This is a genomic window from Streptacidiphilus sp. EB129 (genome assembly GCF_041262645.1).
In the GTDB taxonomy this organism is placed as follows: Bacteria; Actinomycetota; Actinomycetes; order Streptomycetales; family Streptomycetaceae; genus Streptacidiphilus.
Genome location: NZ_JBGCCS010000018.1, coordinates 1 through 56,791 on the forward strand (window position 1 = coordinate 1; position 56,791 = coordinate 56,791).

A 56,791-nucleotide genomic window follows, 5' to 3' on the forward strand; every position below is an offset into this window, starting at 1 on the left:
TACCCGTCCCGGGCCGAGTCCGAGCACGACGTGATCGAGAACTCGCACGCCTCCACCGTGCTGGGCTACGCCGACGGCCTGGCCAAGGCCAACCAGCTGCTGGGCTACGCCGACCGCTGTGTGGTCGCGGTGATCGGCGACGGCGCGCTGACCGGCGGCATGGCCTGGGAGGCGCTGAACAACATCGCCGAGGCCCAGGACCGCCCGCTGGTGATCGTGGTGAACGACAACGAGCGCTCCTACGCCCCGACCATCGGCGGCCTGGCCAACCACCTGGCGACGCTGCGCACCACCCAGGGCTACGAGCGCTTCCTGTCCTGGGGCAAGGAGACCCTGCAGCGCACCCCCGGTGTCGGCGCCCCGCTGTACGAGGCGCTGCACGGGGCCAAGAAGGGGTTCAAGGACGCCGTCGCCCCGCAGGGGATGTTCGAGGACCTCGGCCTGAAGTACGTCGGACCGATCGACGGCCACGACCCGCAGGCGCTGGAGTCAGCGCTGAAGCGGGCCAAGGGCTTCGGCGGTCCGGTGATCGTGCACTGCCTCACCGAGAAGGGCCGCGGCTACCGTCCCGCCGAACTGGACGAGGCCGACCACTTCCACCAGGTGGGCGCGATCGACCCGATCACCTGTGAGCCGCTGCGTCCCTCCGGCGGGGTGTCCTGGACCTCGGTGTTCGGTGCCGAGCTGGTCGAGATCGGCCGTGAGCGGGCGGACGTGGTGGCGATCACCGCGGCGATGCTGCAGCCGGTGGGCCTGGGCCGGTTCGCCAAGGAGTTCCCGGAGCGGATCTTCGACGTCGGCATCGCCGAGCAGCACGCGGCGGTCAGCGCGGCCGGTCTGGCCACCGGCGGGCTGCACCCGGTGGTGGCGGTCTACGCGACCTTCCTGAACCGCGCTTTCGACCAGGTGCTGATGGACGTCGCCCTGCACCGCTGCGGGGTCACCTTCGTGCTGGACCGGGCCGGGGTCACCGGCACCGACGGCGCCAGCCACAACGGCATGTGGGACATGTCGATCCTGCAAGTCGTCCCGGGTCTGCGGATCGCCGCGCCGCGCGACGCCGACCAGCTCCGCGCCCAGCTGCGCGAGGCGCTGGCCGTCGACGACGCGCCGACCGTGCTGCGCTTCCCCAAGGCCGAGGTCGGCCCGCCGATCCCGGCGGTCGAGCGGCTCGGCGGGGTGGACGTGCTGCTGCGCACCGCACCGGCCGGGAGCGCCCCGGAGGTGCTGCTGGTCGCGGTCGGCACGATGGTGCCGGCCTGCCTGGACGCGGCAGCGCTGCTGACCGCCGACGGGCTGACCGCGACCGTGGTCGACCCGCGCTGGGTGAAGCCGGTCGACCCGGCGCTCACCGAGCTGGCCGCCCGGCACCGCCTGGTGGTGACCGTCGAGGACAACGGCCGGGTCGGCGGCGTCGGCACGGCGGTGGCGCAGGCACTGAGGGACGCCGACATCGACGTCCCGACGCGTGAACTGGGCATCCCGCAGGAATTCCTGGCGCACGCCGCGCGCGGTGAGATCCTGGACGAGATCGGGCTGACCGGCCCCGGCATCGCCGCGCAGACCGCGGGCTTCGCCAAGCTGCTCGGGCTGGGCGAGGCAGGGTTGCGAGAAGAACGAGAGCAGGCAGCGGCAGCCGTGCGGAGCGGCGTCGCAGGAGGGGAATCCCGCAGTGGCATCTGACAGGGCAGTATCCGACAGGGCGGCAGCCGAGACAGCGGTATCCGGGCCCACGGCGGGCGGTTTCGACGTCGCCGCGCTGCTGGCCGAGCGCGGCGCCGAACGCTACGCGCTGCACACCGAGTACCTGAACCACCAGCTGCCGCGGATGCTGCACACCATCGGCTTCGACAAGGTCTACGAGCGGGCCCGGGGCGCGTACTTCTACGACGCCGAGGGCAACGACTACCTGGACATGCTGGCCGGCTTCGGGATCTTCGCGCTGGGTCGGCACCACCCGGTGGTCCGGCAGGCCGTGCAGCAGGTGATGGACCTGGAGCTGGCCGACCTGACCCGCTTCGACTGCCAGCCGCTCCCGGGCCTGCTGGCCGAGCGGCTGCTGTCGTACACCCCGCACCTGGACCGGGTGTTCTTCGGCAACAGCGGCACCGAGGCGGTCGAGACGGCGCTGAAGTTCGCCCGCTACGCCACCGGTCGGCGCCGGGTGCTCTACTGCGACCACGCCTTCCACGGGCTGACCACGGGTTCGCTCTCGGTCAACGGCGAGGACGGCTTCCGCAAGGGCTTCGCGCCGCTGCTGCCGGACACCGCCGTGCCGCTCGGCGACCTGGCGGCGCTGGAGCGGGAGCTGAAGCAGGGTGATGTCGCGGCGCTGATCGTGGAGCCGATCCAGGGCAAGGGCGTGCACGCCACCCCGCCCGGCTACCTCCGCGCCGCCCAGGAGCTGCTGCACCGGCACAAGGCGCTGCTGATCGCGGACGAGGTGCAGACCGGCATCGGCCGCACCGGCGACTTCTTCGCCTACCAGCACGAGGCGGGGGTGGAGCCGGACCTGGTCTGCGCGGCCAAGGCGCTGTCCGGCGGCTACGTCCCGGTGGGCGCGACGCTGGGCAAGAAGTGGATCTTCGAGAAGGTCTACTCCTCGATGGACCGGGTCCTGGTCCACTCGGCCAGCTTCGGCTCCAACGCCCAGGCCATGGCCGCGGGGCTCGCCACCCTGCACGTCATGGAGGACGAGCAGGTGGTGGCGAACGCCCGCCGGATCGGCGACCTGTTCCGGGAACGGCTGACCGCGCTCAAGCCCAAGTACGAGATGCTCGCCGACGTCCGCGGCCGCGGCCTGATGATCGGCATCGAGTTCGGCCGCCCGCAGTCGCTGAAGCTGCGGACCGGCTGGGCGGCCCTGCAGGCGGCCCGCAAGGGGCTGTTCGCGCAGATGGTGGTCGTGCCGCTGATGCAGCGGCACCGCATCCTCACCCAGGTCTCCGGGGACCACCTGGAGGTCATCAAGCTGATCCCGCCGCTGACCATCACCGAGCGCGAGGTGGACCGCTTCGTGGACGCCTTCGCCGATGTGATGGACGAGGCGCACAGCGGCACGGGGCTGATGCGCGACTTCGGCAAGACGCTGATCAAGCAGGCCGTCGCCAACCGCTAGCCGGGCCGGTCCGACGCCGCACGGCCCGGCCCGCCGCCGTCAGATCTCCAGGTGCTCCTCGATCTGGCGGCAGCGGTGCCGGGCCAGCGCCAGGTTGGCGCGCTGCCGGTCCAGGGCCAGGTAGAGGAAGATCCCCTTGCTGCCGTGCCGGGTCAGCGGCCGGATCAGGTGGTACTGGGTGGTGAGGCTGATCAGGATGTCCTCGATGGTCTCGTTGTGGAGGTTGAGCATCTCCATGGTGCGCATCTTGGCGCGGACCACGTCGGTGTTGCCCGCGGCGGCGACGTTGAGGTCCAGCTCCTTGGTGGTCCCCAGGGTTCCCAGGGCCAGGCCGCTGCTGTAGTCGACGAGCGCGACGCCCACGGCTCCCTCGATCCCCATGGCTTCCTTGAGCGCGGTCTCCATGTTCGACATGTTCGGGCATCCTCCTGAACGGGTCCGACGGCGGGACCGTTCGTGGTCCCCGCAGTGAGGACAGTAGAAGCCGGCGGTCGCGGCACATGCCGTTTGGGCGTAAGTGATCAGAGTGGCGTGAGAGGACAATGCAGTTCGACTGCTATCGCGCCGTATTCTGATCGAAAAGTGTCGTAGAAGTATCGTCTGCGGTCAGCGCGACGAGGTAAGAAACCGCTGAGTAGGGAAAAACCGCAGCTCGGACCCGCCTGCCGGGGAGATTCCAGCATTCGGGACGAGTGGCTGTGGCGCACGCCACAGGTAACCGGTCCGGAGTCGTCCGGCAGACGTGATCCAGATAACAGAAAGGGGTCAGCCTGCGGATTCCGCGCGAGACCGCCGGGCCGACTGAGCCCGGCGGCGTTCGAGCGGTGTGCGCTCCGGTCGGGGTGCCGGCAGGGCCGCCCCCGGCTTCGCGGAGGACCTCGCGGGAGCCTTCGCGGAGGACCTCGCAGCGGGCTTCGCGGCGGGCTTCGGGACGGACGGCGCCGAGGCGGCTCCGGCGGCCGTCGACGCGGTGCGCGCGGCGGACGCCGTGGCCGAGGGGGACCCGGTCTCCCGCTCCCGGGTCGGGTCGTGCCGGAACTGCCTGGCCAGGTCCAGCGGCGGGGCCAGGCTGCCGAGGCCGGGCCGGCGGTCGCGCCAGGCGGCCTGGATCCGCTCGTCGGCGCTCACGATCACCGGCTCGAACAGGGGCAGCGCCAGCAGTACCAGCGCGCCGGCGGCCCATCCTGAGAGCACGTCAGACGTCCAGTGGGTGCCCAGGTAGATCGTGGTCATCCCGATCGAGAAGCCCATGAAGCCGGCCAGCACCGCGCCCAGACGGCGCCAGCGCACCGCGAGGTAGGCCACGATGCCCCAGGTCACCACGGCGTTGGCGGTGTGGCCCGACGGGAATATACCGCCGCCCTGGAAGAGCTCGCTGGACCCGGCCACATGCGCGTAGTGCGGACCGAGTCGCCCGGTGCCGATCTTCACGGCGCCCACCGACATGTTCAGCAGTACCAGCGCCACGCCCACGACCAGCAGCGGCCGCAGACTCCTGGCGCGCCAGCTGCGCCAGCCCAGCCACAGGGCCACCACGATCGCGGAGGGACCGCGCTGCCCGGCGACGACGTACACGTCGAGGAAGGGCTGGAGTCCGGGCCAGTGCTCGTAGGGCTTGAAGATCATCACGGCCCAGTCGAGGGAGACCAGGGCCGAGGAGGTGAGCACGGCGAGCACGATCGCGAGATAGAAGGCAGCGGTCGTGCCGAAGGCCCACTTGTGGGCGCGACTGAGCTGAGGCAGGCGGACGTCCCGCTCTGCGGGCCGCAGTGGCGGTGTCGTCTGTGGGCGGTCGAGTAGGGCGACCTCTTTCCTCTGGCTACGCACCCCTTCGACGTTACAGTGTTTTGCTCTGGCCCCGGACTCGAACACGTTGTTCGTGATAACGATGTGACCTGATGCATTGTCGGCCCCGGATAAAGGTCCGAGCGCATTCGAAGGGCCTTGTCGAGGTCGCCTGTGGGGGTTTGACCGGCGGCTTTGTGGGCATCAGGGCCACTCGTCGAGTGTCTGGCCGATCCTCGCCCTTCGGTAAGAACTGTATGAGACGAGTGTCCCGCCGTGGTTGGAAAACAGTTCTCATAGGTTTATCGGGTTCCTGGGAAAAGGAATTACATTCCCCGGGAGCCACCCGTTCATGCCTCGTGCCCGGACGCTCGTCCGGGCACGAGGCAGGCGATCAGGCGAGTCCGCCGCCCAGGGTGAGGCCGCCGTCGAGCACCAGGGTCTGCCCGGTGATCCAGGAGGCCTGGTCGGAGAGCAGGAAGGCCACCGCGCCGCCGACGTCGGCCGGCAGGCCGAGCCGCTTGAGCGGATAGCTGTTCGCCACCTGCTCCTCGTGCCCGGCGAACAGGGCTTCGGCGAACTTGGTGCGCACCACGGCCGGGGCGACCGCGTTCACCCGTACGGTGGGCGCCAGTTCATGGGCGAGCTGCTGGGTCAGCTGGATCAGCGCCGCCTTGCTGGCCCCGTACATGCCGATGCCCGGTGCCGGGCCGAGCGCGCTGACCGAGGACATGTTCACGATCGCCCCGCCGTGCTCGCGCAGCGACGCCTGATGCACCAGCTGCACCCAGCCCAGCGTGGAGACCAGGTTGATGTCCAGGATCTTGCGGGCCGCGTCGAGGTCCAGCTCGACCAGCGAGCCGTAGACCGGGTTGGTGCCGACATTGTTGACCAGGGCGTCGATCCGGCCGAACCGCTCCATGGCCTGCCCCACCGCCTCGGCGCGGTGCGCCGCGTCGTGGCTCTTTCCGGCCACGCCGAGCGCGTACTCGGGGCCGCCGAGCTGGTCGACCGCCTGCTTCAGGCTGTCGGCGTCGCGGCCGGTGACGACCACCCGGTCGCCGCGGGCGACCAGGGCCTCGGCCACCGCGAAGCCGATGCCCCGGCTGCCGCCGGTGATCAGCGCGACCTTGTGGTGCTGGGCGTCAGCCATGGTGCTCCTCGGAGTGCGGGGAAAGAGGGAGAGCGGAAAGGGGGAGAGGGGAGGGCAGGTCGACCAGGGCGGCCAGGATCGCCCGGTGCCGGTCCGCGGTGCCGAGCGCGATGGAGGCGCTCTTGGCCCGCTTGAGATAGAGGTGCGCCGGGTGCTCCCAGGTGAAGCCGATGCCGCCGTGCAGCTGCACCGCCTCCTCGGTGGCGGCGACCGCCACCGGCGAGGCGAAGGCCTGGGCCAGTGCGGCGGCCACCGGCGCGTCGGCGGACCCGGTGGCCAGCGCGTCCGCCGCGTTGCGGGCGACCGCCCGCAGCTGTGCCACCGAGACCCACAGGTCCGCGAGCCGGTGCTTGACCGCCTGGAAGGAGCCGACCGGACGGCCGAACTGGTGCCGCTCCTTCACATAGGCGGTGGTGGTCTCCAGCGCCCACTCGGCGACCCCGAGCTGTTCGCTGGCGAGCAGCGCCGCGCCGGTGGTCAGCGCGGTCCGCACGGCGCGGACCGCGTCGTCGCCCTCGGCCAGCAGCCGGCCCGCGGCGCCGTCGAAGGACAGGTCCGCCAGCGCCCGGGTCATGTCCAGGCTGACCACCGGGCCCACCACGACGCCGGCCGCGGCCTGACCCTCGACCGCGTACAGGGCGGGCGTGCCGTCCGCGCCGCGGGCCGGGACCACGAAGGCGTCCGCGGTGCGCGCGTCGGCGACCAGCCGCACCGTGCCGTGCAGCAGGCCGCCCGCGTCCGCCCGTACCGAGGCGGGGAAGGCGGCGTCGCCCGGGTCGGTGGGGTGGGGGCCGGACGGGAGGAGGGCGGTGGCGAAGGGGACGGCCAGGGCCGCGACCTGCCGGCCGGCGGCGAGCCCGGGCAGCAGCTCGGCCTCGTCCACGGCCAGCAGTGCCGCCGTCGCCAGTACCGCGCTGCCGAGATAGGGGACGGGGGCGACCGCGCGCCCCAGCTCCTCCAGCACCACGGCGGTCTCGCGCCAGCTCGCCCCCGCGCCGCCCGACTTCTCCGGGACGGCCAGGCCGGTGACGCCCAGTTCGGCGCCGAGCGCCTGCCACAGGCCGGTGTCCACCGGCTGCTCGGTCTCGGTCCTGGCCAGCGTCGCGCTCTGCGGCGCGCGGGCTGCGAGCAGCGCGCGGACGCTGACCCGCAGCTCCTGCTCCACCTCGCTGTACTGCAGGTCAGGGGTGTGCTGCGGAGTGGGGCCGAGCTGCGGGTCCGGGGTGGCGCTCATTTGGCGAGGTCCTTCCAGGCGACGTCCTTGTCGACGCGGATCTCCGGCGGCAGACCGAGGATGCGCTCCGCGATGATCGTGCGGAGGATCTCCGAGGTGCCGCCCTCGATGGAGTTGCCCTTGGCCCGCAGATAGCGGTAACCGGGCGTGCCGCCCTCCATGGACGGGTGGGCGGGGCGGCGGAAGGTCCAGTCGTCGTAGGTCAGACCCTCGCCGCCGAGCAGCTCCAGTTCCAGCCCGGAGATCTGCTGGTTGAGCCGGGCGAAGGCGAGCTTCGCGGCCGAGCCCTCCGGTCCCGGCTGTCCGGCCGCCAGTTGCTGCCGCAGCCGCTCGCCGGTGAGCCTGGCCGCCTCGGCGTCCACCCACAGCCGCAGCAGCGCGTCGTGCAGCCCAGGCGTGCGCGCCTCCGGCTGCTCGCGCCAGCGCCGGGCGACCAGGCCGATCAGCCCGCCCTCGCGCGGGACCGGGTGGCTGCCGATGGCGACGCGCTCGTTCATCAGCGTGGTCTGGGCGACCCGCCAGCCGTCGCCGACCTCGCCGAGCCGGTGCGCGTCGGGGATCCGCACGCCGGTCAGGAAGACCTCGTTGAACTCGGCCTCGCCGGTGGCCTGCCGCAGCGGCCGGACCTCGACCCCGGGGGCGGTCATGTCGCAGACGAAGTAGGTCATGCCGCGGTGCTTGGGCACGTCCGGGTCGGTGCGGGTGACCAGGATGGCCCACTGCGCCTCGTGTGCCAGCGAGGTCCACACCTTCTGCCCGTCCACGGTCCAGCCGTCGCCGTCACGGACCGCGCGGGTGCCGAGGGCGGCCAGGTCGGAGCCGGCGCCGGGCTCGCTGAACAGCTGGCACCAGACCTCCTCGCCGGTCCACAGCGGGCGCAGGAAGCGGTTCTTGACGGCGTCGTCGCCGAAGGCCAGCAGGGTGGGGGCGGCCATGCCGAGGCCGATGCCGTGCCGCCCCGGGTCCAGGGTGGGCGCCCCGGCGGCGGCGAAGGCGTCGTTGACGACCTGCTGCAGCGAACGGGGGGCGGCGAGGCCGCCGAAGCCCTCCGGGAAGTGGATCCAGGCGAGGCCGGCGTCGTAGCGGGCGCCGAGGAAGTCCTTGACGGAGGTGGTCGCGGGGTCGTGTTCGGCGAGGAGATCGTGGACGGCGGCGAGGAGTGACTCGGCGGTCCAGGGTGGGGGTGTGCTCATGTCCTTGGTGCCCTCTCGGACGAAGAGTGGGGGGTTACTGCCAGGGGCGCGGGAACTGCAACCTCGTGCGTGAGCAGCGCTCTACGGAGGTGCGTGGTTGGCAGCGCAGTTCCTCGCGCCCCTTGGGCGCTGCGTGGTTGGCCGCATGCGGACGCGCTGGTTAGTCGAGGGGGCCGCCGGCGACGTAGATGACCTGGCCGGAGACGAAGCCGGCGCCCTCGCTGACGAGGAAGGACACGGTGTGGGCGATGTCGTCCGGGACGCCGACGCGGGCGACCGGGATCATCGTGGCCGCGGCGGCCTTGAAGTCCTCGAAGCCCATGCCGACGCGCTCCGCCGTGGCCGCCGTCATGTCGGTGGCGATGAAGCCGGGGGCCACCGCGTTGGCGGTGACGCCGAACTTGCCCAGCTCCTTGGCGAGGGTCTTGGTGAAGCCCTGCAGCCCGGCCTTGGCGGCGGAGTAGTTGGCCTGGCCCCGGTTGCCCAGCGCGGAGGAGGAGGACAGGTTGACGACGCGGCCGTAGCCGGCGTCGACCATGTGCTTCTGGACCGCCTTGGTCATCAGGAACGCGCCCTTGAGGTGCACGTTCATGACCGTGTCCCAGTCCAGCTCGGACATCTTGAACAGCAGGTTGTCGCGCAGCACGCCGGCGTTGTTGACCAGCACGGTCGGTGCGCCGAGCTCCGCCGCGATCCGCTCGATCGCGGCGGCGACCTGCGCCGCGTCGCTGACGTCGGCACCCACGGCGAGGGCACGGCCGCCGGCGGCCGTGATCTTCTCGACGGTGTCCTTGCCCGCGGACTCCTCCAGGTCGACCACGGCCACGGCGAAGCCGTCTGCGGCAAGGCGGATCGCGGTGGCGGCGCCGATGCCGCGCGCCGCACCGGTGACGACGGCTACGCGGGGGGTGGTGTCAGTCATGGTTGCTGTCTCTCTTCTCAGAGGTGAGGGGATGGAGGAGGGGAAGTAAGGGGAGGTGGGCCGGTCAGTCGGTCGCCGCGGCCAGGTACGGCCGGAGTTCGCGGTGGGCCAGCGACCGCTTGTGCACCTCGTCCGGACCGTCGGCGAGCCGCAGCGTCCGGGCGCCGGCCCAGAGCTGCGCCAGCACGAAGTCCTGGGAGACCCCGCCCGCACCGTGGGCCTGGATCGACTTGTCGATGATCCACTCCACGGTGGCCGGGGTCGCGATCTTGATGGCCTGGATCTCGGTGTGGGCGCCCTTGTTGCCGACGGTGTCCATCAGCCAGGCGGTCTTCAGCACCAGCAGCCGGAGCTGCTCGATCCGCACCCGGGACTCCGCGATCCACTCCTGGACCACGCCCTGCTCGGCCAGCGGCTTGCCGAACGCGGTGCGGGAGACGGCGCGGCGGCACATCAGCTCCAGCGCACGCTCGGCCATCCCGATCAGCCGCATGCAGTGGTGGATCCGGCCGGGGCCGAGCCGGGCCTGGGCGATGGCGAAGCCCTCGCCCTCCCCGGCGATCAGGTTCTCGGCCGGCACGCGGACGTCCTGGAAGACGATCTCGGCGTGGCCGCCGTGCGCGCCGTCGGTGTAGCCGAAGACGTGCATGCCCCGGCGGACCTCGACGCCGGGGGTGTCCCGGGGGACCAGGATCATGCTCTGGCGGCGGTGCTTGGGGGCGTCCGGATCGGTCTGGCCCATCACGACGAAGATCTCGCAGGCCGGGTCCATCGCGCCGGAGGACCACCACTTGCGGCCGTTGATGACGTAGCTGTCACCGTCGCGGACGATCCGGGTGGCGATGTTGGAGGCGTCGGAGGAGGCGACCTCGGGCTCGGTCATGCAGAACGCGGAGCGGATCTCGCCCTCCAGCAGCGGCGTCAGCCAGCGCTTCTGCTGCTCCGGGGAGCCGAACTCGGCGAGCACCTCCATGTTGCCGGTGTCCGGGGCGGCGCAGTTGAGCGCCTCCGGGGCGAGGTGCGGGCTGCGTCCGGTGATCTCGGCCAGCGGGGCGTACTGAAGGTTCGTCAGACCCGCGCCGTGGTCGGTGTTCGGCAGGAAGAGATTCCACAGCCCGCGCCTGCGGGCCTCGGCCTTGAGCTCGGCCATGACCGGCGGACGGGACCACTCGCCGGCCCCGGGGGCGTGCTGCTCGGCGGCGTCTTGTTCGGCGGCGTGCTGTTCGGCGGGGTAGACCATCTCGTCCATGAAGGCCAGCAACTGCTGCTGCAGTTCCCTGGTCCGGTCGTCGTACAGGAAGTCCATCAGTGCGCCTCCAGCGTGAGCAGGGTCTCCAGGGAGGTGGCGACCAGCGGCGGCACCAGGGCACCCAGGTGGGAGAAGCCCTCGCCGACGGTCTTGCCCTGGGTGTAGCGGTAGTGGATGCCCTCGGCGATGACCGCGAGCTTGTAGCCGGCGAACGCCGTGTACCAGGGCAGCGGGCCCAGGTCGAGGCCGGTGCGGTCGGCGTAGCGCTGGGCGAGCACGTCCATGCCGGGGAAGCCGGCTGCCGGGTTGACCGCCTGGGCGACCGGGTTGCCGGGCATGTCGCCGGAGATGTCCCAGTACACCTTCATCAGGCCGACGTCGGCCAGGGGGTCGCCCAGGGTCGCCATCTCCCAGTCCAGGACGGCGGCGATGGTGTCGTCCGCCGCGACGACGGTGTTGTCCAGACGGTAGTCGCCGTGTACGACGGTGGCCCGCTGGCTCGCGGGGACGTGCGCGCCGAGCCTGCGCTGCAGCTCGTCCATGCCGGGGATGTCCCGGCTCCGGGACGCCTCGAACTGCCGGAACCAGCGGCTGACCTGGCGCTGCAGATAGCCGTCGGCGCGGCCGAAGTCGCCCAGGCCGACCGCTTCCGGGTCGATCGCGTGCAGGTCGGCGAGTACGTCGATCAGCCGGAGCGACAGCGCGGTGGCCCGCTCCGGGCCGAGCCCGGCGGAGTCCTCGGCGGTGCGGTAGACGGTGCCGGCGACCTCGTCCATCAGGTAGAACGGCGCGCCCAGCACCTCGGGGTCGGTGCACAGCAGGTGCACCCCGGGGACCGGCACGGCGGTGCCGGACAGGGCTTCGATCACCCGGTACTCGCGGGCCATGTCGTGCGCGGTGGCCAGGACGTGGCCCAGCGGCGGGCGGCGCAGCACCCAGCGCCGGCGGTCGTCGCGCAGGGTGTAGGTGAGGTTCGACTTGCCGCCGGAGATCAGTGCGGCGGTCAGCGTCCCCTCGGCCAGGCCGGGGCGGACGCGGTCCAGATGGTCCCGGAGCCGGTCCAGATCGAGGCCTGGTGGGTGCGGTTGTGCGGGCATACGGGCCTCCAGGCCGGGGATGGGGCACAGTGGTGGCAGCGGGGCCGTCCGGGCCACCATACCGACTAGTAGGTATGTCGGCTAGAGTGGCCTGAGACACAACCGTAGGCACGGAAAGCACGATGAAGGGGTCGCACGTGGCCGCAGCACGCAGGGCCGTCGGAGCCAGGGGCGGCCGCAGCATCGTCATGCCGGGACCGCTGGGCCGCGAGCCGGTGGCCCGGCTGGACCAGGACACCGCCAACGCCGACGGCGCGGGCGACGCCAGGGATGCGGGCGACGCCGGCGCGAAGGACGAGGCCGGAGCCGCGCCGGTGCAGGAGCGGCTGCTCAGCGCGGCGAGCCGGCTCTTCGCCGAACGGGGCTTCGCGTTGACCTCGGTGCAGGAGATCGTCGAGCGCGCCGGGGTCACCAAGGGCGCGATGTACCACTACTACACGTCCAAGGACGACCTGCTGCAGCAGGTCTACACCAGGCTGCTGGCTGTCCAGAGCCAACGGCTGGACGCCATCGCCGCCGCCGACCTGCCGGTACGCGAACGCCTCGGCGCCGCCGCGGCCGACGTGGTGGTGAGCACCCTGGAGAACCTGGACGACGCGATGGTGTCCTGGCGCTCCATGCACATGCTCCCGCCGGAGCGGCTGGCCGAGGTGCGGGCCGAGCGCCGGCGCTACCACGAGCGGTTCCGGGCGCTGATCGAACAGGGGCAGGCCGAGGGCGTCCTGCGCGCCGACGTCTCCGCGGACCTGGCCACCCACCAGTTCTTCGGCGGGGTGCACCACCTCGGCAGCTGGTACCACGCGGACGGTGAGCTCACCCCGGCGTCCATCGGCGAGACCTTCGCGGACCTGTTGCTCCGTGGTCTGACGGTTTCACCCGACTGAACACAAAGGACCGGATGCGACCGTCCTGGATCACGATTAGGACGCAGGTCCAATGGGCGTGTCGTGTGGGATCGGTTGGTTTGTATAGTGTGCGCCAGCAGCCGACGGCTGCTCGGTGCAAACCCCCCGTTTCGACCGTCCTCGCGCGATCGATCTCGGTGCGGGTCTGCCGCAGCCCGGCCGTGCGCACCCCTCTCACCAGGGCCGTACGAAGGCGTAGAACGAGGACGGTTCCATGGTGCTGGGGGAGATCAATATGACGGGTGCGCCGCTCCGCCTCTCCCAGTCACCGGGGCAGCTGATCCGCATAGCCCAGCAGGTGCACACGCGCCTGTGGGCCGAGCACGTCGGCGCCGAGCTGACTGCTCCGCAGTACGCCGCGCTGATCGCGCTGGCGCTGGAGCCGGGCGCCGACCAGCGCACGGTGGGCGAGCGGGCGTCGCTGGACAAGGCGACGATGGCCGAGATGGTCGGCCGCCTGGTGCGGCGCGGTCTGGTGCTGCGCCGCCGGGACCCGGCGGACGGTCGCCGCAAGCTGCTCACCCTCTCGCCGTTGGGCACCCAGGTGATGGAGAGCGTGTCGCCCGGCGTGGCCCGGGTGCAGCAACTGCTGCTGGAGCCGCTGGCCGAGGCGCAGCGCTGCGAACTGATGACCGCGCTCGGGGCCATGGCCCGGGTGGAGGAGGTCGGCCTGGAGTTCCTGGTCGAGTCGCGCCCGATCCTGGACGCCCCCCGGGTGGTCGGCTACCTGATCCGGGTCGCCCAGCAGGTGCACACCCGGCTCTGGTCCGAGCTGGTGTCGAGCGAGCTGACCGCGCCGCAGCACGCGGTGCTGGCCGCGCTCGCGGTCGAGCCCGGCATCGACCAGCGGACGGTGGGGGAGAGAGCGTCGCTGGACAAGGCGACCATGGCCGAGCTGGTGAGCCGCCTGGTGCGGCGCGGTCTGGTGCTGCGCCGCCGGGACCCGGCGGACGGCCGCCGCAACCTGCTCGCGCTGGCGCCGAACGGCGCCCGGCTGCTCGACGAGGTCGGCCCCGGCGTCGCCCGGGTTCAGGCCCAGCTGCTCGAACCGGTCGCCGCCGCCGAACGCGACCGGGCGGTGGAGCTGCTCTCCGTCATAGCCCGCCTCGCCGAGAGCTGAGCCCCCTTCTGGTGCGTGTCCTGTAAACCGGCCCCGGTCCGACCTGATGTCGGGCCGGGGCCGCTGCTGTTACGGGGCCGGTGCCGTCACGGGCCCTGTGGGGTCATTCGGGGTCGTCGGTGCGGCGGTCGAAGACCAGCGGGCGCGCGGAGCGCAGCGCCGTCGCGATGGCCCCGAGCAGCACGGCGTCCTCGCCCAGCGCGCTGGGGACGACCGCGGGCCGCAGCGGGGTCAGCCCGTGGAGCGTCTCCTCGACCGTGCTGAGCAGCAGGTCTGCGCTGTGCCCGACGCCGCCGCCGAGCACCACCCGGTCCGGGTCCAGCACCGCCGACACCGCCGCCACCACATGGGCCAGGCGCTGCGCCTCCTGCCGGACGGCGGCCACCGCCGCCGGCTCGCCCAGCCGCGCCTGTTCGAAGACGTGCTTCGCGGTCAGCGGCCCGGTCAGGCCGAAGTCCCGGGCGGTGCGGACCACGGCGTCCGCCGAGACCGCGTCCTCCAGCAGGCCCCGCCGCGACGGGGTGTCCGCGCCGGCCGGTCCGGTGCCGGCCGGCACCGGACTGCCGACCAGTGGCAGGAAGCCGATCTCGCCGGCCGCGCCGTGTGCGCCCCGGAACAGTTCGCCGTCGGCGACCACGCCCATGCCCAGGCCGGTGCCGATCAGTACATAGACGAAGAGCCTGCTGCCCGCCCCGGCCCCGAAGGCGTACTCGCCCAGGGCGGCCAGGTTGGCGTCGTTGTGGACGCTGAGCGCGGTGCCCAGGCCCTCCCGCATCCCGGCGAAGAGGCCGGCCCGGCCCCAGCCGGGCAGGTTCACCGCGTAGCGGACCCGGCCGGTCTCCTCGTCGAACACCCCCGGGGTGCCGACCACCGCCTGCACGATGTCCTGCTGCCGCAGCCCGGCCTCCGCGGTGACCTGCCGGGCGGCGGCCAGCACCGCCTCCGCGACGGCGGTGGCGCTGCGGCCGCGGTTGGCCACGTCGACCCGGGAGACCACGGTCCCGGCCAGGTCGGCGACGGCCAGTCGCAGCCGGGCGCGGCCGATGTCGACACCGAGGACGTGCCCGGCGCTGGGGTCGGCCTCGTAGAGCACGGCGGTACGGCCCCGGTCGGGGGCGACCGTCCCGGCCTCGCGGACCAGACCGGCCTGCTCCAGGGTGGCCAGCGCGGTGGAGACGGTGGGCTTGGACAGGCCGGAGTCCCGGGCGAGCTGGGCCCGTGAGGCGGCGCCGGTGGTGCGCAGCCGCTCCAGCAGCAGCCACTCGTTGTTGCTGCGCAGCCGGCGGCGGTTCCAGCGCTGGTCGGGCAGGGGTTCCGCTGGGTACTCGGCCATCGTGCCGGTGTCGCCTCTCTGGTTGTCCGGTCGTGCTCTGTTGCCTGGTGGTGCCGGTCTCGTTCAAGTTAAGTCGATTAACTTAATCATGCCTCCGGCTGGTCCGGCACCCCGTTCGGCAGCCGTAACGGGCGGTGCGGCCCCCGAGTGCCGAGAATGGAGGCATGGTCAAGCAGGCAGAGGCCGGCGCTCCGCGCAAGGTGGCCGGTATTCCGCTCAACGTGCGCACGGTCGCCGGCGCGGTGCTCGTGGCCCTGGCGACCTGGTTCATCCTCATGAACACCGCGTCGGTGAAGATCCACCTGTGGGGGATCTCGGTGGTCGTCCTGCCGCTCTGGGCGGTGCTTGTGGTGATCCTCGCGGTCGGAGTGGTGCTGGGCTGGTTCCTGCGGCGCTATCGGACCAATCGGAAGTGACCCCCGCCACAGTGCTCGCGATGTCAACGAAGCTCGATAGTTGATCCGTTCCTGATCCGCCCGGGGTCTTCCGGGGCGGCTTCCCCCGCGGGTCGGGCCAATGCCCGCAGCTGGGCCTTTCGCGGGGTTTAACCCCTGCTTACGGCGGTGCGCACGGGGTTCCAGAAAAAGCGGAACCTCGGGTTTCGGATGCCCGCACGGGGGAACCCGGCCGCCCTGACGGGCCGTCGCGAACGCCGTTCCACTACGGAGTCGGATAGTAATAAGGACTTTGGACCCCGGACGACGAGCCGCTAACAATGGCGCAGTCGTCAGGACAGCCCTGCTGCTCGCAGCGGGGCTGTCGTCAGTCCGGCACCAACCTAAACCGGGGTGCCCACGGCGCTGCACCGGCTTCGTAGGGCACCTGTCCCGCCCTGCGGATCCAGTCGGTCAGCCGCCGAGCCAGCCGATTGAGGTCCTCTCCCATGTCGCGTAAGCATGCCCTGCCGGTGCGAAAGCGTACCGCCGCCATCATCGCCGCCGCCTCGCTGACCGGCCTCGCGGTGGCCGGGGTCGTCACCGACGTCACCGCGGGTCCCGCCAAGAGCGTCGCGGCACAGACCGCCGTGGTCGCCAAGGTCCAGGACCTGCAGACCCAGCAGGCCGCCGCCTCCGCGTCCGCCTCGGCCTCCGCCGCGAAGGCCGTTGCCGACAAGGCCGCCGCTGCCAAGGCTGCCGCGGACAAGGCCGCTGCCGCGAAGGCCGCCGCCGACAAGGCCGCAGCGGAGAAGGCCGCTGCCGCCAAGGCCGCCGCGGACCAGGCTGCCGCCGCCCAGGCCGCCGCCGCTCAGGCGGCTGCGAACAAGGCCGCCGCCGACCGCGCCGCCGCCGCTCAGGCCGCCGCCGCCTCGCGCTCCCAGGTCCGTACCGCGATCAGCGGCAGCCCGCAGGAGATCGCCGCCCAGATCGTCCCGGCGGACCAGCTGGACTCGTTCGACCAGATCATCTCCCACGAGAGCGGCTGGGACGTCACCGCCACCAACGCCTCCTCCGGCGCCTACGGCCTGGCCCAGGCCCTGCCCGGCGACAAGATGGCCTCGGCCGGCGCCGACTGGCAGACCAACCCGGCCACCCAGATCCGCTGGGCGCTGGACTACATGAACTCCACCTACGGCAGCCCCAACCAGGCCTGGGCCTTCTGGCAGGCCCACAACTGGTACTGATCCACCACCAGCCGGATCCATCGCGCGCCCGGCCCGTCCCTCCATCGAGGGCCGGGTCGGGCACGCGGTCGTTCCGGGCCCGGCGCCCCTGATTCCCGGTGCTTCCGATCCGGTGCCGACCTATGGACAGACCCGGAACGCGCTGCCACGATCTTGCCCAGCTGTGAGAAGCCATGTCAGCAGCTGGTTCGAACGGGGAGTGCCGCTGTGGCCACTGGCAGGGACGAAGCCGACCGGGCCCGAGCCGGGAGGACCCGGGCGGACGGGACCCGCGCCGACCGGGCCGCCAGGCCCTGGTACCGGTTCTACGCGGCCGGGGTGCCGCACAAGGTCAGCATCCCCGTGGTCCCGGTCACCGCGCTGCTGGACCAGGCCGCGGAGCGCCACGGCCACCGCACCGCGCTGGTGTTCTTCGGGCGCCGCACCAGCTACCGCGCGCTGCGCCGCGCCGTCGACCGCTTCGCCGGCGGGCTGGCCGGGCTCGGCGTCAAGCGGGGCGACCGGGTCGCGCTGGTGCTGCCCAACTGCCCGCAGTACGTGATCGCCTTCTACGCCGTGCTGCGGCTGGGCGCGATCGTGGTGCCGACCAACCCGCTCTACACCGAGTCCGAGATCGCGCACCAGCTCGGCGACTCCGGGGCGACCCTGGCGATCGTCTACGACGGGGCGTTCCGCACCGTCGACGCGGTCCGCGCGCGGACCGAGCTGCGGCAGGTGGTGACCACCGCGCTGGCCGACGCGCTGCCGCTGCGCTCCCGGCTGCTGCTGCGACTGCCGCTGGGACGGGCCGGGGAACTGCGCGCGCGGCTGCGCCCGGGGCTGCCGGAGGGCGCGGACGCGGTGCCGTTCGCCCGGGTCGCGCGCGGGCCCGCCTCCGCCGCGCAGGGGGCCGGGCCGGTCAGCCCCAGGAGCGCGCTGGCGGTGCTGCAGTACACCGGCGGCACCACCGGCACCCCCAAGGGCGCCATGCTGACCCACCGCAACCTGGTCGCCAACGCCCACCAGGTCCGGGCCTGGTACCCGCAGCTCCGGCAGGGGCGTGAGACGCTGCTCGGCACGCTCCCGATGTTCCACGTCTACGGCATGACCATGTGCCTGACCGTGGCCTCGCTGGCCGGGGCCAGGACGGTGCTGCTGCCGACCTTCGACGTGGAGCTGGTCACCGACGCGCTGCGGCGCTGGCACCCGACGCTGTTCCCCGGCGTGCCGCCGATGTACCAGGCGCTGATGAAGTCCGGGGCGGGCCGGCTGCGCGGGCTGCGGTCGGTGCGCTACTGCATCTCCGGGGCGATGCGGCTGGAGCCGGAGACCGTCGACCGCTTCCAGGAGCTCACCGGCGCCCGTCTGGTCGAGGGCTACGGCCTGTCCGAGGCCTCGCCGGTGGTGCTGGCGAACCCGCTCAACGCCAACGCCCGCCCCGGCACGGTGGGGATACCGCTGCCGGGCACGGAGGTGAAGGTGGTCGACGAGGAGGACCCCGACCGCGAGCAGCCGCCGGGGGTGGCCGGAGAGCTGATCGTCCGGGGACCGCAGGTCTTCGCCGGGTACTGGCACGAGCGCGAGGACAGCGCCCGGATGCTGCACGACGGCTGGCTGTTCACCGGCGACATCGCGGTGATGAGCCCGGACGGGTACGTCACCGTCATCGACCGCAAGCGCGACGTGATCATCGCCAGCGGCTTCTCGGTGTTCCCCAGCGAGATCGAGGAGGTGCTGCTGGCGCACCCGGCGGTGGCCGACGTGGCCGTGGTGGGCGTGCCGGATCCCTACCGGGGCGAGACGGTGAAGGCGTGCGTCATCGTCCGGCCGGGCGCGCGGCTGACCGAGGGCGCGCTGATCGCGTACTGCGCCGAGCGGCTGACCGGCTACAAGGTGCCGAAGATCGTCGAGTTCCGGGTGGACCCGCTGCCCCGCAACATGCTCGGCAAGGTGCTGCGCCGGGTGCTGCGGGACGAGCAGGAACAGGACGAGCAAGAACGGGACGACCTGGAGCGGGACGAGCAGGAGGGCTGAGGGCGGTCAGGACTGGGCGGCGGTCTGGGCGGCCTGGGTCTCGCGCAGCCTGAGCGCCTCGTCCAGGGTGGGGGACTCGTCCCAGACCTGCTTGAAGGCCAGCCGCAGCGTCTCCGCCAGCGAGGGGTGCCGGATCACCAGCGAGGTGGTCGCGCCGGCCCGGGCCACCGGGTCCGGCATGTCGCAGAGCACCGTGGAGCCGTCCGCGATCACCAGCTTCAGCGGCAGCGACTCGGCGATCCGGATGTCCTCGCCGGCGTCGACGAACTGGCGCACCACGGAGAGCACGTCCGGGTCGTCCAGCACGTCCTGGCTGTAGAGCGAGCGGACCGTGCGCCCGGCGGCGTGCAGCCGGGAGGAGGCCTCGATGCCGGCCACGTTCTCGGCCGGCGGGTTCACCCACGGCGGCCGGGAGAAGCTCAGCAGCTCCCGCTCGGCGTCCGACTGGATCCGGGCGAACCGCTCCCGGATGTCCGCCGCGTCGCGCAGCACCTCGACGTAGTCCAGCGGGTCGGTGTGGGTCCGGCCGCTGTCCCAGGTCGGCAGCAGCTCGCGGGCCAGCTCGTCGGAGAGCCGTTCCAGCCGGCCCAGGGAGCGGCGCTGCTGCTCCATCAGCCGGTCCACGGCGACCTCGGGGGCCACCGCGGAGTACCCGGCGACCCGGCCCGGGTGGAGTACTGCGAGCTGGCGCCGGGTCAGCCCTTCCAGCACGTCGTACACCCGCTGGCGCGGCACCTGCGCCTCGCGTGCCACCTCCGCGGCGGTGAACACGTCCCGGCGGATCAGCGCGAGGTAGACCCGCGCCTCGTAGTTGGTGAGGCCGAGCTCTTCGAGATCCGCGGCGCGCCTGTCGTCCGTTTGCATGGAGGCACCGTAGCGGCGAAGGTCCCCGCTTTGGCAAGCCGTGTCCATGACCTGGGTCTCACAGGTTCGGGGCGGGCGCCAAGGGGTGGGGAAGCGGTTCCGGCAGGGTTCTTGTGGGGTGGCCGGGGGTTCGCTATCTTCGTCCAGCCGAGCACCACTCAACGGGGTGTCAGGTGGCTTTCTCTGTCATGTCCCTGATTCATCCCTGCCCGCTCGACGCGTGTCCCCGGTGCATCCCTGTCGGTATGCCCAGATTCCGGCCGGCCCGGCATTCTGCTTACTTGCCGTAAGGCTAGCCCCGCCCTAAGGACTGTCAGTGCCGCACGGTACGGTTCCCCCCTGCTCAGATCCGAGCACCGCACGTGGAACCACGCTGGAGCCTGCCGCCATGTCCGAAACCCCGGTCGACACGACCACAGACCCCTCCGCGCAACCGCCGGACCCCTCCTCGCCCGCCGAGGGGCCGAACTACCTCAGCCACAAGCAGATCATGGTGGTCATGGGCGGCCTGATGGCCGGCATGCTGCTGGCGGCCCTCGACCAGAGCATCGTCGGGACGGCCCTGCCGACCATCGTCAGCCAGCTCGGCGGCATCGACAAGCTCTCCTGGGTGGTCACCGCCTACCTGCTCACCTCGACCGCCGCCACCCCGCTCTGGGGCAAGATCTCCGACCTCTACGGCCGCCGGATCATCTTCCAGTCCGCGATCGTGGTGTTCCTGATCGGCTCCGCGCTGGCCGGCCTGAGCCAGAACATGGGCGAGCTGATCGGCTTCCGGGCGATCCAGGGCATCGGCGGCGGTGGTCTGATGTCGCTGGCCTTCGCCATCATCGGCGACGTCATACCCCCGCGTGAGCGCGGCCGTTACCAGGGCCTGATGGGCGCGGTCTTCGGACTCGCCAGCGTGGCCGGGCCGCTGCTCGGCGGCTGGTTCACCGACTCCATCGGCTGGCGCTGGATCTTCTACATCAACCTGCCGATCGGCATCGGCGCGCTGGTGGTCTGCTCCTTCGCGCTGAAGCTGCCGGTCAACCGCCGCGAGCACTCGATCGACTACCTCGGCTCGGCCGCCATCGTCGGCGGCGTCACCAGCCTGCTGCTCTACCTGAACTGGGCGGGCACCAGCTACGGCTGGGCCTCCTGGCAGGGCCTGGGCCTGGTGGCCGTCTCGGTGCTGCTGACGGTCGGCTTCGTGCTGATCGAGCAGCGCGCCAAGGAGCCGATCCTGCCGATGCGGCTGTTCCGCAACCCGATCTTCTCGGTGGGCAACGGCTTCGGCTTCTTCGCCGGTTTCGCCATGTTCGGCGGCATCATCTACCTCCCCGTCTACCTGCAGGCGGTGCAGGGGATGTCGGCGACCCGGTCCGGCCTGGGCATGCTGCCCGCGGTCGCCGGGATCATGGCGACCGCGATCAGCTCCGGCCGGATCATGGCGAAGACCGGCAAGTACAAGGTCTTCCCGATCGTCGGCGCGCTGGTGATCATCGGCTCGCTGTTCCTGCTCAGCACGCTGAGCAACACCACCCCGTACTGGCAGGTCGCGCTGTTCGCCTTCGCCTTCGGCGCGGGCCTGGGCCTGACCATGCAGACCATGGTGACGGCCATCCAGAACTCGGTGGACTTCCGGGACATGGGCGTGGCCACGGCCTCGGCCACCTTCTTCCGGCAGATCGGCGCGTCCATCGGTACCGCGATCTTCGGCACGGTGCTGACCAGCCGGCTGGCCCACTACATGAAGCTGGAGTTCGCCGGGACCAAGGGCGGCGCGGGCGGCGGTTCGCTGAGCGCCAACAACGTCCAGGCGATCCAGCACCTGCCGGCACCCGTGAAGGAGCACGTCACGGCCGCGTTCGCGCATGCCATCGGTGACCTGTTCCTGGCCGGCACGCCGTTCATCGGTATCGCGCTGGTGTTCGCACTGGTGCTGAAGGAGAAGCCGCTGGCGACCGCGGGCCTCGACCCGGCGGCCGCCCCCGCGGCGCACTGACCCTCCGGTAGCCGACCTTCCGGCAGCCGGCCTTCCGGTAGCGGCAGTCGGTTCGGGGCGCGGGCCCGGAGGTGGCGCGGGCCCGCGCTCAGAAGTCGAAGCCGACGTGGACGTGGTCGTGGTGGGTGTTGTCGGAGAAGAACGCCGCTCCGCTCAGCTGCCGCGGCCCGCCCACGTTGTAGGAGCCGACCGCGGCCGCCGCCCGCATGAAGGTGTCCACCAGGGAGTGCGAGGTCGCCGGGTCCACCACCGCGTGGCCGTCGATCCGCCAGACGTCGAAGGCCCGGCCCAGCGGGTGATCGCTTGGACGGGTGGTGCCGAAGACGTCGATGGGATGACCGGAGCGCACCACGCTCAGCTCCAGCCGGTAGCGCCCCGAGAGCGTCAGCAGCGCCTGCAGCGCGCTGTCGTGGATGGCGCCGCTGAGCACGTCGGCCCGCGCGGCCGGCGGCAGGGTGATCACCGACGAGGCCAGCACCTGCCGGGCGGCGGCGGGGAGCGCCGCGCTCGCCGGGCCCGGCTGGGCGGGGTGCAGCGCGGTCACCGTCCACAGCGGCCGGGCCTGCGAGAGCCGCACGTCCACGGTGGTGCCACCCGGTACCACCTGGCCGTTCGGGCCCAGCGTCCACTGCCGGCAGACCACCAGCACGCTGGCCGAGTCGGCCAGGATGCCGCCGTACTGGGCCTCCAGCACCTGGAGTGCCGCCTGCGGCGCGCCGCCGAGCAGGGTGGCCCCGGCCTGGTCGACCAGCCCCGGGTCCAGGCCGAGGGCGGACACCCTGGCCCGCGCGGCGGCGGCGCCCCGACCGCCGGCCGGCCAGGCCCCCAGCGCCTCGATCAGGCTCACCGCGCGCTGCTTGACCTGCGGATCGACGTCATTGCTGCTGGGCTGCCAGGGCGTGGTGACCGGCAGCACCGGGGCCGGGGCCGTGGACGGGCTGCCCGGTGCAGGGCTGCCGGACGGGGAGGGGCCGGGCGAAGCACTTCCGTCGGGGCCGCCGGTCGGGGTGGGCGCGGACCGGTGCGGGCTCGATGCGCAGCCGGCCAGGCCCAGGGCCACGGTGGTCGCCGCGCCCCCGAGCAGCACCGCGCGCCGGCTGGGGCCGGTCTGCCCTGCCGCTCGGACGGCACCTGCTGATGGGACGGCACCTGGTGATCGCAGGGCGCTCGCTGGTCGCATGGCACGCATGGCACCAGTGTGCGCCGGTTCGTCAGCTGGAGGCGCGGGCCATCCGGTCGAGTGCGTGCAGCAGCGCGGGCAGTTCCGGGCCGCGACCGATCGGCAGCACCTCGCGCGGCTTCTCGTCCAGCAGCAGCAGCGCGATGTCGTCGGTCCGGGCGGCCAGGCTCCAGCCGGGGCCGTCCGCGCGGACCAGGCGGGCGCCGTCGGCGGCCGGCGCCGAGCGGATCCGGCCCGCCGGCGGGGGAGTGCGGGTGTAGGCGCGGGCCTCGGCCAGCACCCGGGCGACCGGTTCGGTGGGCGGGGTGCCGTCGGTGGCGAACCGCACCTCGGCGGCCACCTGCTCGCGCCACTGGGTCCACTGCTTGGCGATCTCGTCCGCGCCCAGCCGGCGCTGGGGCGGGCCCCAGGCCTCCGGATCGGGCGCGCTGAGCAGCGGATGGTCCTCGTCCAGGTCGGCCTCGGGCGGGTCGTGCGGCTCGGGCAGCCCGGGGGTGCTCACCGTCAGCAACAGCGGCCAGCCCGGCAGCGAGTCCACCACCGTGCGCTCCGGCGGGGTCAGGTCGTAGGGCATGCCGCAGTCCCAGGCGGCGATGGCGCAGCCGACCAGCGCGGCGTCGTCGGACACCACGGTCCAGCGCGCGCCCGCGGCGTCCTGTCCGAACAGCAGCCCGTAGCCGTCGGCCCAGGGCTCCAGCCGCAGCGCCGCGCAGGCGGCGGGGTAGTCGTCGCCGAGCACGCTGGGGAACTGGCCCGGTGTCAGCAGCAGTGCGCTGAGCACGTAGAACGCACCTTCGTCGGCCTCGGCCATCGGAACCCCCTCGCCTGTCCTGCAGTCCGTGAAGCTGGCTCATGCTAGTGAGCCGAGGGGCGGGTGGGCTAGGCCCAGTTTCCGCGAGGCCGATCCGCCCGGCCGCCGTCCGGCCCGTGTACGGGTGTGCGTCCGACACCCTAGGGTCCCGTCATGGGAAACACACTTGGCGAGTTGCTGGCGTTGCCGGCCTGGCGGGCGTTCGACATCGACGACGAGGGCCGGATCCTGGCCGGGTACAACGGCTCCGGCACGATCCAGCTGGTCGAGCTGGCACCGGACGGGACCGCGAGCCCGCTCACCGCGCTCCCCGGCGCCTGCACCGGCCGCTATCTGTCAGGGGTCCGCAGCCTGCCGGGGGTCCGCGCCGTGGTGGTGGCGCACGACCAGGGCGGCGACGAGAAGCAGCAGCTGTCCCTGCTGCCGCTGGACATACCGCCCGCCGCGCCGGTGGGGCTGGACGGCCTGCGGCCGCTGGTGCGCGACGAGCGGTACTTCCACCGGCTGCTGGACGTCGGTCCGGGGCGGTTGGTCTATGCCACCAACCGCCGCAACGGGGTCGACTTCGACGTCGTCGTGCACGATCTGGGCACCGGAACCGAGAGCGTGGTCTACGACCAGGGTGGTGAGATCGAGGAGGTCGCGGTCGCCCGCAAGGGGCACGCGACCGTGCTGACGCGCTGGGCCCGCTCGCCGATGTCGCAGCAACTGCTCGCCGTGGACCCGGCCGACGGCTCGCTGCGCCCGCTCACCGGCCCGGACGAGCAGGCCCAGCACGTCCGCCCGCAGTGGCAGAACGGAACCGGTTCGCTGCTGGTGACCACCGACCGGGGGCGGGAGTTCACCGCGCTCGCCCGGCTGGACCCGGCCTCCGGCGAGTGGACCGAACTGGTGGCGGCGGACGGGCACGACGTCACCGGCTGGCTCTCGCCCGACGGGAACCTGCTGCTGGTGCTGACCAACGTGGACGGCGTCCGGCTGGCCGCGCTGCACGACGCCGCCGACGGCAGGCTGCTGCGCCCGGTGGTGCTGCCGGACGCGGGCTGGACAGGCGCGCCGGCCGTGCCGAGCCCGGTCTGGTCCCCCGACTCCGGTTCGGTGGTGCTCTCCTTCACCAGCCCCGGCGTCCCCGGGGACATCCTCCGGGTCGACGCGGCGACCGGGACGGTCACCGCGGTCACCGACAGCGCCGCGCCGCTGGCCGGGGTACCGCTGGCCGGTCCGGTGCCGCACCGGGTGCCCACGCCCGACGGTGAGCTGGTCCCCTGCTTCGTCTACCGCAACGCGCAGCCGGCTGATCCGGCCCTGGCGGGCTCGGTCGTGGTGATCATCCACGGTGGGCCCGAGTCGCAGGCGGTGTGCTTCTTCAACCCCGTCGTGCAGGCGCTGGCCGCCCTCGGGCACACCGTGCTGGTGCCGAACGTGCGCGGTTCCGACGGGTACGGCAAGCGCTGGTACTCGGCCGACGACGTCCGGCTGCGGTTCGACTCGGTCGCCGACCTGGCCGCGCTGCACGACTGGCTGCCGGGTCAGGGCCTGGACCCGGACCGGGCGGCGCTGTGGGGCGGGTCCTACGGCGGCTACATGGTGCTGGCCGGGCTGGCGTTCCAGCCGGAGCGCTGGGCGGCGGGGGTGGACATCGTCGGGATGTCCTCGCTGGTGACCTTCCTGGAGAACACCTCGGCCTACCGGCGCCCGCAGCGCGAGCGCGAGTACGGTTCACTCGAACGGGACCGTGAGTTCCTGGAGTCCGTGTCGCCGCTGAGCCGGATCGACGCGATCAGGGCGCCGCTGTTCGTGATCCACGGGGCGAACGACCCCCGGGTCCCGCTGAGCGAGGCCGAGCAGCTGGCCGCGGCGCTGCACCGGAACGCGGTCGAGTGCGACCTGCACGTCTACGCCGACGAGGGGCACGGGCTCGCCAAGCTCGCCAACCGCCTGGACGCCTACCCGCAGGCCGTCGCCTTCGTCGGCCGCCACCTGCGCCGGGACGCCTGACGGCGCGGACCCGTCGCGCTCACCGGGTACGCCGCCGTCCGGGTGCGCCGCCCTGCCGGGTGCGCCGCCCTAGTGGGTGCGCCGCCCGGTCGCGGGCCGGGCCGCCGCCCGGGCGTGCGGGTCCGGGGAGGGGCGTGCAGGCCCGGTACCGCCGTCACGGTCACGCTGGTGGTCGTGACGGCGGTACCGGGCTGCCACGGTGGCAGCGGCCTCGGCGCCGGCGGTCGGGCCGGCCGGCCGCGACGCGGTTCAGCCCGCGGTGATGGCGCGGAGGCTCTCCTTGAGCGAGCCCATGGTCGCCAGCACGGCCGTCGGCTCGTACCCGCAGTGCGCCATGCAGTTGTCGCAGCGCGGGTCCTTGCCACGTCCGTAGGCGTCCCAGTCGGTGGTGTCCAGCAGCTCCTGGTAGGTGTCCACGTAGCCGTCCGCCATCAGGTAGCAGGGCTTCTGCCACCCCTTCAACGAGTACGAGGGGATCGCCCAGGGAGTGCACTCGAAGTCGACCTTGCCCTCCAGGAAGTCCAGGTAGAGCGCGGAGTGGTTGAGCCGCCAGCCCTTGCGGCGGCCGTCCGCGAACGCCTTCTTGAACATCTGCCGGGTCTGCTCGACGCCCAGGAAGCGGTCCTGGTCGGGGGCCTTCTCGTAGGCGTAGCCGGGCGAGATCTGCATCCGGTCGACCTTCAGTTCGTCGTTGAGGTACTGCAGCACCTCGATGACGTCCTGCGGGCTGTCGTTGTTGAAGAAGGTCGAGTTGGTGTAGACGGCGAAGCCCAGCGCCTTGGCCTGCTTGATCGCCTCGACGGCCTGGTCGAACACGCCGACCTTGCTCACCGACTCGTCGTGCCGCTCGCGCAGCCCGTCGATGTGCACCATCCACGCGAAGTTGCGGTGCGGCTTGAACTTGTGGATGTGCTTGGGCAGCAGCACCGCGTTGGTGCAGAGCACCACGAACTTGCCCTTGCCGAGCAGCGCCCGGGTCATCTCGTCGATCTGCGGGTGCATCAACGGCTCGCCGCCGGCCAGCGACACCATCGGTGCACCGGCCTCCTCGACGGCCTTGACGACCTGCTCGACCGGCATCCGCTGCTTCAGCACGCTGGCGGGGTGCTGGATCTTGCCACAGCCCGCGCAGGCCAGGTTGCACGCGAAGAGGGGTTCGACCTCCACGATCAGCGGGAACTTCTCCCGCCGAAGCACCTTCTGCTTGAGGAGGTACGTGCCCATCTTGACGGTCAGATTAAGTGGGAGTCCCATGATCACTGTCTCCGTTCCCCCGGACCCCAGGTTTGGGGCCCTCCACTAACATACAGACTGTATGGAACAGGATGAAGGTATGTCAGTTCCCCGGATCAGGCGGAGTCGTCGCGCGGAGCACGTCGCGGACACCCGGCGTGCGCTGCTGCGTGCGGCGCGTGAGCTGTTCGCCGAGCGCGGCTACGCCGCGACCGGGACCGAGGACATCGTGGTGGCCGCCGATGTCACCCGCGGTGCGCTCTACCACCACTTCAAGGACAAGGCGGACCTCTTCCGGGCGGTGATGGCCGAGTGCGCTCAGGAGATGGCGGAGCGACTGGTCGCCCAGGAGACGGCCCGGGCCGAGCAGCAGTCGGGGGACGCCTGGCAGCTGCTGCGCACCGGTTTCCAGTCGTTCCTGGACGCCTGCAACGATCCGCACTTCCAGCGGATCGTACTGGTCGAGGGGCCCGCGGTGCTGGGGCACAGCGCCTGGGACGCCCTGGTGGAGGAGCACGGATACCTCCTCCTGGCGGAGGCGCTGACCGAGGCGATCAGCGAGGGCAACGTCGAGGACCTGCCGGTGGCGCCGCTGACCCGGATGCTGGCGGCGCTGATCTCCGAGGCCAGCCTCTACATCGCCAAGGCCGAGGACCATGTCCGGGCGCGCGAGGAGGCCGGTCTGGTACTCGAACGGCTACTCATCGGACTCGGTCGCACCCCGGGCGTGTCGCAGCCCTCCGCCGCCACCGCCCTGCCCGGCACCGCGTGACCGGCGACGCGGCCTGACGGTCGGCACGGCGTGATCGCGCGGACTGCGTGAGGTTGCGCGCCGCACCCTTCCACGGCCGGGCGTGGTGCCCTACGCTCCTGACTGCGCCACTGATCACTGGCGCGATCGACGAGTCCGTCAGGCACACCCCCGCCAAGCACCTCCACCAGGCACCTCCACCAGGCACCTCCACCAGGAACGGCCACCGCCGCCCCGCACCGATTGGAACGCGATGCCCAAGCAGTCACTCGCCGGCCAGGTCGCCGTCGTCACCGGCGCGGCGCGGGGCGTCGGCGCCGAACTGGCCCGCACCCTCGCCGCGCGCGGCGCCCAGGTCGCGCTGGTCGGCCTGGAGCCGGAGGAGCTGGAGCGCACCGCGGCCGGCTGCGGTACGTCCGCGACCTGGTACGAGGCCGACGTCACCGACCTGGGCGCGCTGCGCTCGGTGGCCGAGCGGGTGCTCGCCCGCTACGGGCGGATCGACGTGGTCGTGGCCAACGCCGGGATCGCCATCGGCGGCGGCTTCCTCGACTCCGACCCGGACGCCTTCAGCCGGGTCATCGAGGTCAACCTGCTCGGCAGCACCAGCACCGCGCGCGCCTTCCTGCCCGCGCTGATCGCCTCCCGCGGCTACCTGCTGCAGATCGCCTCGCTGGCCGCCATCGCGCCCGCGCCGCTGATGACCGCCTACTGCGCCAGCAAGTCCGGTGTCGAGGCCTTCGCGCACGCGCTGCGCGGGGAGGTGGCCAACCAGGGGGTCCGGGTCGGCGTCGGGTACCTCAGCTGGACCGACACCGACATGGTGCGCGGCGCGGACGAGGACGAGGTGATGCGCGACATGCGGGCCCACCTGCCGTGGCCGACCAACCGCACCTACCCGCTGGGCCCGGCCGTGGAGCGGATCGCCGACGGTATCGCCCGGCGCTCCGTCCACGTCTACGCCCAGGCCTGGCTGCGCGGCTACCAGCTGGTCCGGGGCCAGGTCCCGCTGGTGCTGGGCCGGCTCGCGCCGTGGCAGCTGCGCGGGATCGAGCCCCGGCTGCGGGAGACGGCGGCGAACCGGCGCGGCCTGGTGGGCCTGGGCGGCGCCGCCGACGAGGCGGCCCGCGCGGCCCGCAAGGTCGGCAGCTGACCGGGGAGCCCCTGGGGAATCAGCCGAAGGTGTCCGGGTCGGGGCCGACGCGGGCGCCCCGGTCCAGCCCGGCGATCTCGGCGAGGTCGGTGTCGTCCAGGGCGAAGTCGACCACGTCGGCGTTCTGCTGGATCCGCTCCGGGTCGACCGACTTGGGGATCGCCACGTTGCCCAGCTGCAGGTGCCAGCGCAGGATCACCTGGGCCGGGGTTCGACCGTGCCGCCGGGCGATCCGGGTGATCAGCGGGTGGTCCAGCAGCCCGCCCCGGGCCAGCGGGCTCCAGGCCTCGGTGACGATGCCCAGCTCCGCGTGGAGCGCCCGCAGCTCCGGCTGCTGCAGCCCGGGGTGCAGCTCGATCTGGTTCACGGCGGGCACCACGTCGGTCTCCCCGACCAGCCGGCGCAGGTGCTCGGGCTGGAAGTTGGACACCCCGATCGCCCGGGTCCTCCCGTCGGCGAGCAGCTTGGCCAGGGCCCGCCAGGTGTCGACGTAGCGGTCCCGGGCCGCGACCGGCCAGTGGATCAGGTAGAGGTCGACATAGTCGAGGCCGAGCCGCTCCAGGCTGGCGTCGAAGGCCCGCAGCGCGTTGTCGTAGCCCTGCTGGTCGTTCCAGAGCTTGGTGGTGACGAACAGCTCGTTGCGCGGCACCCCGGACGCGGCGACGGCGTCGCCGACCCCGCGTTCGTTGCCGTACACGGCGGCGGTGTCGACGCTGCGGTAGCCGACCCGCAGGGCGGTCCCGACCACCTCGGCGGTCCGGCCGTCCGGCACCTGCCAGACGCCGAAGCCGAGCTGGGGCATCCTGACGTCGTTGTTGAGGGTGAGCGTGGGATGGCTCATGAGGGCGCTTCCTTGCTGGGATCGGTCGGCCGCACGGTCGGACCGTCGTAACGGAGGACACCCGTAGTCGACCATGACCCCCGCCCGCCGGTACAGCGGACGCGCGGCGGTGCCGGTGCGTCGCCCGGTCAGCCGGCCAGCGCCTCCTGGAGCGTCTCCAGGGCCTCGACCAGGAAGCCCGCGTCCAGCAGCACCAGCGCGGCGGCGGGGTCGTCGGCGGCCTGCGCCGCCCAGGCGTCGTGGCCGGCCCGGACGGCGGAGAAGTCGACCGGCCGGTCCAGCCGGATGGCCTCGGCCGCGCGCCCGGTCTCCTGCCGCAGCAGCGCCGCGAAGGCGGCCGCGCCCGGTGCCGGTTCCGTGCCGGACGCGGGCAGGTGGGCCTCCAGCAGCATCGCGGTGCGGCCCAGCGCCGCCATCGACACCCGGGCCCCGCGCAGCTGCGAGGGCCGCAGGCCCTGGTGCCGGACCGGCTCGTGGGCGGCCTGCCGGCTCGCCGTCACCAGCTCGGCCCGGGCGGCACGGAGGTCCAGCAGCGCCTCGCGGACCGCGAGCCGGCCGGCCGGGGAGGAGCGGCCGAAGGCGTCCACCGCCGTGGCCGCGTAGCGGCCGCCGGCCCGCACGTACTCCGCCAGCCGGTCCGGCAGTCTGGTGGTCTGCCAGGTCGGGAAGACGGCGTAGGCGATCAGCGCCAGCGCGCCGCCGAGCAGGGTCATCGCGATCCGCTCGGCCGCCGTGTCGACCAGCTTCGCGCCGTCCATGGCCAGCAGGAACACCACATAGCCGGTGACGAAGAGGCTCACCGCCGCGTAGCCGGTGCGGATCACCAGGTAGTTGCAGCCGATGCAGATCACGGCGAGCGAGGCGCAGAGCCACACCGACGTTCCGGTCAGGAACAGCAGCGCGCTGGCCAGGGCCACCCCCAGGACCGTGCCCGCGATCCTGGCCACCCCCCGGGCGTAGGTCTGCGAGAAGTCGGGACGCATCACCATCGCGGCGGTCAGCGGCGCCCAGTAGCCGTGGCCCAGCGGCAGCTGCGAGCCGACGGTGTAGCTCAGCGCGCAGACCGCGCTGAGCCGCACCGCGTGCCGCAGCACCGGTGAGGACCAGGTCCACTGGTGCCGCACCGCGTGCGCGGCGATCGGCAGCAGCTCGGGGACGGAGGGGCGGGGCAGGTGCCCGGGCACCCGCCCGCCGCCCGCCGTCTCACCGTCGTCGTCGGCGGTCTCCAGGCTGTCCACGGTGTCCGCCAGCAGTCCCATCAGCCGCAGCGCGGACTGCCGGGCCGGGCCGCTGAGCACCGGCCCGTGCGCCGGGACGGCCATCGAACGGTAGACCCGGTCGGGCACGGTGACCCGTCGTCCGGTGCGGATCGACCTCGCCACCGCGTCCAGGATCTCGGCGGCCGCCGCCAGGATCTCGCGGGCCCGGTCCCGCTGCGGGCCCTCCTCGGCCGCGCCGACCCGGGGGTCGGCCAGCGCCGCCATGGCCGGCCGCATCCGCTCCATCGGCTGCCGCATCCCGCTGAGCTCGGCCGGGCGGCGCCGGGCCTGGTGGGGTGTCAGCGCGGCGGCGTTGCGCGCGGTCACCAGCGCCTCGGGGTCGAACGCGGCGAAGGGGTCCTGCCGCAGCCGGCGCGCGTAGTCGGCCATGGACGCGTAGGCGTCGGCCAGGGCGTCGCGCTGGGCGCCCCAGCGGCGTACCGGCCAGACCGCGACCAGCACCGCCTGCACGATCCCGCCGAGCGCGATCACCCCGGCGTGCCGGGCGGCCTGGCCCACGTTCTCGGTCAGCGACACCACCACCAGCATCACCGAGACGGTGGTCGAGGCGACGATGCCGGCGGTCGGGCCGAGCGCCCAGGCGAGCCCGGCGGCGAACGCCCACAGGGCCACCACCAGCACGAACAGCACCGGCCAGGGCGAGGCGAGATACCCCACGAAGGTGCTGGCGGAGAGCCCCGCCGCCGCGCCCAGGGCCAGCACCGGACGGGGCCGGAAGCTGCGCTGGAAGGTGGCCGTGCCGGCGATGAACGCGCCCAGGGCGGCGGAGGTCGCCAGCGCGGGGGTGCCCAGGGCGAGGGACGGGAACAGCACCAGGGCCACGCCCAGCGCTCCGCGCAGCGCCGCCTGCGGCTCGGTGACCGCCCGTTCCAGGGCGAAGCCGGAGCGGGCGGTGCTCTTCAGGGCCGGGATCCAGGGCATGTCGGTCAGCGTAGATCGTCAGGGCCGCCGGGGGCCGGGGCGGAGGTTCGTCGGGAGACGCGGTCAGCCGTTCGTCCGGGGGATGCGGCGCTCCCAGCGGCGCTCGAAGACCACCGTGCCGCCCTCCTCGGCCGTGATCCGGTTGTCGGTCAGGAAGTGGGTGGCGTCCGCGCGGATCTCCGATCGGGTGGTGATCCGCACGTCCCAGCCGAGCTCCGGGCGGCGCAGGCCCACCGTCCAGTCCGACCTGGTCCGTGCGGTGAGCGGGTCGTCGCTGCGGATCGCGTAACTCTCCCGGGCGTCCTCGCTGAACTCCAGGCCGTCCGGGTAGGTGCGGGTGCCGCCGTAGCGGGGGTCGACCTGCTGCCGCCACTCGCCGGCCGCCACGTCGTGGGTGACCACGCGTTCGGGGCCGAGGGTCTCCGGGTCGGCGAAGACCACGCCCAGCGGCGGCGCCTGCTCGGGCTCGGCGAAGTCGATCGGCGGCCGGCCGAGGTCCCCGTCCCGGTCGCGGACCGGCAGCACCAGCGCACTGCCGTCCGGTTCGACGGTGAAGCCGACGTCGGAGGGGTGCGGCCAGATCCACGGCCAGTAGGCGGAGGACAGCGCCAGCCGCAGCCGGTGGCCCGGCGGGAAGGCGTGGCCGATGGCGACCAGGTCGAAGGATACGTCCTCGTTCTCGCGCGGCGACCACTCCACGGTGCGCGCGCGCCCGTGCCGGCTGAGCAGGTTCAGCACGCCCCGGGTGACCAGGGTGGACGAGCCGTCCGGGGCCACGTCGCAGAGCCGGGCGACGATCTGGCCGCGCGGCGCGCGGGAGCCGACCCGGAGCCGGACCCGGGCATTGCCCAGGATCTCGACCCGCTGCGGCAGCGGCGGGCTGTCGAAGCAGACCGAGCGGCCGTCCTCCTCGCGCTGGTCCGGCGGCAGGTCGGCGTCGTTGCCGAAGGGGAAGAAGCGGCCCGCGTCGACGCCGGTGTGCTGCGGCGAGACGACGTCGACCGGGCCCTCCAGCGAGGTCCGCAGCGGGCCGTTGAGTCGATAGGGCGTCATGGTGACATTGGGCGAGGGCCAGCCGGGGTCGCCGACCCAGCGTCCGGGACGGACCGCGTAGCGGGTGGCCGGGGGCACCGACTCGTTGATCCAGGTGCGCAGCCGGGGCTCGGCCATCACGCCGGTGTCGGTGCCGGGGGTGTCCTCCCTGAGCCAGTGGTCCCACCAGCGCAGGGTCTCCTGCAGGAAGCCGATGGCCGGGCCCGGCGGCAGGCCCCGGTCCGGGTACTGGTGCGACCAGGGACCGACGATGCCGCGCATCGGCGCGCCCAGGTGCTCGGCGAGCCGGAACACCGTGTCCCGGTACGGGTCGGCCCAGCCGCCGACGGCCAGCACCGCCGCCTTCACCGCCGGGTAGTCCTCGCAGACGCTGCCGTGCCGCCAGTAGTCGTCCCTGGCCTGGTGCGCGAGCCAGGTGTGGATCAGCGGCTCGATGTGGCCGAGCCGCTCCAGCCACATCCGGCGCCAGCGGTCGCCGACGAACGCCGGGTCCGGCGGCCGGGCCGCGAACGCCAGCATGGTCGCCGACCAGGCGTGCATGTCCACCGCGAGCACCGAGCCGCCCATGAAATGGACGTCGTTGTCGTAGCGGTCGTCGGTCGAGCAGACGGTGACGACGGCCTTCAGCGGCTCGGGTGCCAGCGCGGCGATCTGCAGGCTGTTGAAGCCGCCCCAGGAGATGCCGAACATGCCGACCCGGCCGCTGCACCAGGGCTGCGCGGCCAGCCACTCGACGACCGCGACGCCGTCCGCGAGTTCGGCGGCGTCGTACTCGTCCCCCGGCAGGCCGTCGGAGTTGCCGTGGCCGCGCACGTCGACCCGGACCGAGGCGTAGCCGTGGCCCGCGTACCAGGGGTGGCGCTGGGCGTCGCGCGGGGCGGTCCAGTCGGTCAGCCGGTACGGGAGGTACTCCAGCAGGGCGGGCACCGGCGCGTCGGTGACGGGGCGCCAGATCCGGGCGTACAGCAGGGTCCCGTCCGCGCCGGGGATGCTGACGTCCTCGCAGGTGGTGCGGTACGGGAAGTCCTCGCGGTAGCGCATGGTCGGGTTCTCCAGGGAGCGGATCAGTGCGGGGAAGCGGGGGCGGCCGCCGGGTCAGTGCACCGGGGCCATGGTGCGGCGCAGCCACGGTCCGGCGGCGATCACGGCGAGGCCGACCAGGAGCACGAAGGAGCCGTTCAGGCCGAAGTAGGCAGGGTCGGAGATCCGGCCGTAGAGCTTGACCACCTGCGCCTGCAGCCCGTTGGCCAGCGCCAGCGGGAGGAACCAGAGCGCCATGCTCTGGCTGGCGAAGGCGGCCGGGGCGATCCGGGTGGTCACCGACATGCCGGTGGTCTCCGGCAGGATGTCGCCGAGGCCGAGCACGGCGTAGCAGACGATCAGCCAGAAACCGGACATCACCCAGTCGCCGGTGCGGTTCATGGTGGCGGGCACCATGATCAGGAACGAGAGCCCGCCGAGGATCACCCCGTAGGCGATCTTGTTGGACGCGTGCGGCTGCCGGTCGCCCAGGGCGACCCAGGTGGCGGCGACCACGGGCGCGAGCACCACCTCGGCCACGCCCAGCACCGACCCGTACCAGGAGGACGGGAACTCCCAGCCGGAGAAGCCGGTGTCGGCGTGGTTCAGCGCCAGCAGGTTCATGGTGGAGTAGGACTGGAACAGCACCAGGTTGAAGGCCACCGAGGCGCCGAAGAGCACCAGGTAGGGGTGGAGCCGGCCGCGTTCCCCGGCGGAGACCTGCGGACTGCGGAACAGGAAGCCGAAGTAGCCGATCGGGGCCAGCACCGAGCCGGCGGTGACGATGTCGACCGCCCTGGACATGGTCAGCACCCCGGCGAGGGCGAGCACGCCGAAGAGCGCGGCGAGGGCCGCCGCCCCGGCCGCGACCAGCCGCAGCGTCCGGCGCAGCGCCGACCGCGGCAGCGCCGACTCGGCGCCGTTCTGACGGCCGGCCAGATGCCTGCGGCCGAGCACGTACTGGACGATGCCGAGGTAGGAGAAGCGTTCCCGCATCTCGGTGCCGAAGAGGGTCAGCAGTCCCCGGGGGTGGCCGAAGAAGGAATGGTCGTCGGCCGAGGCCGGGTCGTCCTGGTCGGTGCGGGTGACCGCGCTCGTGCCCAAGGGTCGCTGCCTCCGTCTGCGCCGCCGGCGAAGCAGGCGCCGAGAGGGGCGCCGTATGTCCGATGTGACACTTATTCGGAGCATAACGGTCGGCAGCTGATCGGACCGCGCGGCGGCGGGCGCGGCGCGGCCCGCACCGCGCGAAGCCGCCCGCCCGGCAGGCGGGTGCGGGGCGGGCGGCGGGTGGTCCGGTCGGCGGAGCCGCTAGCGGGGGCGCTCGTTCCAGGCGGCCATCGCCGGACGGCCGTGTTCCGTGCCGAGGCGGCTGATGGTGCCGGTGGCCAGCATGAACAACGAGCCGGCCGAGGCCGGCAGGCCGAGGTAGCGGGCCGTCAGCACCCGCAGGAAGTGGGCGTGGGCGACCAGCACCACGTCGCCGCCGTCGGCGTCGCGCAGTCCCTCGGCCACCCGGGTGAGCACCCGGTCGGCGCGCGCGCCGATCTCGTCCGGGGTCTCGCCCGGGTGACCCTCGGGCCCGGGTACGACGCCGTCGGTCCACAGGTCCCAGTCCGGACGGGTGCGGTGGATGTCGACCGTGGTGATGCCCTCGTACCCGCCGTAGTCCCACTCGTGCATGTCCGGCTCGATCAGCAGCGGGTCCAGGCCGGCCAGCTTCGCGGTGGCCCTGGCCCGGCTCATCGGGCTGCACAGCGTCAGCGCGACCGGGTGCTCGGCGAGCATCCCGCTGAGCGCGCGGGCCTGCTCCTCGCCTCGCGCGACCAGTGGCATGTCGGTGTAGCTGGTGTGCCGCCCGGCCTCGCTCCACTCGGTGGCGCCGTGGCGGACCAGGATCACATCACCCATCAGGCTCACTCGTTTCGTCACTCGTTCTTCGTCACTGCGCGGCCGGCTTCGGCCTCGGTGGCACCGCTCGATCTTCGCACGCCCGTATGGCGTACTCGGAGCGGGATTCGGTCGGGTGACGTGACGGTGGGTGACGGGACGGGGGCGGCGGTACGGAGCCGTGGACGGGGACGCCGGGCGGGAGCGTGGTCAGCCGGTGAGGCCCGCGATGTGGCTCTGCCAGTCCGGGCCGTTCGGGACGATCGCGACCAGGACCACGTCCGGGTGGTGGGTCCAGGCGTCGACCGGGGCCTCGACGCCGGCCTCGCAGGTGCGGACCACCTCGTCGCCGCCGACGTAGTCGCCCCAGTGCATGGTGACCGCCATCAGCTTGACGCAGCCGGCATCGGAGCGGACGTAGCCGCGCAGCCGGTAGCCGTTGCTCTCCTTGGTGACGCTCAACTCGGTGACCCCGCTGGACGAGTTGTCACCGGCCGCGGCCTGCAGGGAGACGTACTGGACCGAGTACGACCCGCGGACCGCGCTCGCCTCCGCCCTGCGGGTCGGGACGCCGACGAGCAGGGCGACGGCGAGCGTCGCGACGAGCAGGGCGCGGAAGGGATGGCGCACGGGGGCTCCTGGGCTGGTGGGTACCTGTATCCGTGTCACCGTGCCCGGCCGGCAGCGGGGCTGACCAGGAATCAACCGGATGGTGGCAACAGTGTGACTGTCCGACCGCCAGGGCTGACCGCCACTGGACGGCCGTGCCTGGACACCTCACGGCGGCATGCGTAGCTTGGCGGCGATTCGCGGCAGTACCGAGCAGCAGCACCGAGCAGCGGAGTGAGGGAGTGTCCTGGTGACCGAGGCGGAACTGGACGGGGAAGCGGCGACGGGGGTCCGGCGCGGGCCGCTGGCCGGCGTGCGGGTCGTCGAGCTCGGCGGGATCGGACCCGCGCCCTTCTGCGGGATGGTGCTCGGGGACCTGGGCGCGGAGGTGATCAGGATCGAGCGCCCCGCCGACAGCGGGCGCGCCACGCCCTTCCCGGTACTGCACCGCAACCACCGCTCGCTCGCCGTCGACCTCAAGCACGCCGACGGCGCCGAACTCGTCCGGCGGCTGACCGACGGGTCGGACGCGCTGATCGAGGGTTTCCGTCCGGGCGTCGCGGAGCGGCTGGGGCTGGGCCCGGAGGACTGCCTGGCCCGGAACCCGCGGCTGGTCTACGGCCGGATGACCGGCTGGGGGCAGGACGGCCCGCTGGCCCAGGATCCCGGGCACGACATCAACTACATCGCGGTGGCCGGCGCCCTGCACGCCATCGGCGGCGCCGACGGCGACCCGGTCCCGCCGCTGAACCTGGTCGGCGACTTCGGCGGCGGCGGGATGCTGCTGGCCCTCGGCGTGGTCAGCGCCCTGCTCGGGGTCCGGACCACCGGTCGCGGCCAGGTGGTGGACGCGGCGATGACGGACGGCACCGCGCTGCTCCTGGCGATGACCTACGGGCTGCGCGCGATGGGGATGTGGCAGGACGAACGCGGGGTCAACCTGCTGGACGGCGGTGCCCCCTTCTACGGAACCTACCGCTGCGCGGACGGCGGCCATGTCGCCGTGGGCGCGATCGAGTCGCAGTTCTACGCCGCGCTGCTGCAGGTGCTCGACCTGACCGGGGATCCGCTCTTCGCCGCCCAGAACGACCGGGCGGCCTGGCCGCGGATGCGCGCCCGGCTGGCGGAGGTCTTCGCCGGGCGCGGCCGGGACGAGTGGGCGGCGCTGTTCGAGGGCCGGGGTGCCTGCGTCACTCCGGTCCTGTCGCTGGACGAGGCGCCGGGGCACCCGCACAACGTGGCCCGGGGCACCTACCTCCCGGGCCCCGGCGGCAGTGGCCACCAGCCCGCCCCGGCCCCGCGCTTCCACGGCACCCCGCTGCCGGAACCGGTGCCCGCCCCGCGGATGGGGGCGGACACCGAAGCGATCCTGGCCGGGCTGGGCGTGGACGCCGCAGAGGTCGCGGCGCTGCGGGAGAAGGGCGTACTGGGCTGACCGCGCGCCGCCGCCGGCCGATCCGCGATCAGCCGGTACGGTGGCGGCCGACCGGCGGATCGGCCGGTCGGCCGCGTGACTTCCGGGTCGGTCAGGACACGTTGAGCGCGGTGTCGTCGAGCACGAAGCTGGTCTGCTGGTTGCCGTCCTCGGTGCCGGTGAAGGTCAGCGTCACGGTCTTGCCGATGTCGCCGGACAGGTTCACGGTCTCCTGGGTGTAGCCGGAGTTGGCGTTGAGGTTGGAGTACGTCGCCAGGGTGCTGCTGCCGTCGGAGAGGGTCAGCGTGTCGGCGGCGGTGCTGCCGGTCTTGCCGGTGTCGACGTGCAGCCAGTAGGTGAGGGTCGCGTTGACGCAGGTCGCCGGGATGGTGACCTTCTGGGCGAGGGTGTCGGTGTGCGGGGAGCCGTAGCCGTCGAGCCAGGCGTCCCAGCTGCCGGAGTGGGCGGGCTCGCTGGAGGTGTCGCTGTTGATGACACCGGCCGTGGCGGTCCACGGGGCGGCCTTGCCGGTCTCGAAGCCGGGGTTGCCCAGCAGCTGGGCCGCGGTGCAGCCGCCGCCGCTACCGGCCACGGTCCAGGTGAAGGTGGCGCTACTGGACGGGCCGGTGCTGTCGGTGGCGGTGACCGTCACCGAGGAGGTTCCGGCGGTGGTCGGGGTGCCGTTGATGAGGCCGGTGCCGGTGTTGATCGACAGTCCGGCGGGCAGGCCGGTGGCGGTGTAGTTGAGGGTGCCGCCCGCGGTGTCGGTGGCCTGCAGCTGGAGTGAGGCGGCGGTGCCGACGGTGCTGCTCTGGTTGGCCGGGGTGCTCAGCGTGACGCTACCGGTGCTGCCGCCCGACCAGATGTCGGTGATCGGGTTCGCCGAGGCGCTGGAGCCGAGGTGGCCCAGGCCGTAGGCGTCCTCGATGGTGCGCAGCACGCTGTAGTGGGTGATGTTCTCGCTGTAGGCGCCGGGCTTGACGCCCGCGCCGACGAACAGCGTGGGGATCTGGTTGCTCTGGCTGCTGTCGTCCTCGTCCCAGGTCACCACGAGCAGGCTGTTGTGTGCCTTGGCCCACTGGGCGTAGGAGTCGATGTTGTTCTTCAGCCAGGTGTCACCCTGGGCGATGGTGCCGTCGTGCATGTCGTCCAGCAGGTTGGGGACGACGAAGGAGAGCGTGGGCAGCGTGCTGTAGCTGGCCGCGGCCGGGAACTGCGCGAAGGTCTTGTTGTCGGTGGTGGGGATGGTGCTGTAGTTCACCCACGGGTTGTGCTTGCGGGCGTACTCGCCACTCGTGCAGCCGGTGTAGCCCTGCGAGGGCATCGACTCGGAGTAGCCGGAGAAGCCGAAGCCCGCGGACAGCGCCTCGGCGCCGAGGCTGCCGGTGGTGTAGGTGTGCGGGCAGCTGTCGCTGGTGAGGCCCTGGGTGGAGCCGGAGAACAGGGCCAGGTAGTTGGGCTCGCTCGGGTGGCTGACCGCGAACGAGCTGGTGAAGTTCGCCCCCTGCTGGGCGAGTGAGTTGATGTAGGGCGCGTCCGTGGTGTCGCCGATGATCTCGTTGTAGGAGTGGTTCTCCATGATCACGACCAGGGTGTGGTCGGGGCGCGGCACGGACGTGGCGGCCTCCGCCGCCGGTATCGCGGTGCTGCCGAGTCCGGCCAGCAGGCCCAGAACTGCCGCTGCGGAGAAGAACTTTCGGGTGCGCACGCTGCCTCCCGTGGTGGGGTGGGGCTGAGTCGGTTGTCGCCTCGGTCATCGTCTGTGGCTCCGGCGCAGACCGATATGACTTGACGGTAATGTTCACGTCAAATTTGTTTCGAGGGGTCGGCGTTCGCCCGCTATTCGCCCGCCCGGGCAGGCCGGAGGCCGTTCGCGCCATGGGATTCGCGGGGGAGTGCCGGGGTGTCGGCGCGCCGTGGGATGCGGAGACTCGGGGGCGGATGGCGCGGACCCGGTCCGTATCGGCGGTCGGTGTTCTACGCTCGCGCCATGACCTATCTGTCCGCTGCGTCCAGGGATCTGATCCTTCGTCATGCCGACGTCTTCGACCCGGATCCCGACTATCCGCCGCTGCCGGCCGCGCCCGGCCCCGCACCTGTCGGAGCCCAGGCTCCGCTGTGCCGTATCCCACGCCAGATGACCGCCGACTGCCGCGACGGCGCCAGACACAGCGGGGCGGCCGACACCGACCCCTGCTTCTGCTGACGCATTGCCGCTGTGGCGGGCCCGACGGCTAGCCGCGACGCCGCAGCAGCAGCGGCAGCAGCGAGACCACGATCACCAGGCCCACCGCCGGCAGGATGTAGTTGTCGATGCCCGGCACCGCCGCGCCGAGCCAGTAGCCGAGCAGGACCAGGCTCTGCGACCAGGCCAGGCCGCCCACCACCTGCCACAGCAGGAAGGTACGGGTGGGCACGCCGAGCACCCCGGCCATCGGGCTCACCACGGTGCGCACGATCGGTACGAACCGGCCCAGCACGATCGCCTTGCGCGTTCCGTACCGGCTGAGCCACTCGTCGCCCCTGGCCACGAAGCCCTTCAGCCGTCCGTTGGACGCCCTGGTCAGCGCCGCCTGCCCGCCGCGCTGGCCGAGGAAGAAGCCGAACTGCGCCCCCAGCACCGAACCCACCGCCGCGCAGAGCAGTACCTCCCACAGCACCAGGTGCGGACCAGGTCCGCCGCCGGTGGCGCAGAGCACCCCGGCCGGGAAGATCAGCGTGTCGCCGGGCAGGAAGAAGCCGACCACCAGAAGTCCGGACTCGGCGAAGATGCCGACGAGCACCGCCAGCGCGCCGAACTCGGTCAGCAGCGACGATCCGCTCATCGGGTTGAGGGCCAGCAGGGTGCCGTTCACTCAAGAACCCTATCCGCGCAGTTCATCGGACACATCATCTTCCGGGTGGAGCGTGATCTCCTCCGCTGACATCTTGAAGCGCTGCTGGCGTCCTCCTTAAGAAACCCTCGATGGACCTGGGGCTGCTGGGACGGGAAAGGTGGGGTCTGCGGCATGGCACTCGCGGTGCCGCGTGATGTCGTCATGCCCTGGAGGGCCCGCCGTGAAGGCACTTGTGAAGGCGAAGGCAGAGCCCGGTCTGTGGCTGATGGACGTGCCCGAGCCCGAGGTCGGCCCCGGCGAGGTGCTGATCAAGGTGCTGCGCACCGGCATCTGCGGCACCGACCTGCACATCCGCAGCTTCGACAGCTGGGCGCAGCAGGCCGTGCGCACCCCGCTGGTGGTCGGCCACGAGTTCGTCGGCGAGGTCGTCGAGATCGCCGCCGGCGTGGCCGACATCGCCGTGGGTGACCTGGTCAGCGGCGAGGGCCACCTGGTCTGCGGCAAGTGCCGCAACTGCCTGGCCGGCCGGCGTCACCTGTGCCGCAGCACGGTCGGCCTGGGCATCGGCCGGGACGGGGCCTTCGCCGAGTACGTGACGCTGCCCGCGTCCAACGTCTGGGTGCACCGGGTGCCGGTCGACCTGGACGTCGCCGCGATCTTCGACCCCTTCGGCAACGCCGTGCACACCGCGCGGTCCTTCCCGGTCGTCGGCGAGGACGTGCTGATCACCGGCGCCGGCCCGATCGGCATCATGGCGGCGGCGGTGGCCCGGCACGCCGGTGCCCGCAAGGTCATGATCACCGACGTCAGCCCCTATCGGCTGGAGCTGGCCGAGCGGGTCGGCGTGAGCCTGGCGCTCGACGTGCGGACCAGCACCATCGAGGACGGCCAGCGGCAGCTCGGGCTGCGCGAGGGCTTCGACGTCGGCATGGAGATGTCCGGGCGGCCCGAGGCGCTGCGCGAGATGATCGCCAACATGACCCACGGCGGGAAGATCGCCATGCTGGGGCTCCCGGCCGACGAGTTCCCGGTGGACTTCGCCAGGATCGTCACGTCCATGATCACGCTCAAGGGCATCTACGGCCGCGAGATGTTCGAGACCTGGTACGCCATGTCCGTGCTGCTGGAGGGCGGCCTGGACCTCTCGCCGGTGATCACCGGGCGCTACTCGTACCGCGACTTCGACGCCGCCTTCGACGACGCGGCCGGCGGCCGCTGCGGCAAGGTCATTCTCGACTGGACCGTGTAGTTCCCCGACCGCCCGGTTCCCGACCCTGCCCCCGACCGTCAGCCAAGGAGTGACCCCCATGCTCGACTCCGTCCGCGCGGACCTCCGCGCCACCCTGGACGAGATCCGCACCGCCGGCCTGCACAAGCCCGAGCGCGTCATCGGTACCCCGCAGAGCGCCACCGTCGACGTCACCGCCGGAGGCCGCCCCGGCGAGGTGCTGAACTTCTGCGCCAACAACTACCTCGGCCTCGCCGACAACCCCGAGATCGTCGCCGCCGCGAAGTCCGCGCTGGACCGCTGGGGCTACGGTATGGCCTCGGTCCGCTTCATCTGCGGCACCCAGGAGGTCCACAAGGAGCTGGAGGCGCGGCTGTCCGGCTTCCTCGGCATGGAGGACACCATCCTCTACAGCTCCTGCTTCGACGCCAACGGCGGAGTCTTCGAGACCCTGCTGGACGAGCGCGACGCGGTGATCTCCGACGCGCTCAACCACGCGAGCATCATCGACGGCATCCGGCTCTGCAAGGCCCGCCGCTTCCGCTACGCCAACCGCGACATGGCCGACCTGGAGCAGCAGCTCAAGGAGGCCGGCGACGCCCGGCGCAAGCTCGTCGTCACCGACGGCGTCTTCTCCATGGACGGCTATGTCGCCCCGCTCCAGGAGATCTGCGACCTCGCCGAGCGCTACGGCGCCATGGTCATGGTCGACGACTCGCACGCGGTCGGCTTCGTCGGCCCCGGCGGCCGGGGCACGCACGAGCTGCACGGTGTGATGGACCGGGTGGACATCCTCACCGGCACCCTCGGCAAGGCCCTCGGCGGCGCCTCCGGCGGTTACGTCGCCGCCCGTGCCGAGATCGTGGCGCTGCTGCGCCAGCGCTCGCGTCCGTACCTGTTCTCCAACTCGCTCGCGCCGGTGATCGCCGCCGCCTCGATCAAGGTCCTGGACCTGCTGGAGGACACCGGGGGCGAGGGCGCCGCGCTGCGCGCCCAGGTCTACGCCAACACCGAGCTGTTCCGGACCCGGATGGCCGAGGAGGGCTTCGACATCCTGCCCGGGGACCACCCGATCGCGCCGGTGATGGTGGGCGACGCCGAGCAGGCCGGGAAGATCGCCGAGCTGCTGCTGGAGCACGGCGTCTACGCCGTCGGCTTCTCCTACCCGGTCGTGCCGCACGGCAAGGCCCGGATCCGGGTCCAGCTGTCGGCCGCGCACTCGGCCGAGGACGTGGAGCGGGCCGTCACCGCATTCGTCGCCGCGAGGTCCGCCCTGGCAGGATGACCAGGTGATCGATGCCCGGAGACTGCGCACGCTGCGGGCCGTGGCGGACCACCGGACGGTGACCGCCGCGGCCGCCGCGCTGTACCTCACCCCCTCGGCCGTGTCCCAGCAGCTGGCCGCGCTGGAGAACGAGGTCGGCCACCAGCTGCTGGTCCGGGACGGGCGCGGGGTCCGGCTGACCACAGCCGGGGAGATCCTGGTCCAGCACAGCAACGCGGTGCTGGCCCAGCTGGAACGGGCCGAGGCCGAGCTCGCCGCCTACGCCGCGGGTGAGGCGGGCGAGGTGACCGTGGTCTCCTTCGCCACCGGCATCGCCACCGTGGTCGCCCCGGCCATGGCGGAGCTGGCCCGGACCGCGCCCGGCATCCGGATGCGGGTCCGGGACGCCGAGGGCGACGAGAGCCTGGTGATGGTGCTGGACGGGCACGCGGACCTGGCCGTCGCGGTCGAGTACCGGGGCGCCCCGAGCGAGGACGACCAGCGGCTGGCCCGGGTTCCCCTCTACGCCGAACCCTTCGACGCGGTACTGCCGCGCGGGCACCGGCTGGCCGGCGGCGACCGGGTGGCCGTCGCCGACCTCGCCGCCGAGCCGTGGATCGGTCCCTACCCGGGCAACCCCTGCCACGACGTGGTCGTGCTGGCCTGCGAGTTCGCCGGGTTCCAGCCCAGGCTGGCGCACTCCTCGGACGACTTCCGGGCGGTCGCGGCGCTGGCGGGCGCGGGGGCGGGCGTGGCCCTGGTGCCGCGATCGGCGCTGCGCGGGGTGGACCTGCCGGACGTGGTGATCCTCCCGGTCTCGGGAGTCCCGGCCACCCGGCGGGTCTTCGCGGCGGTCCGCAGGGGGGCGGAGGACCACCCGCTGATCCGCCCGGTGCTCACCGCCCTGCGCGCCACCGCCGAGCGGGTCCGCCCCGGCGGCGAGATCTGACGCCCCGGCGGATCGGGGCCGACGCCCGGGGGTTCTGACGCCCCGGCGGGGCGGTGGTCGCGCGGCAGCGGGTTCGCGCGCGGGCGGGGTCTCGTGGTCGGTGCGGGACTATGCTCTGCTCGTCGGTGTGCCGGGGCGGGCCCACAGCGGGAGGGGGTTTCCGTGGGTGGTTCGATCCTGCTCGGCTGCGAGGCCGAGGACCTGGCGAGCATGCGGCTGGCGATCTCGCCGCTGCGCAACCTGGTGGACGCACTGCACGATGGCCCGCGTCCGGCCGGGGACACCGCCAGGGACCGCTGGTGGAACTCGGTGCGGCGGCGGGTCCCGCACCGGGCGATCCCCGTCGTGGAGCTGATCAACGCCCACCCCAGGTTCATCCCGCTGCCGCTGGTCCCCTACGTGCCGGGCGTCGCCGACAACCTGGGCGCAGAGCTGGACGCGCTGGAGGCGGTCAGCCAGGAGCGGCTGACCGTCGAGGTCGACCTCTACCTGACCCGGGCCGGCCTCCCCAAACCGCCGCGCGCGCTGCTGGCACTGCGGGACGGCGGCGTGCGCGAGCGCAGGGAGCTGGCGGCCGCCATGCGTGCGCTGTTCCGTGCCTGTATGGCCGACAGCTGGGACGGCCTGCGGGCGAACCTGCGCCGTGACATCGCCGCGCGGACCGAGCAGGCGGCGTCGCTGGGTCTCGCCGCGGCGGCCGGCGCACTGCACGCCGGCATCTCCTGGCGGGGCGTGGAGGGCACGCTGGCGATCCCGATGCCCGGTCAGGAGGGGGACGCCCGGGTCGCCCTGGCGGGGCGGGGCCTGGTGCTCGCGCCCAGCGTCTTCGGGCTCGACCACGTCCTGCCGGTGCTGGCCGCCCACCGGCAGCCGACGCTGGTGTACCCGGCGCCGCCGACCACCCTGCTGGCCCGCGAGGGCGACGGGCTCGGCGCGCTGATCGGGCAGGGCCGGGCCCGCGCCCTGCGGGCGATCCGAACCGGCTGCACCACCGGGGAGCTCGCCGAGCGGCTGGGTGTCAGCGCCCCCACCGCCTCGGAGCACGCCAGCGCGCTCAGGAACGCCGACCTGATCGTGAGCGCCCGTCAGGGCCGGCGGGTCCGGCACTCCCTCACCGACCTGGGCGACGCCCTGATGTCGGCGAACCCCGGCGGCGCGGTCGTCCGCTGACGCGACGTACCGGGCGGAGGCCGGGGCGACCGTTAGGGGCAGAGCCTAAAAGCTGGCGCGCGGTTCGGCCCCGGTGCGACTCTTCTGCGGCGGGCAGCGGCGTGATGCCCGCACCTCCACCGCTCAACCGCTCAACCCGCTCAACCCGCTCAACCGCTCAACCCGCTACGCCGCGTGGCTGGGGCTTGAGAACGGGGGACCCAAGCCCCTGCCACGCGGTCCCCGGAGCCCACCCCCACGGGCTCCGCCGCACCACCCGCCGCCCCACCGACGTCCGGTTGTCCGCCCGGAGTGCTCGTGCGCCCCCTGAAGCCGCGAGTGCCGGACACCCGGAACCCGTGCAGCCCCGATCGCCGTTCGGATCGCGATCGGGGCTGCACATGGTTCAAGGTGCTTGTCAGCCGTGCGTGACGCACTTGTTGGCGCTGTTGGACCACAGTCCCTGGAGGTCGAAGCTGCCGGTGCTCAGCGGCACGAAGGCGTCCATGTTCTCGCACTCGTCGCCGATCTCACCGTTGCCGCCGTTCCAGCCGATGCTCGGCCAGAAGTCGGTGACGGTCTCCGCGTACTCGTGGGTCTCGGTGGACTCGATGCCGGAGAGCATCCGGTTGTCGGTGAGCGTGGTGCAGGCGTCGACACCGAGGTCGGGGATGTAGGGCAGGTTGGTGTAGGCGAGGGTGCCGTAGGAGCTGCTGGTCTTGTCGTGCCAGGCGCAGAACCCGCTGTTGGGGAAGCCGTCCGGGTGCGTGCCGGTCGCCGAGACGATGACGTACTGCGCGTTGAGGTTGGGGGCCTGGGTCTTGTTGCCGAAGTGAGCCGCCGCGCTGGACGCCTCGGAGGCTATCTGGGCGGCGGTGGCGCTGGACGGCGCCGCGTTCGCGTTGTCGAACCAGACGCCGGCGAGCGGGCTGCTCGCGGGGTGGCTGATGTGCGTGCCCTTGGTCCCGCAGTTCGAGGTGCCCTTGGCGACGCCCTCGCAGTACTGGGTGAGGATCGTGCCCCAGGTGTCCTGGCTGCCGTAGAGGCCCTTGAACATCTGCTGCATGTCGGGCGCCACACCCGCCGGGTCGGAGGACCACTGCGAGCCCCAGAAGACCAGGTAGACGGTGGGCTTGGGGGAGACCACGCCGGTACTCGCGGCGGAACGGACGGTCAGCTTGTTGCCGGTAGCCTGGACGCTCTGGACATGGACGGCCGGATGCTGGAGCTTGATTCCCGGGTGTACGGCGGACGCTGACGCGCCGTCAGTGACTGCCGTGGAGTGGGCCTGAGCACCGGACGCGAGCGCGGCGACGCCGAGGACGGCGAGCGAGAGCGCGGCGGCGGTGCGGGACGCGGCCTGCAGGGGACGAAGACGCACAGATACCTCCCAGTGGGGTGGGGTGGTGTGGCGGGCTGCCGGAACGTAATCAATCAGCCGAGGCAAGAGATTGTCTAGGGCATGACATGTATTGCCGAAGAATTTACTTCGCCAACCAGCCCTGGCCGGACAATCTCTGACGGCGGTGCGGGCGGGTTCGGCCCGCCGTCACTGGCCTGACACCCGGTCGGGTGAAGCCCGTTCGGCGGAGGTTGCCTGGGCCGGGGCGGGCTCGTTGGGCCGGGTGTGACTGTGACGCATTCGGCTGCCGCCCCCAGTGGGCGGCGCCGCAGAATCGATCATTCGCCGACCGATCGTCAGCGGCCCGACGAGGCCTCGGTCGACCAAGGGCGGGTTGATCAGGCTCCCGCTGACCGGTCGTCTGCCGGCCCGCTGTCGGCGGGCGAAGAATCGATTCTCCGCCCCGACGAGACGCCCATCTACACCACGCTCGCCGCGCAGTGGCGCCAGGCCGGGCGCACCACACCGGGCCGGCGGGACCGCGAGTGGTCCCGCCTGGTCGCGGGCCTCCCGCAGCGCGGCTGACGGGCCGCCGGGCGGGGGTTCGGTGCCCCGGATGGCTGACTGGCCGTCAGGGGTGTCCGGGTCTCCCTCTCCCGGCCCAATATGCGCCTCTGACCTGCAGTGATGTGCTACCGCTCGGGTACTTGCGGACGCCTCCCGCACCCCCGACGGACCTGTTCTGCTTGCCGGTTTCATCCCGTCATGTGGCTATTGAGACAAGGCATGCAAGAACGCGCTGAGGGCTCGGGCGACGGCGTCCACCCCTGCGCTCGAAATGGAGGTTGGACGTGCGCACTGCGCGAATTCTCACCGGTGTCGGACTGTCGGTTGCGGCACTTGGCCTGTCGGCCGGAGCAGCGCTCGCCGACGACGGACACGGACACGGACGTACCGAGGTGTCCCCGTCGTCGGCCGTCTCCGGCCAGTGGGTCGAGGTGAGTACCACGGCTTGTGGGGAGAGGGTCGACAGCGCCAAGGCCTGGAGCGGCGCTGCCTGGGGCAAGGGCTGGTTCACCCTGACCAAGGAGCGCCGATCGGACGAGCTGACCGGTCAGTTCCGGGTCCGCCGGGACGCCGAGGAGGGCGAGCGGGGCATCACCATCTGGTGCTCCGACGACAAGAAGGTTCACGCCGAGGTCACCGTGTTGGGCCGGCGCCCGCACGGTGCGGTTCGCACCGGTGTCGGCGGTTCTGTCCTGACGGGCAGCACCGCGGAGACGGCGGGCGGCGTGGCCATGCTGGCCGTCGCGGCCGGCGGTGGCGTCTTCCTGGTGCGTCGTCGCGGCCAGGGCAACCAGGCCTGAGCCTGATCTGACGCACAACCACCAGTTCTCCGCAGCCCTGGCGTCCCGAGCGTCAGGGCTGCGGACCGTACAGGAGGCAGTGGGATGATCGTACGTGCGGCCGGATGGCGGATCTGGGCGACACGCCCGCTGATGGTGCTGTTCGGCACCGTGGCGGTGCTCGGCGGACTGCTGGTCCAGCAGGGGACCCATAGCTCGTCCCCACCCCGGCCATCCGCCGCGGACGCGTTGCCGCAGAGCAGCGCGACGTCCGCACCGACCCCTGACACACCGTTCGAGATGCCGCGCTCCGCACCGGTGCGGCTGCTGATCCCGCGCCTCATGCTGGACGCCCCCATCACCGGCGAGCCCCTCGACAGCACCGGCGCGATCACCGTCCCCGACGACACCAACCGGCACCTGGTCGGCTGGTACCAGGACGGCGCCGCGCCCGGCAGCACCGGCACGGCCGTGCTGCTCGGCCACGTCGACACCATGGCGGGACCGGCCGTCTTCTACGGCCTGGGCGTGCTGCACAAGGGCGACACCGTCGCGGTGGTCCGCGCCGACCACAGCACCGCGACCTTCACCGTGGACGGAGTCGACGTCTACCTGAAGAGCCAGTTCCCCGACCAGGTCTACGAGCCGGCGGCCCGGCCCGAGCTGCGCCTGATCACCTGCGGCGGGGCGTACGTCAAGTCCAGCGGCGGCTATCAGGGCAACGTCGTCGTCTACGCCCACCTGCTGAACCCCCCGACCGCCGGGCCGACTCCGACGACCGGTCAGGCCCCGACGTCCGGCGCGAACACGCCCGCTGGTGCGAACCCGGCCGTCGGAGGGACCTCGACCGCCGGAGGGATCCTCACCACGGGAGGGAAGCTGACCGCCGGGGGGATGCTGAGCACGCGGGTGATGCTGACCGCGGAAGGGATCCTGACCGCCGGACGAGTGCCGGCCGCCGGGCCGGCCCCGATCGCGGGAGGGAGCCCCACGGGCTGACGCGTCCCCGCTCGGTCTTGACGCAGTCGGTAGGTTTTGATCATGAGCGAACGCGGGGTGGACGGCAGCGCGGGTGACGCGGACTACGGATCGATCGGCGCGGGCTACAGCGGCTACCGGCAGCCCGACCCGCGGATCGCCGAGATCATCTCCCGGGCGCTGGGGGACGCCGCGACCGTGGTCAACGTGGGCGCCGGCGCCGGCTCGTACGAGTCACCCACGCTGCAGGTCACCGCGGTCGAGCCGTCGGAGTCGATGCGGGCCCAGCGGCCCGCCCACCTGTCGTCGGCCGTGGACGCCACGGCCGAGCGGCTGCCGTTCGCGGACGACGCCTTCGACGCCGCGATGACCACCTTCAGCGTGCACCAGTGGAGCGATCTCACGGCCGGCCTGCGGGAGATGCGGCGGGTGGCCCGCGGCCCCGTCGTCGTCCTCACCTGTGACCCGGACCTGGTGCGTGACTTCTGGCTGTACGACTACGCCCCGCTGGTCCTGGACACCGAGGCCCGGCGCTACCCGGCCGTCGCCGACATCACCGGGGCCCTCGGCGGACAGGCCACGGTCGAGGTGGTCCCGGTGCCGGTCGACTGCACCGACGGCTTCAACGAGGCCTACTACGGCCGCCCCGAGCGGCTGCTCGACCCCGGCGCCCGCCAAGCCTGCTCGGCCTGGAGCTTCGTCGACGCGGAACTGCGCGAGCAGTACACCGAGCACCTCCGCCGCGATCTCGCCTCCGGCGCCTGGGACCGGCGCCACGGCGCGCTGCGCGAACAGCCCGCCCTCAACGGTTCGCTGATCCTCATCCGCGCCCTGCCCTGACCCCCGTACGGCGGCAGGGAACAGCTCAGAGCCCTCGTGGCGGTCCGTCCAGGCCCGCCTCACCCGGGTGGCGCAGGCGGGGCCCCGGTCCGGTCGCGGCCGGGGACATCGGGGTTCAGGCTTGCCGCATGACGACCACGCCCACGCTGTCTCCTGACGACCCCTTCGACGCCACCCTGGGGAGGCTGGCCCGCTCGGCCTGGCAGGCGGTACTGGTGGCGGGGATCGCCGCCGTGGTGGTGGGCATCCTCGCGCTGGTGTGGCCCAAGGCGACGCTGAGCGTGGTGGGGGTGTTCTTCGGCATCTTCCTGCTGATCAGCGGCGTGGTGCAGGTGGTGGCCGCGTTCGGCACCCATGTCTCGACGCCGATGCGGGTGCTGGTCTTCATCAGCGGCGCGATCTGCATCCTGCTGGGCCTGTTCTGCTTCCGGGGCACGCTGGAGTCGATCCTGCTGCTGGCGCTGTGGATCGGCATCGGCTGGCTGTTCCGCGGGATCACCCAGATCGTGGCCGCCGCCTCCGACCCGGGGATGCCCGCCCGCGGCTGGCAGGTCTTCCTCGGCGCTCTCCATGTGGCCGCCGGCGCGGTCCTGATCACCTGGCCGATCAAGTCGGTGCACGTGCTCACCGTGGTCACCGGCTGCTGGCTGCTGGTGGTGGGCGTGGTGGAGGTCGTCACCGCGCTGCGGATCCGCAGCATCACCCGGGACGCGAACCTGTAGGACGGCGCCGGCGATCCGTGTTCCCACCCGGCCGGCGGTCAGCCGGAGGGGTCGAGCGCGGCCCGGGTGGCGGGGCCGTAGACACCGGGCGGGTCGGCGGTGATGCCACGGTCCTGCTGGATCTCGCGGACCGCCTCCTCGGTGGCCTGGTCGTAGCGGCCGTTGACGGTGACCGAGGTCTTGCCCTGGTCGATCAGCAGGGTCTGCAGCCGGGACACCTGCGGTCCGGTCGAACCCGGGCTCAGCGTCCCGTCGGCGGACGGCGACGACGACGCGGTGGAGGTGGACGCCGACGGCGTGGCGGGGCCACCGGCCGAAGCCGGGGCCGACTGCCTGGGACGGGAGGTCCTCGCATCGGTCGGGTGGTCGCCGGTCCGGGGTGCCGCTCCGGCGGCGGAGGTCTGTGCGGCGGACGGCGGGGCCGTGGTGACCGGGGTGGTCGCGGACGGTGGCAGCGCCACGGGCTGCGGAGAGCCGTCGCCGGTCTGCTGCAGCGACCACCACACCAGGGCCGCCGCGCCCAGGCTTGCCACCAGCAACACCGGAACCAGCCAGGACCGGCGGGGCCGGGGCGCGGCGGCGGGGACCCCGGGGAACGTCCCGCCGCGCTGGTGCTCGGCGCGCGTGGCCCGCAGCCGAACCGCCTGCGGGCCCGGCCCGTGGCCGGGTCCGTGGCCGGGTCCGGGCGTGACGTCGGCGCCCGGGGTGGCCATGGTGCCCGGGTACGGGGGCGGCGCGAGGGGCGTCAGTGTCGGGGTGACCGGTGCGGGCGTCGCAGGTTCCGCGTCGGGCCCCAGCCTGGACACATAGGGACGGACCAGGGGGCCGGCAGCGCGGGTGTGGTGCTGATCCTGCTGACCGATCTCATCCATGGGGGACGTTCCTCACCTCGTGCGCGCCGTCGATCCGGTAGGTCCCGGCCTCACGCCCGAGCACGCCACATCGTTCGGACTGGCTCACGGCTTGTCAACTCACCGGGGCCACGCCGGATCGGCGTCGGCCGCGCCCCGCCGAACGCCCCGGCCGTTCGCTCATGGCCAGCAGCGGCAGGAAGACCTGTGCCAGCGGACCGATGGCCAGCGCGTAGACGAGGGTGCCGAGTCCGACCGGGCCGCCGAGCAGCCAGCCGGCGCCGAGCGCGGCCAGTTCGATGCCGGTCCTGACCAGCCGGGTCGAGTGGCCCCGGGCGGCGAGGCCGGTCATCAGCCCGTCACGCGGGCCGGCGCCCAGGCCGGCGCCGATGTAGCAGCCGGTGGCGATCCCGTTGAGCAGCACCGAGAGCAGCAGCAGGGCGCCACGCGTCCAGAGCACGTGCGGAGTCGGGGTGCAGGCCAGCGTCGCGTCGATGACGACGCCGACGAGCACCGCGTCCAGGACGGTGCCGATGCCGGGGCGCTGCCGCAGCGGGATCCAGCAGGCCAGCACCAGCAGGCTGACCAGGATCGAGACGGTGCCGACCGACAGGCCCACCAGCTGGTGCAGGCCCTGGTGCAGCACGGTCCACGGGTCCACGCCGAAGCCGCTGCGCAGCAGCAGTGCGGTGCTGGCCCCGTAGAGGACCAGGCCGAGGTTGAGCTGCACCAGCCGCCGGGCCGGACGGTCCCCGGGAAGGAGCGAACGGACGGCGGTCCAGGGGTGCGGCATGGGGATCCTCGGGATGGCGGGTGGGATTTCATAAGCCTGAACCCTGGCGATCGTTCATGTCCAGCGAGAGTTCCGGCCTGAAACGTTTAGGATGACTGGATGGTCGATCTGGACGTCCGCAGGCTGGAGATCCTGCGCGAGCTCGCCGCGCGGGGCACCGTCACGGCGACCGCCGAGGCGCTGCACATGACCACCTCGGCGGTCTCGCAGCAGCTCGCGGCGCTGTCCCGGCAGGTCGGCGCGCCGATGCTGGAACCGGACGGACGCCGGGTGCGGCTGACCGAGGCGGCCCGGATCCTGCTCGGCCACGCCGAGGCGGTCATCAGCCGGCTGGAGGCGGCGCAGGCCGACCTCGCCGCGTATCTGCACGGCAGCGCGGGCCAGATCCGGATCGCGGCGTTCGCCACCGGCATCCGCGAACTCGTGCTGCCCTCGGTCGGCCTGCTGGCCCGGGAGCGGCCGGGCCTGGCGGTCCGGATCCAGGAGGCCGACCCGGAGCAGGCGCTGCGACGGCTCGCGGCCGGTGACGTCGACATCGCGCTGTCGCTGGAGGCCCAGGACGCGCCCCCGGCTCAGGACCAGCGCTTCGACCAGGTGGTCCTGCTGCTGGATCCGCTGGACCTGGCCCTGCCGGTCGGCCATCCGCTCGCGGGCGCGGCCGGGGTCCGGCTGGCCGACCTGGTCGGCGACCAGTGGATCTTCGGCCGGGGCGGGCCGTGGCACGCGATCACGCTGGCCGCCTGCGCGGCGGCCGGCTTCACCCCGGAGATCGCGCACGAGGCGGAGGGCTGGCCGACGATCCTGGCCATGATCGCGGCCGGTCTCGGGGTCGCCCTCGTCCCCCGGCTGGCCAACGCCGCGCACACCCCCGGCGTCGTGGTCCGCGAGCTGTCCGCGGACCAGCCGCGCCGCCATGTCGTGGCGGTGACCCGCCGGGGCACCGGGCTGGCCCCGCACATCGCCCCCATGCTCACCGCGCTGCGCCGGACCGCCGAGCAGCTTCCCGGATAGCCGGACGGGACGCCGACGAGCGCCGCCGGTCTACCGGCCGAGCTGCCGGTACCAGTCGGCGTGGCGGGGGAAGGCGGCTGCGAAGCCGGGGCCCGGGTCGAGCCGGGTGTCGCGCCAGAGGGGTTCGCTGTCGAACCAGTGGTCGGTGGTGACCATGTCGAGGGCGCGGCGCAGGCCGCCGTCGAGGGCCTGCTGCGCGGTGCCGAGGCTGAGACGTTCCCGCTGCGGCGGCGCGTCGGGGGAGTCCGGGCCGAGCGCGGCGACCGCGCGGACCAGCTCCGCGCAGTGGACCGGGGCCGGGTGGTTGGCGTGGTAGACGGACGCGGTGAGGTCCGCGGCCGGGGCGAGGGCCAGTGCCAGCAGGCCCCGGGCCAGGTCGTCGGCGTCGATCAGGGAGAGCCGGGCGGGCCAGCCCTCGACCTCCCCGGGCAGCGCGCGCAGCAGCGCGGCGAGTCCGGGCACGACCCAGCGGTCGCCGGTGCCGTAGACCAGGTAGGGCCGGGCGACGATGCCGCCGGCCTCCAGCACCGCCTGTTCCGCGCGGGCGCGGGTGCTGCTGGTCGCCGACTCGGGGGCGACGGTCAGCCCGGCGGCGGGGGAGTTTCTGAAGACGCCGCGGCCGTACACGGACGCGGTGCTGAGGTAGACGATCCGGCTGACGCCGGCCCGCGCCGCCTCGCGCAGCAGCGCCCGGGTCCCGTCCACGTTGACGGCCGTGGCGGCGTCCTCCGGGCCGCCGATCAGCGAGGCGCAGTGCACCAGCACGTCCGAGCCCTCGCAGAGACCGCGCAGCGACGCCGGAACGCTCAGGTCGGCCGGGACCGTGACGTGCTCCGCGGCCGGTACGAAGGCCAACGGCCGCCGGTGCACCGCGAGTCGGAGCCGTGGCGGCGATGCGAGCAGGCCGGCGGCGCGGACCACGCGGCCGCCGATGAAGCCGCCCGCGCCGGTGACGGTGATCGTGGCGCCGGTCGCGGCCGTGGTGTCGGTGAGTGTGCTGGCTGCGGGCATGGTCAGTGCAGGGTCCGGGTGGTGACCAGGCAGTCGAACACCGGTTCGTCGGCCTGGTAGCCGGTGACCAGGACCGGGGTGATCCCGGCCCGTAGGTCGGCCTCGTCCGTCATGGCGGTGGAGGCCCGGAGCACGCAGGGCTGGTCGAACTCGACATAGTGCTGGAAGCGGGCCTGCATCCCGGTCGGCACCACGGGCAGTGGGTGGAGTTCGGCGAGTGCGAACTGCCGGGCCGCCTCCAGCAGCACCATGCCGGGGACGTGGTCGACCGGGTGGTCGAACAGCGTGGGGTGGCTCTGGTCGACCCGGAGCAGCCGCGACCCGGACTCGGACGGGGATATCACCACGTCGCCGACCGAGGTGCGGCCCACGATCCGCGGCAGCTCGGCCGGCGGCAGGAACGCGTCCACGCCCATGCCGAACCCGTGGCCCGCGGCGAACCCGTGGCCGGTGCCGCCCGTGCCGGTCTCGCCGAGACGGTTCGCGGCGGTGCCGAGGGCCTGTTCGCCGCGGATCCGCCGGTACGCGGCGGGCGCGAGGCAGGTGAACCCGGCCTGGCCGTGGGCCAGCGCCGCACCCTCGCGGAGCACCGCGACGTCGTAGCGCATACCGGTCAGCCGGGTCCCGCGGCGGCGGATGTCCCGGCAGTTGAGCTGGAGTTCGAGTTCGGTGGGGGTGTCGGAGACGGCGAGGGCGGCCAGCGCGGTGTCGTAGGAGAGGTCGGACATCAGGAACTGATAGTTGAGGGGGACCCCGAACTCCGCGTGCGACACCAGCAGTCCGGCCTGGCGGATCGTCTCCGCGAGCAGCAGCGGATCCTGCCGGCGCCCGTCGAGCGGGGTGAAGAAGGCGTGGCCCCGCGGCCACTGGGCTCTGACCGTGAAGCTTGCGGCGCCGTGCACCTCCCAGTCGGTGAGCAACACTTCGGCCACAGCAGCGCGGTGGACGAACTCCCGTGGCACCGTTCGGGTAAGCCCCGCCCAGGTACCGGTCTCGATCGGACGGTCGGTGAGGGCCGCGGTGGACCTGCTCATGGAGGGGGCTCCTGGAACTCTGGGAGGGTTTTGGACGGGTATGTGGTGAGTTTTGGGAGTCCGGGTACCTGACCTCCCGTGTCGCGGCTAACATACAGAGGAGTCGGTTTGTTTGTCATCGAGCAGAAGGACCGACTCGAGTCGTCCGGCCCGGGCGAGGGACGGGAGGGCGACCGAGCGGAGGAGGGGCCATGGCCCAGCAGGAACGAGCAGTCCGGACACGGCAGGCGATCCTGCTTGCCGCCGCGTCCGTCTTCGACGAGCGCGGTTACGAGGCGGCCAGCATCACCGAGGTGCTGAGCCGGTGTCAGATGACCAAGGGGGCGCTGTACTTCCACTTCTCCTCGAAGGAGGAGCTGGCCCGCGGGGTGATCGAGGCCCAAGTCAGTGACCTGGTCATCCCGGACTGCCCGAGCAAGCTGCAGAGCCTGGTCGATCTGACCCAGCTCATCGCCCAGCGGCTGCGCACCGACGTGCTGCTCCGGGCCGGGATAAGGATGACGGTCGAGCAGGGGACCTTCGTGGGCGGGATGACCGGCCCGTACCAGGAGTGGATCAACGTCTGCCAGGACCTGCTGGAGAAGTCCAAGGAGGCGGGCGAACTGCTCCCCTATACCGATCCGATGGAGGTGGCGCAGTTGGTGGTCGGGGCGTTCACCGGCTTCCAGCTGATCTCCCAGGTGTACTCGGGGCGGGAGGACCTGCCCGGTCGGCTCTCCTCCTTCTGGCGCTGCCTGCTTCCGGGGATCGCCGTGGCGGGTGTGCTTTCGCACATCGACGCCGACCGTGTCCCGGCGGCGGTCGAGCCGCTGGTCCCCGCCTAGTTCGCCCCCTTGATCTCCCCGCGTGGAAGAACCCGGGCGAAGCCTGACCTGGTCATTGACCTGTACCTGTCTCTTTGTTCGATTCGAGCCCCGTGGTGGGAGGTGACGTCTGACGCGTTGACAAACAGACCGGTCGGTTTGCTACCGTCGGGGCGTATCGGCCGTTCACGGGGGCTGCCGAGCCGAGCAGGGAGACTGACGTGCGCACTTCCCTTCCAGGTCGCGCCACTGTGGCCGGCACCCACCGGCTGAACCGGCGCCTCGACGAGGTCTGCGGGAGCCTGCTGGCCTCGCTGAGCCGTCGCGACCAGCGCGAGACCGGGGCACGCTACGTCCAGGGTCTGGTCTCCCTGGACGGGCGGAAGACGATGCGCGCCATCGCCGAGCTCTTCGGCGGCGGCGCGGTCCAGCAGCGGATGCAGCACTTCATCAGCAACTCCTCCTGGGACTGGATGCCGGTGCGCGCCGCGCTGGCCGAGTTGGCGACGGAGGTGCTCGATCCCGAGGCCCTGGTGGTGCGGCCGATGCTGGTGCCCAAGTCGGGCACCCACTCGGTCGGCGTCGAGCGCCGTTACGTCCAGGGGCTCGGGCAGACCATGAGCGGCCAGCAGGCCGTGGGGGCCTGGCTCGCGGCCGACACCGCCGCGGCCCCGGTGAACTGGAAGCTGGCGCTGCCCGAGTCCTGGCTGGCCGACGAGGAACGGCGGCGGCGGGCCGGCATCCCGGACGGCTGCGGGGAGAGATTCCCCGGCGACCTCGCCACCCATGCGGCGCTGGAACTCGCGGTCGGGGGTGTCGACGGCGCGCCGCTGCCGGTGGTGCTCGCCGCGGCCGGGCTGGACCTGGCGGCCTGCCTGGACCGGTTCG

50 protein-coding genes (1 of these 50 cut by a window edge) are annotated in these 56,791 nt (G+C 72.7%); 24 read left to right on the plus strand and 26 right to left on the minus strand.

From position 1 onward, the window contains the following. The coding region (dxs, locus tag ABH925_RS21900; protein ID WP_370150405.1) for a 1-deoxy-D-xylulose-5-phosphate synthase at positions 1–1,683 on the plus strand (1,683 nt) is incomplete at its 5' end. Positions 1,684–1,759: 76 nt separating this feature from the next. Continuing rightward, a complete protein-coding gene (locus tag ABH925_RS21905) occupies positions 1,760–3,118 on the plus strand; it encodes an aspartate aminotransferase family protein (RefSeq protein ID WP_370150600.1) in 1,359 nt (452 codons plus the stop codon). A 39-nt stretch (positions 3,119–3,157) separates the two neighbouring features. On the opposite strand, the gene ABH925_RS21910 is transcribed toward ABH925_RS21905, so the two are convergent. The 8 genes from ABH925_RS21910 to ABH925_RS21945 all read right to left on the minus strand — a co-directional run bounded on the left by ABH925_RS21910 (position 3,158) and on the right by ABH925_RS21945 (position 11,751). Continuing rightward, entirely contained in the window at positions 3,158–3,532 is a 375-nt protein-coding gene (locus tag ABH925_RS21910; protein ID WP_370150407.1) for a hypothetical protein, read from the minus strand. Between the two features lie 351 nt (positions 3,533–3,883). Beyond that, on the minus strand, positions 3,884–4,945 hold the full coding sequence (locus tag ABH925_RS21915) for a phosphatase PAP2 family protein (RefSeq protein WP_370150409.1): 1,062 nt from the start codon (positions 4,943–4,945) through the stop codon (positions 3,884–3,886). 352 nt (positions 4,946–5,297) lie between these two features. Further along, positions 5,298–6,056, minus strand: a complete 759-nt coding sequence (locus ABH925_RS21920) for an SDR family oxidoreductase (RefSeq protein ID WP_370150411.1) — start codon at positions 6,054–6,056, stop codon at positions 5,298–5,300. Next, positions 6,049–7,290: an acyl-CoA dehydrogenase family protein gene (locus ABH925_RS21925; RefSeq protein ID WP_370150414.1), complete on the minus strand. Its 1,242-nt coding sequence runs from the start codon at positions 7,288–7,290 to the stop codon at positions 6,049–6,051. The genes ABH925_RS21920 and ABH925_RS21925 overlap by 8 nt, the downstream gene beginning before the upstream one ends. Then, positions 7,287–8,483: an acyl-CoA dehydrogenase family protein gene (locus tag ABH925_RS21930; protein WP_370150417.1), complete on the minus strand. Its 1,197-nt coding sequence runs from the start codon at positions 8,481–8,483 to the stop codon at positions 7,287–7,289. The genes ABH925_RS21925 and ABH925_RS21930 overlap by 4 nt, the downstream gene beginning before the upstream one ends. A 160-nt stretch (positions 8,484–8,643) precedes the next feature. Further along, positions 8,644–9,405: a 3-oxoacyl-ACP reductase FabG gene (gene fabG, locus ABH925_RS21935; protein ID WP_370150419.1), complete on the minus strand. Its 762-nt coding sequence runs from the start codon at positions 9,403–9,405 to the stop codon at positions 8,644–8,646. A gap of 64 nt (positions 9,406–9,469) precedes the next feature. Beyond that, on the minus strand, positions 9,470–10,711 hold the full coding sequence (locus tag ABH925_RS21940; protein ID WP_370150422.1) for an acyl-CoA dehydrogenase family protein: 1,242 nt from the start codon (positions 10,709–10,711) through the stop codon (positions 9,470–9,472). Continuing rightward, complete coding sequence (locus ABH925_RS21945; protein ID WP_370150425.1) at positions 10,711–11,751, minus strand: phosphotransferase family protein; 1,041 nt, start codon at positions 11,749–11,751, stop codon at positions 10,711–10,713. The genes ABH925_RS21940 and ABH925_RS21945 overlap by 1 nt, the downstream gene beginning before the upstream one ends. Positions 11,752–11,888: 137 nt before the next feature. Here ABH925_RS21945 and ABH925_RS21950 point away from each other — a divergent pair, with 137 nt between their 5' ends. Together ABH925_RS21950 and ABH925_RS21955 are read left to right on the plus strand one after the other, a co-directional pair. Continuing rightward, positions 11,889–12,635 (plus strand): TetR/AcrR family transcriptional regulator, encoded by a 747-nt coding sequence (locus tag ABH925_RS21950; protein WP_370150428.1) that lies wholly within the window; start codon positions 11,889–11,891, stop codon positions 12,633–12,635. Between the two features lie 235 nt (positions 12,636–12,870). Beyond that, the gene (locus ABH925_RS21955) at positions 12,871–13,776 is read left to right on the plus strand and encodes a MarR family winged helix-turn-helix transcriptional regulator (RefSeq protein ID WP_370150430.1); all 906 of its coding nucleotides are present in this window, start codon (positions 12,871–12,873) and stop codon (positions 13,774–13,776) included. A 103-nt stretch (positions 13,777–13,879) separates the two neighbouring features. Here the strand turns inward: ABH925_RS21955 and ABH925_RS21960 are convergent, their stop codons facing one another. Beyond that, entirely contained in the window at positions 13,880–15,109 is a 1,230-nt protein-coding gene (locus tag ABH925_RS21960) for an ROK family protein (protein ID WP_370150432.1), read from the minus strand. 164 nt (positions 15,110–15,273) lie between these two features. On the opposite strand from ABH925_RS21960, the gene ABH925_RS21965 reads away from it, so the two are divergent. The 3 genes from ABH925_RS21965 (at position 15,274) to ABH925_RS21975 (ending at position 18,743) form a co-directional block, all read left to right on the plus strand. Beyond that, the gene (locus ABH925_RS21965; RefSeq protein WP_370150434.1) at positions 15,274–15,525 is read left to right on the plus strand and encodes a DUF1049 domain-containing protein; all 252 of its coding nucleotides are present in this window, start codon (positions 15,274–15,276) and stop codon (positions 15,523–15,525) included. Positions 15,526–15,992: 467 nt separating this feature from the next. Continuing rightward, complete coding sequence (locus ABH925_RS21970; protein ID WP_370150436.1) at positions 15,993–16,730, plus strand: lytic transglycosylase domain-containing protein; 738 nt, start codon at positions 15,993–15,995, stop codon at positions 16,728–16,730. Positions 16,731–16,937: 207 nt separating this feature from the next. After that, complete coding sequence (locus tag ABH925_RS21975; RefSeq protein WP_370150438.1) at positions 16,938–18,743, plus strand: AMP-binding protein; 1,806 nt, start codon at positions 16,938–16,940, stop codon at positions 18,741–18,743. A 6-nt stretch (positions 18,744–18,749) separates the two neighbouring features. On the opposite strand, the gene ABH925_RS21980 is transcribed toward ABH925_RS21975, so the two are convergent. After that, positions 18,750–19,607, minus strand: coding sequence for a TrmB family transcriptional regulator (locus ABH925_RS21980; protein ID WP_370150440.1), 858 nt, complete (start codon positions 19,605–19,607; stop codon positions 18,750–18,752). 388 nt (positions 19,608–19,995) lie between these two features. On the opposite strand from ABH925_RS21980, the gene ABH925_RS21985 reads away from it, so the two are divergent. Continuing rightward, entirely contained in the window at positions 19,996–21,594 is a 1,599-nt protein-coding gene (locus tag ABH925_RS21985; RefSeq protein ID WP_370150442.1) for an MDR family MFS transporter, read from the plus strand. 88 nt (positions 21,595–21,682) lie between these two features. On the opposite strand, the gene ABH925_RS21990 is transcribed toward ABH925_RS21985, so the two are convergent. Together ABH925_RS21990 and ABH925_RS21995 are read right to left on the minus strand one after the other, a co-directional pair. Then, complete coding sequence (locus tag ABH925_RS21990; RefSeq protein ID WP_370150444.1) at positions 21,683–22,681, minus strand: hypothetical protein; 999 nt, start codon at positions 22,679–22,681, stop codon at positions 21,683–21,685. 124 nt (positions 22,682–22,805) lie between these two features. Then, a complete protein-coding gene (locus ABH925_RS21995; protein ID WP_370150446.1) occupies positions 22,806–23,585 on the minus strand; it encodes a hypothetical protein in 780 nt (259 codons plus the stop codon). A gap of 153 nt (positions 23,586–23,738) precedes the next feature. Here ABH925_RS21995 and ABH925_RS22000 point away from each other — a divergent pair, with 153 nt between their 5' ends. Next, a complete protein-coding gene (locus ABH925_RS22000; RefSeq protein WP_370150448.1) occupies positions 23,739–25,583 on the plus strand; it encodes an alpha/beta fold hydrolase in 1,845 nt (614 codons plus the stop codon). A gap of 249 nt (positions 25,584–25,832) precedes the next feature. Here ABH925_RS22000 and hpnH read toward each other — a convergent pair whose 3' ends face one another. After that, complete coding sequence (gene hpnH / locus ABH925_RS22005; protein ID WP_370150450.1) at positions 25,833–26,837, minus strand: adenosyl-hopene transferase HpnH; 1,005 nt, start codon at positions 26,835–26,837, stop codon at positions 25,833–25,835. A 79-nt stretch (positions 26,838–26,916) separates the two neighbouring features. On the opposite strand from hpnH, the gene ABH925_RS22010 reads away from it, so the two are divergent. Together ABH925_RS22010 and ABH925_RS22015 are read left to right on the plus strand one after the other, a co-directional pair. Further along, positions 26,917–27,588, plus strand: coding sequence for a TetR/AcrR family transcriptional regulator (locus ABH925_RS22010; RefSeq protein WP_370150452.1), 672 nt, complete (start codon positions 26,917–26,919; stop codon positions 27,586–27,588). A gap of 232 nt (positions 27,589–27,820) precedes the next feature. Then, the gene (locus ABH925_RS22015) at positions 27,821–28,720 is read left to right on the plus strand and encodes an SDR family oxidoreductase (RefSeq protein ID WP_370150454.1); all 900 of its coding nucleotides are present in this window, start codon (positions 27,821–27,823) and stop codon (positions 28,718–28,720) included. Between the two features lie 19 nt (positions 28,721–28,739). On the opposite strand, the gene ABH925_RS22020 is transcribed toward ABH925_RS22015, so the two are convergent. The 6 genes from ABH925_RS22020 to ABH925_RS22045 all read right to left on the minus strand — a co-directional run bounded on the left by ABH925_RS22020 (position 28,740) and on the right by ABH925_RS22045 (position 36,352). Beyond that, the gene (locus tag ABH925_RS22020; protein ID WP_370150457.1) at positions 28,740–29,561 is read right to left on the minus strand and encodes an aldo/keto reductase; all 822 of its coding nucleotides are present in this window, start codon (positions 29,559–29,561) and stop codon (positions 28,740–28,742) included. A 128-nt stretch (positions 29,562–29,689) separates the two neighbouring features. Then, positions 29,690–31,762, minus strand: a complete 2,073-nt coding sequence (locus ABH925_RS22025) for an FUSC family protein (RefSeq protein WP_370150459.1) — start codon at positions 31,760–31,762, stop codon at positions 29,690–29,692. A 63-nt stretch (positions 31,763–31,825) separates the two neighbouring features. Further along, entirely contained in the window at positions 31,826–33,856 is a 2,031-nt protein-coding gene (locus tag ABH925_RS22030) for a CocE/NonD family hydrolase (protein WP_370150461.1), read from the minus strand. Positions 33,857–33,910: 54 nt separating this feature from the next. Beyond that, positions 33,911–34,939: an oligopeptide:H+ symporter gene (locus tag ABH925_RS22035; RefSeq protein ID WP_370150463.1), complete on the minus strand. Its 1,029-nt coding sequence runs from the start codon at positions 34,937–34,939 to the stop codon at positions 33,911–33,913. Positions 34,940–35,143: 204 nt separating this feature from the next. Continuing rightward, a complete protein-coding gene (locus tag ABH925_RS22040) occupies positions 35,144–35,743 on the minus strand; it encodes a histidine phosphatase family protein (RefSeq protein WP_370150465.1) in 600 nt (199 codons plus the stop codon). Between the two features lie 189 nt (positions 35,744–35,932). Then, a complete protein-coding gene (locus tag ABH925_RS22045; RefSeq protein WP_370150467.1) occupies positions 35,933–36,352 on the minus strand; it encodes a hypothetical protein in 420 nt (139 codons plus the stop codon). A gap of 229 nt (positions 36,353–36,581) precedes the next feature. On the opposite strand from ABH925_RS22045, the gene ABH925_RS22050 reads away from it, so the two are divergent. Next, positions 36,582–37,766, plus strand: a complete 1,185-nt coding sequence (locus ABH925_RS22050) for a CaiB/BaiF CoA transferase family protein (RefSeq protein WP_370150469.1) — start codon at positions 36,582–36,584, stop codon at positions 37,764–37,766. 91 nt (positions 37,767–37,857) lie between these two features. On the opposite strand, the gene ABH925_RS22055 is transcribed toward ABH925_RS22050, so the two are convergent. After that, complete coding sequence (locus ABH925_RS22055) at positions 37,858–39,453, minus strand: alkaline phosphatase family protein (RefSeq protein WP_370150472.1); 1,596 nt, start codon at positions 39,451–39,453, stop codon at positions 37,858–37,860. A gap of 282 nt (positions 39,454–39,735) precedes the next feature. Here ABH925_RS22055 and ABH925_RS22060 point away from each other — a divergent pair, with 282 nt between their 5' ends. After that, complete coding sequence (locus ABH925_RS22060; RefSeq protein ID WP_370150474.1) at positions 39,736–39,951, plus strand: hypothetical protein; 216 nt, start codon at positions 39,736–39,738, stop codon at positions 39,949–39,951. A 28-nt stretch (positions 39,952–39,979) separates the two neighbouring features. Here ABH925_RS22060 and ABH925_RS22065 read toward each other — a convergent pair whose 3' ends face one another. Next, positions 39,980–40,600: a DedA family protein gene (locus ABH925_RS22065; RefSeq protein ID WP_370150476.1), complete on the minus strand. Its 621-nt coding sequence runs from the start codon at positions 40,598–40,600 to the stop codon at positions 39,980–39,982. A gap of 202 nt (positions 40,601–40,802) precedes the next feature. Here ABH925_RS22065 and tdh point away from each other — a divergent pair, with 202 nt between their 5' ends. The 4 genes from tdh to ABH925_RS22085 all read left to right on the plus strand — a co-directional run bounded on the left by tdh (position 40,803) and on the right by ABH925_RS22085 (position 45,193). After that, positions 40,803–41,831, plus strand: a complete 1,029-nt coding sequence (tdh, locus tag ABH925_RS22070) for an L-threonine 3-dehydrogenase (RefSeq protein WP_370150477.1) — start codon at positions 40,803–40,805, stop codon at positions 41,829–41,831. A 58-nt stretch (positions 41,832–41,889) separates the two neighbouring features. Continuing rightward, positions 41,890–43,095 (plus strand): glycine C-acetyltransferase, encoded by a 1,206-nt coding sequence (locus ABH925_RS22075; protein ID WP_370150478.1) that lies wholly within the window; start codon positions 41,890–41,892, stop codon positions 43,093–43,095. A gap of 4 nt (positions 43,096–43,099) precedes the next feature. Next, positions 43,100–44,023 (plus strand): LysR family transcriptional regulator, encoded by a 924-nt coding sequence (locus ABH925_RS22080; RefSeq protein WP_370150479.1) that lies wholly within the window; start codon positions 43,100–43,102, stop codon positions 44,021–44,023. Positions 44,024–44,185: 162 nt separating this feature from the next. Continuing rightward, positions 44,186–45,193, plus strand: a complete 1,008-nt coding sequence (locus ABH925_RS22085) for a DUF5937 family protein (protein ID WP_370150480.1) — start codon at positions 44,186–44,188, stop codon at positions 45,191–45,193. Positions 45,194–45,590: 397 nt separating this feature from the next. On the opposite strand, the gene ABH925_RS22090 is transcribed toward ABH925_RS22085, so the two are convergent. Next, positions 45,591–46,553 carry a hypothetical protein gene (locus ABH925_RS22090; RefSeq protein ID WP_370150481.1) on the minus strand — a complete coding sequence of 321 codons (963 nt, stop codon included), beginning with the start codon at positions 46,551–46,553 and terminating at the stop codon, positions 45,591–45,593. Positions 46,554–47,365: 812 nt separating this feature from the next. On the opposite strand from ABH925_RS22090, the gene ABH925_RS22095 reads away from it, so the two are divergent. The 4 genes from ABH925_RS22095 (at position 47,366) to ABH925_RS22110 (ending at position 50,400) form a co-directional block, all read left to right on the plus strand. Beyond that, the gene (locus tag ABH925_RS22095; protein WP_370150482.1) at positions 47,366–47,881 is read left to right on the plus strand and encodes a hypothetical protein; all 516 of its coding nucleotides are present in this window, start codon (positions 47,366–47,368) and stop codon (positions 47,879–47,881) included. Between the two features lie 84 nt (positions 47,882–47,965). Next, positions 47,966–48,859: a class F sortase gene (locus tag ABH925_RS22100; protein ID WP_370150483.1), complete on the plus strand. Its 894-nt coding sequence runs from the start codon at positions 47,966–47,968 to the stop codon at positions 48,857–48,859. A 42-nt stretch (positions 48,860–48,901) separates the two neighbouring features. Continuing rightward, on the plus strand, positions 48,902–49,678 hold the full coding sequence (locus ABH925_RS22105) for a class I SAM-dependent methyltransferase (protein ID WP_370150485.1): 777 nt from the start codon (positions 48,902–48,904) through the stop codon (positions 49,676–49,678). Between the two features lie 128 nt (positions 49,679–49,806). Beyond that, the gene (locus ABH925_RS22110) at positions 49,807–50,400 is read left to right on the plus strand and encodes an HdeD family acid-resistance protein (protein WP_370150486.1); all 594 of its coding nucleotides are present in this window, start codon (positions 49,807–49,809) and stop codon (positions 50,398–50,400) included. Positions 50,401–50,438: 38 nt separating this feature from the next. On the opposite strand, the gene ABH925_RS22115 is transcribed toward ABH925_RS22110, so the two are convergent. Continuing rightward, entirely contained in the window at positions 50,439–51,272 is an 834-nt protein-coding gene (locus ABH925_RS22115; protein WP_370150487.1) for a peptidoglycan-binding protein, read from the minus strand. 94 nt (positions 51,273–51,366) lie between these two features. After that, positions 51,367–52,044 (minus strand): YitT family protein, encoded by a 678-nt coding sequence (locus ABH925_RS22120; RefSeq protein ID WP_370150488.1) that lies wholly within the window; start codon positions 52,042–52,044, stop codon positions 51,367–51,369. Between the two features lie 99 nt (positions 52,045–52,143). On the opposite strand from ABH925_RS22120, the gene ABH925_RS22125 reads away from it, so the two are divergent. Then, positions 52,144–53,055: a LysR family transcriptional regulator gene (locus ABH925_RS22125; RefSeq protein WP_370150489.1), complete on the plus strand. Its 912-nt coding sequence runs from the start codon at positions 52,144–52,146 to the stop codon at positions 53,053–53,055. 30 nt (positions 53,056–53,085) lie between these two features. Here the strand turns inward: ABH925_RS22125 and ABH925_RS22130 are convergent, their stop codons facing one another. Beyond that, positions 53,086–54,066, minus strand: coding sequence for an NAD-dependent epimerase/dehydratase family protein (locus tag ABH925_RS22130; RefSeq protein WP_370150490.1), 981 nt, complete (start codon positions 54,064–54,066; stop codon positions 53,086–53,088). Positions 54,067–54,068: 2 nt separating this feature from the next. After that, a complete protein-coding gene (locus ABH925_RS22135; RefSeq protein ID WP_370150491.1) occupies positions 54,069–55,100 on the minus strand; it encodes a ScbA/BarX family gamma-butyrolactone biosynthesis protein in 1,032 nt (343 codons plus the stop codon). 191 nt (positions 55,101–55,291) lie between these two features. Between ABH925_RS22135 and ABH925_RS22140 the strand changes: the two genes are divergently transcribed. Together ABH925_RS22140 and ABH925_RS22145 are read left to right on the plus strand one after the other, a co-directional pair. Further along, positions 55,292–55,924, plus strand: a complete 633-nt coding sequence (locus ABH925_RS22140; protein WP_370150492.1) for a ScbR family autoregulator-binding transcription factor — start codon at positions 55,292–55,294, stop codon at positions 55,922–55,924. A gap of 200 nt (positions 55,925–56,124) precedes the next feature. After that, positions 56,125–56,791 carry the 5' portion of an IS701 family transposase gene (locus tag ABH925_RS22145; RefSeq protein ID WP_370150493.1) on the plus strand. 518 nt of this gene lie beyond the right edge of the window, so the window shows 667 of its 1,185 coding nt (coding positions 1–667); it begins with the start codon at positions 56,125–56,127; its stop codon lies beyond the right edge, outside the window.

Excerpts from the sequence above, each read along its gene's own strand:
- ABH925_RS22060 (WP_370150474.1), top strand. The coding sequence starts at position 39,736 with ATGACCTATCTGTCCGCTGCGTCCAGGGATCTGATCCTTCGTCATGCC.
- ABH925_RS21920 (WP_370150411.1), bottom strand. The coding sequence starts at position 6,056 with ATGGCTGACGCCCAGCACCACAAGGTCGCGCTGATCACCGGCGGCAGC.
- ABH925_RS22030 (WP_370150461.1), bottom strand. The coding sequence starts at position 33,856 with ATGCGCTACCGCGAGGACTTCCCGTACCGCACCACCTGCGAGGACGTC.
- ABH925_RS21995 (WP_370150446.1), bottom strand. The coding sequence starts at position 23,585 with ATGGCCGAGGCCGACGAAGGTGCGTTCTACGTGCTCAGCGCACTGCTG.
- ABH925_RS21980 (WP_370150440.1), bottom strand. The coding sequence starts at position 19,607 with ATGCAAACGGACGACAGGCGCGCCGCGGATCTCGAAGAGCTCGGCCTC.
- ABH925_RS21960 (WP_370150432.1), bottom strand. The coding sequence starts at position 15,109 with ATGGCCGAGTACCCAGCGGAACCCCTGCCCGACCAGCGCTGGAACCGC.
- ABH925_RS21985 (WP_370150442.1), top strand. The coding sequence starts at position 19,996 with ATGTCCGAAACCCCGGTCGACACGACCACAGACCCCTCCGCGCAACCG.
- ABH925_RS21945 (WP_370150425.1), bottom strand. The coding sequence starts at position 11,751 with ATGCCCGCACAACCGCACCCACCAGGCCTCGATCTGGACCGGCTCCGG.
- ABH925_RS22120 (WP_370150488.1), bottom strand. The coding sequence starts at position 52,044 with ATGCCGCACCCCTGGACCGCCGTCCGTTCGCTCCTTCCCGGGGACCGT.
- ABH925_RS22125 (WP_370150489.1), top strand. The coding sequence starts at position 52,144 with ATGGTCGATCTGGACGTCCGCAGGCTGGAGATCCTGCGCGAGCTCGCC.
- ABH925_RS21955 (WP_370150430.1), top strand. The coding sequence starts at position 12,871 with ATGGTGCTGGGGGAGATCAATATGACGGGTGCGCCGCTCCGCCTCTCC.
- ABH925_RS22010 (WP_370150452.1), top strand. The coding sequence starts at position 26,917 with ATGTCAGTTCCCCGGATCAGGCGGAGTCGTCGCGCGGAGCACGTCGCG.
- ABH925_RS22040 (WP_370150465.1), bottom strand. The coding sequence starts at position 35,743 with ATGGGTGATGTGATCCTGGTCCGCCACGGCGCCACCGAGTGGAGCGAG.
- ABH925_RS21965 (WP_370150434.1), top strand. The coding sequence starts at position 15,274 with ATGGTCAAGCAGGCAGAGGCCGGCGCTCCGCGCAAGGTGGCCGGTATT.
- ABH925_RS22115 (WP_370150487.1), bottom strand. The coding sequence starts at position 51,272 with ATGGATGAGATCGGTCAGCAGGATCAGCACCACACCCGCGCTGCCGGC.
- ABH925_RS22135 (WP_370150491.1), bottom strand. The coding sequence starts at position 55,100 with ATGAGCAGGTCCACCGCGGCCCTCACCGACCGTCCGATCGAGACCGGT.
- ABH925_RS21930 (WP_370150417.1), bottom strand. The coding sequence starts at position 8,483 with ATGAGCACACCCCCACCCTGGACCGCCGAGTCACTCCTCGCCGCCGTC.
- ABH925_RS22100 (WP_370150483.1), top strand. The coding sequence starts at position 47,966 with ATGATCGTACGTGCGGCCGGATGGCGGATCTGGGCGACACGCCCGCTG.
- ABH925_RS22110 (WP_370150486.1), top strand. The coding sequence starts at position 49,807 with ATGACGACCACGCCCACGCTGTCTCCTGACGACCCCTTCGACGCCACC.
- ABH925_RS22015 (WP_370150454.1), top strand. The coding sequence starts at position 27,821 with ATGCCCAAGCAGTCACTCGCCGGCCAGGTCGCCGTCGTCACCGGCGCG.
- ABH925_RS22105 (WP_370150485.1), top strand. The coding sequence starts at position 48,902 with ATGAGCGAACGCGGGGTGGACGGCAGCGCGGGTGACGCGGACTACGGA.
- ABH925_RS22140 (WP_370150492.1), top strand. The coding sequence starts at position 55,292 with ATGGCCCAGCAGGAACGAGCAGTCCGGACACGGCAGGCGATCCTGCTT.
- ABH925_RS22020 (WP_370150457.1), bottom strand. The coding sequence starts at position 29,561 with ATGAGCCATCCCACGCTCACCCTCAACAACGACGTCAGGATGCCCCAG.
- ABH925_RS21925 (WP_370150414.1), bottom strand. The coding sequence starts at position 7,290 with ATGAGCGCCACCCCGGACCCGCAGCTCGGCCCCACTCCGCAGCACACC.
- fabG (WP_370150419.1), bottom strand. The coding sequence starts at position 9,405 with ATGACTGACACCACCCCCCGCGTAGCCGTCGTCACCGGTGCGGCGCGC.
- hpnH (WP_370150450.1), bottom strand. The coding sequence starts at position 26,837 with ATGGGACTCCCACTTAATCTGACCGTCAAGATGGGCACGTACCTCCTC.
- ABH925_RS21940 (WP_370150422.1), bottom strand. The coding sequence starts at position 10,711 with ATGGACTTCCTGTACGACGACCGGACCAGGGAACTGCAGCAGCAGTTG.
- ABH925_RS21970 (WP_370150436.1), top strand. The coding sequence starts at position 15,993 with ATGTCGCGTAAGCATGCCCTGCCGGTGCGAAAGCGTACCGCCGCCATC.
- ABH925_RS22025 (WP_370150459.1), bottom strand. The coding sequence starts at position 31,762 with ATGCCCTGGATCCCGGCCCTGAAGAGCACCGCCCGCTCCGGCTTCGCC.
- ABH925_RS22000 (WP_370150448.1), top strand. The coding sequence starts at position 23,739 with ATGGGAAACACACTTGGCGAGTTGCTGGCGTTGCCGGCCTGGCGGGCG.
- ABH925_RS22075 (WP_370150478.1), top strand. The coding sequence starts at position 41,890 with ATGCTCGACTCCGTCCGCGCGGACCTCCGCGCCACCCTGGACGAGATC.
- ABH925_RS22130 (WP_370150490.1), bottom strand. The coding sequence starts at position 54,066 with ATGCCCGCAGCCAGCACACTCACCGACACCACGGCCGCGACCGGCGCC.
- ABH925_RS21910 (WP_370150407.1), bottom strand. The coding sequence starts at position 3,532 with ATGTCGAACATGGAGACCGCGCTCAAGGAAGCCATGGGGATCGAGGGA.